Here is a 57671-nt window from a genome sequence, read left to right as displayed (position 1 = left end):
CTGTGGCTTGTTGGAATAGGTGTATTACGGTCAATCAATGGTGTCGCAACCCCACCAACTGTTTCAATCGATAATGTTAATGGTGTAACATCCAGTAATAAAACATTATAATTTCCCATTGCTGTCACATCACCAGATAACTTACCACCTTGAATTCCAGCTCCCATAGCAACACATTCATCAGGATTTAAAGATTTACTAGGCGTAATACCTGTTACTTCTTTGATCTTATCTTGAACAGCAGGAATACGCGAAGACCCCCCAACAAGAATGATTTTATTTAATTCTGCCGGTAATAAACGAGCATCATTTAGAGCATTTTGCATTGGTAAAATTGTTCTTTCAACCAAATCTTTTGTAATACGATTAAATGTTTCTCTGGTAATCGTCATTTCTAAATTTTGTGGTCCTGATGCAGTCGTTGTAATAAATGGCAATGAAACAACAGTAGAAACCATAGATGATAATTCAATTTTGGCTTTTTCGGCTGCTTCTTTGACACGTTGCATAGCCATTAAATCATTTTTTAATGAAATACCAGAACTTTTTTCAAATTCGGTTAAAATATATTGGGCTAAAGCTTCATTAAAATCATCACCACCAAGATGATTATCTCCTGAAGTCGAAAGAACTTCAATAACACCATTTCCTATTTCAATAATAGAAACATCAAATGTTCCACCACCTAAATCAAAAACCATCATTTTTTGACCATAGCTATTTTCTAAACCATAAGCTAAAGCAGCTGCTGTCGGTTCATTAATAATTCTTAGAACTTCTAATCCGGCAATTTTTCCAGCATCTTTTGTAGCTTGGCGTTGTGCATCATTAAAATAAGCCGGAACTGTAATAACCGCCTGTTTAACAGGTTCTCCTAGATAATTTTCAGCATCAAGTTTTAGCTTCTGTAAAATCATCGCAGAAATTTCTTGTGGTGTGTATTCACGATGACCAATCTTTTTCTTATAATTTGTCCCCATTTCACGCTTAATAGATGCAATTGTTCCCATCGGATTTGTAATAGCCTGTCTTTTTGCGCTCTCTCCTACAAGTCTTTGACCATCATTTGTAAAAGCAACAATACTTGGTGTTGTTTTTGCTCCTTCACTATTAGGAATAATAGACGTTTTTCCATTTTCAATGAATGCCATACAGCTATTTGTTGTTCCTAAATCAATACCAATAATCTTACTCATAAATCATTCTCCTTTAATAACATCTACAACAACAATTCATAAAAATATTAAAAAGCAATAACGAATAACAACAATTCGCCATATTCGCATAAGGTGAAGTATAAGTCTGCTGTGTCTGGCGATATTGTCCACTTCCTGCCTGTAATTGTTGAACCAAAAACAGATATTGTAAATTACCTGGTTCCATTTGTGCAGCTGTTTGGGCATACTCTAATGCTGTAGCATTATTTCCAATTCCATTCATCGCTAAAGCACTATAATAAAACCAAAGCGATGAACGTGTACGAATCTGTTCAAGAATCGAAAGAGCATCCTGATAACGACCTGCCTGAATATATGCTGCAACATCTTGAAAAGCAGCCTGATCATTTCCTTGATACTGATATGATGACTGGGAATGCTGTTGCCCATATGTCTGATTTGTAAAACCTTTCTTACGATTATCCATAATCGTTTTATAGGCATTTTGAACTTGTTTAAATTTTTCTGTATATTCTGCCTGATGCACACTGTTAATATTAGCATCAGGATGATATTTTTTACTTAAAGTACGATAGGCATGTTTCACTTCATCATCTGATGCATTTGGAGAAATGCCTAATATCTGATATGGATCCATTTATTTCTTATCCTCCAATCTTCTTTTTTTACGTAATTCATATTGACTCCAAACACCACTATATATGATATTTCTTAAAATTTCAACATTTTCCTCAATCGGAAGATATTCAAAAGCTTCTGCTGCTCTTGAAATCATCATTTCTAATAAATGATAACATTTTTCTTCAAAATCAACTTGTTGAAATTGATCTATAAAAGGATTAAAAGTATGATGCTTTAAATCTTTTTCAATATCATCATAAGCATCCAGTATATATATAAATTTTCCTAAGAAAAAACCAAACTCCCTTAAATGCTCTGTCCATATATCATCTTCAACAGCACATATTTCTGCCATGACTTTTCCAAAGCATCCCGAAATATCATCAATATGAACACTCTCCTGCTGTTCATATTGGTGAATCAAAACAAGTTGTTCCTCAATTATTTTTATCTTTTGTGGATATTCTTCTTTAACTTTTTGATAACTATGTTCAAGTATTTTTTTATAAAGCTGCTTTGTCATTTTTTGATCATCCAGCCAGTCATCTTCACATTTTAAATATGTTAAAGCAATTGTCATTTTAGCTGCATAATCGATATATTGATTATGCACTTCCAGATGTTTTCTAACTGGATGTAAAAAACATCGACATCTATTTATTTGATGTTCTGGTTCATATAAACCAGATAATAACAATGCTATAAAAGTCATGTCATAATTTAAAGCAACGCGTCCCTTAATGCCATATAAATCATGCATTGTTCGACATAAACCACAATAAAATGATTGATAAATATCAAAATCTTTAAATTTCATTTCTGGTTTATTGATGACTATATACCCAAACACGATAATCTCCCCATTTCAATAAATCACGCATAGTATATGATGAACATATGAACGAAACATGAACTTATAGAAACTTTACTTTAAAAATGCTAAAATATAAAAAGAAAGTTGGTGAAAACTATGAAAAAGCAAAAGATTCAATCATCTTTAGAACCTCTAGCTCATCGTCTAAGGCCTTCAACATTGGAAGAGTATGTTGGTCAAAAACATCTTGTTGGTCAAGGGAAAGTTTTATGGCATTTTATTCAAAACGACCAAATTCCTTCGATGATTTTCTGGGGACCTCCCGGTGTTGGTAAAACCACACTGGCAAGAATCATTGCGAAAACAACTCATGCTCATTTCATTGATTTCAGTGCTGTTAATAGTGCTATTAAGGAAATTAAAAAAGTGATGCAAGAAGCGATTGAAACACAACATCAAGGTATCAAAACTATTGTCTTCATTGATGAAATTCATCGCTTTAATAAAGCACAACAAGATGCTTTTTTACCCTATGTGGAACAAGGAAGTATAACCCTCATTGGAGCGACGACTGAAAATCCATCATTTGAAATCAATTCTGCTTTATTATCACGCTGTAAAGTCTTTGTTTTACATGCTTTAGATGTCAATGATATTTTGGAACTTTTAAATCATGCTATTCATGATCCGCGAGGTTTTGGTGATTTAAACATTCAAGTTGAACCATCCACTTTATCCATGATTGCCCATTTTGCTAATGGTGATGCACGTGTTGCATTAAATATCTTGGAAATGGCTGTCTATAATGCCCCTGAAAATCACCAGACACTAACGATTAGTCCTGAAATCATTGAACAGATGACGAGTCAAAAATCATTGCTTTATGACAAAAATGGCGAAGAACATTATAACTTAATTTCTGCTTTACATAAATCGATGCGTAACAGTGATGTTGACGGGGCTATCTACTGGTTAGCCAGAATGCTGGAGGCTGGTGAAGATCCCCTCTATATTGCCCGTAGGCTTGTACGATTTGCCAGTGAGGATATCGGTATGGCAGATAGCCGTGCTTTAGAAATTGCTGTTGCGGTGTATCAGGCATGTCATTTCATTGGTATGCCAGAATGTAGCGTTCATTTGACTCACGCAGTGACATATTTATCTCTTTCTGTAAAGTCTAATGCGTTATATGTGGCTTATGAAAGTGCAAAAAAGGATGCCTTAGAAACCATTGCTGAGCCAGTTCCTTTGCATTTACGCAATGCTCCTACACGTTTAATGAAAGATTTAAATTATGGAAAAGGTTATCAATATGCCCATGATTTCCAAGACAAATTAACAACTATGACTTGTTTACCAGAAGCTTTACAAAATAAAGAATACTATCACCCTACTGAACAAGGTCATGAAAAAAAAGTCGCTTTGCGACTTCAACAAATCAAACAATGGAAACATTCGCATCGTCAATCCAAGAAATAAACTCTTATCTTTGATTGGATATCAATTCCATAAATTCATTATTAATGAAAATAATCATAAAGTTCCTGTATGAAACGAGTAGCTGTCAATGAGAAAACCTGATGTTTTTTCCAGACAATAACAGCCCCTGTTTCATAGGCTGGTTTTAAAGGAATAAAACGCACAAGAGAATCATTAGACATATAAACAATCTTATCTAAACAAAGAGCATAGCCTAATCCTTTTTCTACTAAAATAGCAGCATTATAGATTAAATCATAAGTTGCTACAATATTTAAATCTTGAACATTCATTCCCATCCAATGGGCTAATTCATTTTGAACAATCTGACGATGACCTATTAATAATGGCAATTTTTGAAGATCTTGTGGTGTGACATAGTCTTTTTTTGCTATAGCACTATCTTTAGGCGCAAGAATGCCCCATGATTCCTGATAATTCAAACGTACAAAATCATATTTTTCGACATCAACAGGTTCTGTCAATAATCCTATATCTAATAATCCCTGATCAACTTTTTGTTTCACATCATCAGCATTACCACTGTACAAATGATATTTAATTTGAGGATAACGATGTTGAAATTTAATCATAAAATCGCCTAAAAGATGCATAGCATTAATTTCTCCAGCACCGACAAATATTTCGCCAGCAATCAATTCATCGGCTTCTAAAAATTCTTTTTCTGTTTTATCTGCTAAATCAATAATTTCTTCAGCACGTCTTCTTAATAACATACCTGCATCAGTTAAAGTAATTTTATTTTTACCTCTGATTAATAATTGCGTATTTAACTCTTCTTCCAGCTGCATTAATTGTCTTGACAATGTCGGTTGTGTAATATGTAAAACATTAGCTGCTTTGGTAATATTTTCTTCTCTAGCAACAGTTAAAAAATATCTTAAAATTCTAATCTCCATACCATTTTCTTCCTTTCATTCATTTTTTATTATAATGGATAAAAAAGCTGATTACAACACATGTAACCAGCTCTTTGACATGCTTATATAGAAACCATTTCCTGTTCGTAACTTCGAATTCTATTCATCATTTCTTCGGTTGCCTGACGAGGGCTATTTTTTAAAAACCCATCTTTAAATTCATAGTGAAGATTGATAGAATCATCAGGAATTTGATCTGTATATTCATTAGAAAAACCAATTTTCCAACATTTGTTTTCTTTGTAAGCATATAAAGTTATATCATCTACATCCTTGACATCATGAAACAACTGCTTTACAAGTTCATACAAAGCATACGTTGAAATATAATACACCCATCTCGCCTCTTTTCATACTTCTATTATATAAAATAAAAGCCCTTTCAACAATAAAAATCAACTTGTTTTTTTATTTTTTTATAGACAAAGATTGCGAAAATAACTGACAGTGCTATAATGAAAAAGCATTTAAAGGAGTTGTATAAAAATGAAAAATGATTATCATGATGTGATTATTCATTATCTGATGGCTATTGTTGGTGGATTTTTTGGTGGTTATGCTATTTTTACGAGGATGAATGTTTTTGGCTCTGCCCAGACAGCCAATTTAATCGATCTGGTAAAAGCCCTATTAGGAAGTCATTATATAGATTCTCTTATTAGAATAGGTGCTGTAGTCGTTTATATTCTTGCAATGATCATAGCTACATTTTTAACATATCGTACAAAGTGGAAGCTTCAATATCTGGTTTTCTATATGGAAATTGTCTGTGTCATACTTTTAGCAATGATTCCTGAGGACATTAATCCCATCGTGAGTTTATATCCCTGTTTTTTTGTCACTGCTTTTCAATGGTGTGTTTTTAAAGGTGCTTTAGGTTATACTAGTTCAACAATCTTTTCTACTAACAACATCAAACAGACAGTTGTATCTTTAACTGAATATTTTTTAGTTGATGATTTACAAATCAAACATGAAAAACTTAAAAAAGGATGTTTCTTTGGTGGAACATTACTTTGCTTTCATATAGGTGTAGCTTTAGCTTATATACTTCACTTGTTCTTTGCTGTCAAAGCTATCTTATTTTTACTGATTCTTCTTATTATTAATTTTGCCTACTTTACATATTATGATAAATATCACAATATCAATATTTTCATTCATCCTAAAAAGATGGTTTGATTCATGTCAAATCATCTTTTTTCTGCCATGACACCGACTAGATGATGGGGTTGATAACACGCTTCAAGATATTGACACTCATCTGGTGTCAAATGACAGTCAACAGCACGGATAGCTGTATCAATATGTGAGCATTTTGTTGCTCCAACAATTGGGACAGTGACTTTGGTCATAAGCCACGATAAAGCAATTTCACTCATTGAAACATGATGTTTTTGAGCTAATTCTTCAACTCTTAGGATGATAGGTAAATCTTGATTGTAACTTTGATCATATTTTCCTTTTGCATAAGTGTCTTCTTTTAAACGTTGTGACTGTTCACCCGGATGTTTGGCTAAACGTCCAGAAGCTAAAGCACTGTATGGTGTTAAAGCCACATGATGTAAATCACAATAGGGTTTCATTTCTCTTTCTTCTTCTCTAAAAATAAGATTGTAGTGTCCTTGCACGGAAACAAAAGAATGTAAATGTCTGGCTTTGGCTATTTCATTCGCTTTTGCAATCTGCCATGCATAGCAATTAGAAACACCAATATAACGAATTTTTCCCTGTTGAATCATTGCATCAAGAGCTTCCAATGTTTCTTCAATAGGCGTATTATTATCCCATGCATGTAATATATAAAGATCAACATAATCCATCTGTAATCTTTTTAAGCTCTGATTCAAACAATTTTCAATATGATCTTTTGCACTGATGCCTTGTTGAATCTGTTCTAGGGTACGACCATGAAATTTTGTCGCTATCACAACATTATCTCGACAACCATATTCACGAATGGCTCTCCCTAAGTATTCTTCACTGCTTCCACCTTGATAAGCCATTGCTGTATCAAAAAAATTAATACCTTGATCCAATGCATAATGAATGATTTTCTTTGATTGTTCATAAGGCAATGTCCATGAATGCATTCCCTTATGAGGATCACCAAATCCCATACATCCTAAACAAACTTTTGAAACCTTTAAATCACTCGTTCCTAACTGTACATATTCCACTATGATTCCTCCTGTCTTATGATATCTTTGAGATAAAAACAATGATTTTCATACTCATAAATAAAAATACAACAATTACCAAATCCTTTCTTTAATTCTTCTGTAGGATCTTGCCAGGCACGTAAAAAATTAAAACAAGCCCCACCATGACTCACTGCTAAAACAGAATGATGATCTTCTTTTTCCATAATATCCGTCAATGTTTTAACCATTCTTTCTTTTAATGTTTCATTAGATTCACCACCAAACTGTAAGTAATAAGTCGCACATTTTTGTGGATCATTTTCAGCCAAATAATCATGTTCACCCTCTAATAAACCATAATTATTCTCTTTTAATCCTTTACATCTTTGATATGGAAGTGATGTGATAATTTCTAAAGTATCACAACATCTTTCACTTGTTGAACTATAGGCATGATCAAAACAAATATGCTGCTTTTCAAACCATTCTTTGGCTTGTTTAGCCTGTTGTATGCCTTTTTTTGTTAATGGTGAGTCACACCAGCCCTGTATTTTATGCAAAGCGTTAAACAGTGTTTCACCATGTCTTAGTAAATATAATGTTTTCATTGATATCACCCCTTTAAATGATACGCTTCACCTGGTGCCAAGACATAAATTCTTTCTGGATTAATGACATGTTGATATAAATCTTGGGGATTGCCATTAAATGGTGTCATGTCAGGAGCATCAACACTACCCCAATGAATGCAGATCAAATCAGCATGAGGATAAGTATTTGCTAGTTGAATGGCTCCTTTCAAAGTGATATGCCAGTCATTATCAGCAAAATCAAATAAAATGACATCAGGTTGAGGCATGTGCAAATGTTTATCTAATAGGCGCGAATCACCGGGTAACCAGATTGTTCCATCCGGTGTTTCCATCCAATAACCACAGTAATCTTTTTCTTCCCAATAACGATATTGCCATTTTGATGAACCATTTTGCCAATTATGCCAAGCTGGTGTCAATTGAACGGATAGATTTTGAACTTGAAAACAATCATTGATATCATGTTTTTCTGTTTTCAATCCTTCTTCATTCATGACATCTGCAACATAATTTGGAGCATAATATTGTAAGCAGACATCTTTTAAATGATGGCATGTTGGTCTAGAAAAATGATCATTATCGATATGGGTAATCAAAATACCATCTAATTTTTCTACATCTTGAGGTAAAATCGGCACTTGATACAATAAAGGGATATCAAAACCTTCTAAAACTGGATCAATCATGATATTGGTCTGATGACTATGAACCATGATTCCAGCTCCCCCTAACCAATATATTCTTGTTTTGTGATCAGATAAAAAATCTTGTTTTATAATTGGTTGACTTTGCGGAGCAACAGCTTGTCCTTTATCATTAATAACTATTTCTCTCATAAAAAAATCTCCTTTCTTTTCTGCTTTTATTTTAGCCTAAAAGATAGGAGATTCCCATTTATAAATTTTTCATTTTGTCCAAAAATGGACATTTTTTATTTTTTGTCTATTTTCTGATAAGGACTTCCTAAATAATTTGCACTTGAATGAAACAATTTGTCCATACCTAAACCTCTCATTTGAACAATCATATCAACAATTTCTTCACATGGCACAGGCATATTAGAAAGAATCCAAGACAATGTCATACTGCTTGAAGCATTAGCATGATAGATTGTCGCAAACTTTAAATCATCTGGCATAGGATCTGAACCATAGAGATTTTGATGCCACTTTAAATCAAACTGCTGACAATGTTCCACAATATAATCTTTTAAACAGTTCTGTCCTTCTATTTGACAAGCCTGTTTCATAAATTTATGATATTTTTTGATATTTTGAAAAGTCTGTAATAATGATTCATAAAAATCAATATCCATATGGTGTTCATCAAAATCAGGAACGATATAAGTATCATAAATATAACAGATCAAATCATTCTTATCTTTAAAATGATTATAAAAAGTCTGTCTGCTCACACCTGTTTCTTTTAATAACTGAGAAACTGTTATTGATTGCAAAGATTGTTTCTGACAAAGATTTAATAAGTCATTTGCCAATATCTTTTTGACATCAATAGACATAAAATAACTCTATTTTAAACAATCAAATAATCAAATCTTTCAATCTTCTCAGTTTCAGCTACCATTAAGAAATGATCATTCATACGTAAAACATATTCCGGATTGACAGATAATTCAATCTTTTGTGTTTCCATATCACGTTGACCTAAAATATTAATACCATATTTCTTTCTTAAGTCCAAAGAAGATAATGTATGACCAACCCATGCTTGAGGGACTTTCATTTCCACAAGACTATAATTTTCATCAAGTTCTACTAAATCTGTAATATTCTTTCTCAATAGTGTACGAGCAACTCTTTCACCCATTTCCTTTTCTGGACGAATAATACGATCAGCTCCAATTTTCTCTAAAATGGCTTTAAATGTTTTATTCTTAGCCTTTGCAATGATATAAGGAATACCAATTTCTTTAAGATTTAAAACACCTAAAAGACTTTCTTCCAAATGATTACCAATAGCGACAATTCCGACATCAAATTCTTCAAGACCTAAATCAACCAAAAACTGTTTATCAGTAATATCACCAATGACAGCCTTTGTGGCAAATTCAGATACTCTTTGTACACATTCAGGGCATTTATCTACAGCAACAACTTCACACCCATATTGAGATAATGTTTTGGTAATTGTTGAACCAAATACACCTAATCCTAAAACAACAATCTGTTTACTTTGCATTTTTCTATCCTATAAGAACATCAGCTGTTGGATACATGATGTCCTGTCCTTTCTTTTGTTTATATTTTTTAGCGAAAACAAATACCATTGTCAATGGACCAATACGTCCAATATACATTAATATAATAATGACAATTTTTCCCAACACTGTCAATGTTGGTGTTAATGAAGCCGATAAACCAACTGTACCAAAGGCTGAAAAGACTTCAAAAATCAAATCAATAAAATCTGCACCTTCATTCATTGACAGGATAAATAATCCTAATGTACATATAAAGAAACTCAATATAGCAATCGTCAATGAACGTTTGACAACCTGATCATCAACACGACGTTTAAACATAGATACAGTTTCATAACCATTCTGCAATGAGAAAATATACATCAATGAAATGACTAATGTCACCGTTTTAATCCCTCCAGCTGTTCCAGCAGGAGAACCACCAATAAACATCAATATTGACATAAATAATTTTGTTGAATCATGCAATGCTGCCATATCTACTGAAGCAAAACCTGCAGTTCTTGTCGTTGTTGACTGGAAGAAACTGGCAAGAACTTTATCACCAAATGATAATGAACCAATCGTACCAGGATTATTATATTCCAAAAGCAAGATAACAAGTGTTCCCCCCAATAACAATGATACAGTTGCAGTTAAAACAACTTTTGTATGCAATGATAATGAAGAAAAGAATGTTTTTAGCTTAAAGAATTTAAAATTTTCTTTATAATGGCGCCATGACATTCTTAAATCAATCCATACAACAAAACCAAGACCACCGGCAATAATTAAACCAGCAATTGTAAGATTGACAAGAATATTAGTTTGATAAGGTATCAATGAATTAGGCCCAATTACATCAAATCCAGCATTACAAAAGGCTGAAATAGAATGCCATAATCCATAATATAATCCTTTAACAACACCAAATTCTGGCACAAAGACAAGACTTAATAATACTGCCCCCATTAATTCGAAGAAAGCCGTATATTTAATGACTCTTTTGATATAAATACCAATCGCTGCCATTGAATTTTGATTCAATGCTTCCTGCATAATAATCTTATTTGTATATGTTAATCGCTTTCTTAAAGCATAGATAAACATATTCAATAATGTCAAGAATCCTAAACCACCTATTTGAATCAATAAGATAATGACTAATTGTCCAATCAATGTATATTGATCAGCCACAACAACAGGGACAAGACCAGTCACACAAGTTGCTGATGTTGCTATAAACAAATGATCAATATAAGGAGCAATTGTTCCCTGATTAGAAAATGGACATGCCAATAAAAGTGAACCTATCAATATCACCATAAAAAAACTAAAGGCAATACGTCGCATAGGTGAAAAGGATTTCTTTTTCTTTGATTTATGAAAATCTACCGTTTCCATATTTTTCCTCCGCACATGTTTTATAATATTTTTACAAAATGATGATTATATCATCTATTATATCACTATCTCTCTAGCAGACAACTCCTTTCAGATCTGTCTATAAAAAACAGATTCTTTTAAAAGAATCTGTCGATAGATTATTTTATAAGGATAAAATAAAACACATCGAATAAATAAAGCATATTTGCTTTATGACAGACTCCACCACTTATTCGAGAACCATTTTAACACACCTAACTTTTTTGTCAATATATACAATGTCTTTTCTCTTATTTTGTCAGGAGAACAATATTTTCAACGTGCTCATTTTTGTCCAAACCAAATGCATAATTTTCTTCTATAATTGGCAACTTAAATTTCATGCTTTTGATCCATTGTCCATTGCTCTGTCTTTCTTCATATATTTGTATTTCATCAATTAATAGTTCTACAAGTTTTCTTTTCTCTTCATCACTCATTATACAGAACAATTTATCAAATTGCATTAAAATTTTATAAATATTATCACTGGTAAGTTTTTCAGATTCTATAGTTTCTTTTCTTGCACAAGCATCATTCAACATTACTCTAACATCATCAATTTTATCATACATAGAATACAAGCGTTCATTTAAATCATTTTTTATTTCCATATAGTGCTTATTTTCAGGGTCAAGCATGTCAACTTCATTAATTAAGTTATTTTTGACTAACTGGTATTGTCTTAATTGTTTTTCATAATTACCAATTTCTATATCTATCTCAGTGGTATCAATTTTTGTGTCTATTTTATCTTTTATCATATCAGCAAACTTAGAATTATTAATGAGTTTAGAAATAATTTCTATTACTGCTCCATTCAAAATATCTTCATTGATTTGCTTATTATAAGTACACCTCTGTCCATCAATAAATTTTCTATGTTTACAAGCGTAATAAAAAAAATCTTTATATTTTGTTCCATCTTTTTTATACTTAATTGACTTATTACCATACATTCCAGTCCCACAAATTGGACACTTCACAATACCAGATAATAAATGTCTTTGCATGTTTCTCCTTCTATTAACTACCTCGTATTTCTTAGCTTGTGTAATAATTTTTGTCTGTGTTTTTTCCCATAGTTCATCATCAATGATTGCTTCATGTATACCATCCACTAATAAATAATCGTCAGATTTTACTTGTTTATAATCATTTCTAGTTCCATGAACTTTTTCTGTTTTGCGTCTCCCATACGCGATTTTTCCACAATAAACAGGATTATTTATAATCATTCTAATTAAATGTGGATTAAAGACAGGATATTTCCCATTATGCCTTGCAATTTTTCTAATACCATGATTTTCTAAATATTTTGCAACACCATTTGCTCCCATATCTGTATTTGCATACAAATCAAAAATCAACCTTATTGCTTCAGCTTCCTCTTCGTTTATCTGTAAAAATCCTTCTACCAACTTATAACCATACGGAGCAAAGCCACCATTCCACCTACCTTCTCTTGCTTTCTGAATTCGTCCTTCCATTGTTTGTATCCTAATGTTTTCTCTTTCAATTTCTGCTACTGCGGAAAGAACAGATATCATGAGTTTACCAGCATCTTTAGAAGAATCAATTCCATCTTCTACACAAATTAAATTAACACCATAATCCTGCATAATTTGTAATGTTGATAATACATCTGCAGCATTTCTTCCAAATCTCGATAATTTATATACGAGCACAAATGAAATTTTGTCTTTTCCACTAATAATATCATTTAACATTTGTTGGAATTGAATTCGACCCTCAATAGATTTTCCAGACTTTCCTGCATCTTCATATTCATGAACAATATTAAATTGACTATAGTCAGCAAATGCCTTTATTCGAGACTTTTGAGCATCTAATGAATATCCATCAATTTGCATTGTAGTAGAGACTCTAGTATAAGTATATACATTTGATTTTTCCATAAAAAACCTCCTTCTTTTCAAGAAATACATTATGTAACTATTTGTGTAAAATAATTTCACACAAACAGTTTATACTTCAGTGTTCTAAATCAATCTCTATTTCATTTTAGTGAATTAATAACTTTTACTCAACGATGTCATTATTTCCATCATTTAACTCAATACAACTGAAGTATTTTTCAATCATTTCCTTTATGAATTTTAAGAATTCAGTCCAATTATCTGTCATTTGAGTTCTCCTATCTACATATCAATCTAGAAAACAGATATGTAAATCATCTAATAAAAAATTAAAAATACAAGTCCCATGAATCATCTATCATACAACTTGTATTTTTAAGCAATTATTTTTATAATCTATTTTCCCCAAGAATATAAATAATCCAACGCTTCAATAATTTCTTTTCTGCTATATTCATTTGCATGTTTAATAATGTACTTCACAGCTTCTCTTTGTAGATTTCTATTTCTTGGTAGATCTGAAATAAATACATCATACATATTTGCTATAATTTCTAAAAGCTCTTCATTATTATTAAGAGGGAGAAATTCTCTCCCTCTTATTGTTTGTATTCTATTGCGTTTAGATAACTTTACAGCATGATATACTTTTAAAATTAAGATTATGCAAGCTGTTATAAGAAATAATGATAAATATATTGAACTATTCATAATCTTTTCTCTTCTTTCTTAAAGCAATCATTAATACTGCCCCGCTTAATCCAGCAAGGGTTATCCATGAACCAACATGAGACACATCCCCAGTCTTAGGATTATCATTTCTTGGAGTTACTGTATCTTTCATGACAATCTTTTGACCATCTTTAGCTATAAAAGTAATACTTTCAGCAATATCATAGCCTTTAGGTGCAATGATTTCAGTCATGACATACTCTTTACCTTCGACCAAATACTTAATTTTATGAGGTGTATCAGTAGATACCCACTCATCAATAGTTTTTCCAGTTTCTTTATCTGTTACTGAAATTTTAGCACCTGGTAATTCTTCGCCAGTTGTGATGTCTATCTTACTGAATTCCATCTCTGTTGGTTTGTTTTCACAAACAACCTCTAATAAATCACCATCTTTTGTTACTTCAACTTTATAGATATGATCATTCAATACATAACCATCTACTTGTTTAGATTCTTGTACAAAATAAGTTCCAAGTTCTAATTCATCAAATAAAGCAATTCCTTCTTTATCCGTTTTAACTGACTTGATGATATAGCTCATGTCTTCATGAACTGAAATATTGAATTGAACATCAGATAATGCTCCTTTAGTATCAAAATCCACTTTCTTTACAGAAATTGTTCCACGAGCCAGTTCATTATCAATGATTCCATCGTTTCCAATCATGATTGTATATTTAGATACATCTTCTCCATGATAAGCAACTTCAAAGTCATACTCTCTTTCATTTAGAACATACTGAGCATTTGTTTGAAGTTCAGTTAAATAATAAACACCATTTGGCAAGTCAGGTACAGTAACTAAATGACCATCTTTATCAATACCTGTTGTACTGATTAAAGAACCATTTTCGATTGCTACATTTCCCATGTAGTCATAAATATCTTCTCTGGCATAGATCCCAAACACAATATCTTTGTATGCATCGTCACTCTTAAAGATATTTTGTTCCTCTAGAACTTTTGTCATATCAATATCAAATGTTGGTCGTTTATTTTCTAAAGTTGATTCGATAATTTGAAGATCAGTTATCTGGCTATCCTTGATTTCAAAATAATGTTTATTTGTATCTAATAGATATCCATGAGGTGTTTTCGTTTCTTGGTAATAGTATTTTCCTACTGGTAGCTTTTTACTTTTAACAGATTCCCAGTCAGATTCCAATACTTCTACTTTATCACCTTCATGGAAATAAGTTGTATTTCCAATTTTGATGTCTTCAGCAGCATAAATAGTTACTTCAGCAGCTAAAAGATTTGATTTATTCCATATTGGGGAATAAGTAGTACCAAATTCTGTCTGACCAATAATGACTTGGTCAAAAATTTCTCCAGTCTTATTCCATTTTAGTTCGCCAAAGACCATTTCATCTTTCATCTCTACTGACTGAATTTCACCGGTATCTGAAACTGTAAATTCAACCTCATCTGCAATTGCATAACCATAAGGCGAACTTGTTTCTTTCAATACATAGGTTTTTCCTACTTCAAGACCTTTAATAATATGTGGCTTAATTGTGCCATCTTCATTTTTTCCATCTTGGCCACTGATCCAAGTATCAAAGATTTCTCCTTTACTATCTTTAGGATAAACTGTTAAATGTGCACCCTCAATTTCATCTTTATTTGTGATGTCTTTTTTAGATATTTCAACCTTTGTAATATCATTCATAAATACATATGAGAATTTTAATGTTTCTTTATCCTGTCCTTGATAAGAAGTATCAACTGTCTCTAATTGCGTAGTAGACGCATAACCAATAGGTGCTTTCATCTCTTTGATTTCAAATAAATTTCCAATTGGTAAATCTGAGTCAAAATGTGCAACACCATTCGAGTCAGATACTGCTGTTTCAATCAATGTGCCTTTTTCTACTAGCAGACGTTTACTTCTCATAGGACGGTTATCTATTCCATAAATATTCTCTTTTGCATATAATCCAAATACTGCGCCACTTAATGGTGTACCAGTGTCTTTGTCTTGTTTTTCAACTTCAATTTCAACTTTCTGACGATTATTTTCATACTCTACATCATAAAATACAACTGATGTATGTTCATCTTTGTAAGTGAGTGAAACTTTTTTTATTTCTTTGTTAATGACAAAACCATCACCTGCAGTCTTTTCATAAATATTATATTTACCTAATGGTAATAAATCTGTTTCTGCGTATCCATAATCAGTAGTAAGTTCTGCGACCTTATCCCCTTTTGCATAAATAAGGGTTTTCTGGTTATCTGCAGAGTAAATATCTTCATCAGCTTTTACAATGAATTTTGTACCATTTACTGGTAATTTTTCATATATAAACTGAATGTTCCCATTTGAATCTTTAAAAATATTAGTAACTTGTTCTCCAATTTTAGCAACAGAGATACTACCTTTAACTGATATATCTTCCTTAGTCACACTAATGATTGGTGTCTTACCATCATCAGCAATCTGATAAGGTGTATTCGCTGATACAGTAAATTTAATAGGTTCCTTATCTAAAATATATCCTTCTGGTGCATGAATTTCTTCAATTTGATATTCTCCTATGCCCAATGTGCTAGGAGTTGTGACAGTACCACTTTTATCGGTTTTAAATTCTGTCATATAATGAGGAATTGGAAACCATACCCATTGTCCTACATATTCTCCTGTATCAAGATTTTTGATCTTGAATGTCGTATCAGGAAGTAAGATGGTTTTACCTGTTTCTTTATCTAGCTTAACTGCTTTGATCAGTGCTTTAAATGGAGCATCATTTAATACTTTCCAAGATTGTGGTTCACGACTATCATAATCGATAACCACAGTAAAATCATTTACTGGATATACATTATCAGGAATTTTTGTTTCCTTAACAGTATAAGTACCATAAGGAAGTTCAATAGATTTTGCATATCCCTTTTTATCAGTCTTTAAAACATCATAAGCTTTTGCTTTATCCCAACCATTTTTCTGAATATCACTGTTCAATTTTACTGTGAATTCTGCTCCCTCCAAAGTATCTGCTTCGCCACTTTCACCATCACTTGAGATTTTGATGATTTCAAAAGCTTGTTTCATGACCTGTTCTTTTGATATCTGTGAACGTAATATTTTTTCTACTGTTTGACCTTCATAACTGCAATAAATATCATAGATATTTGAATCAATAAGATACCCATTGCTAGCGTGTGTTTCAACTGCTTGATAATGACCTAAAGGCAAGTTATCAATAGATTCCATCTTACCTTTTTCGTCTGTAACTCTTGTTGCTACTATATCGCCTTTTGAATAAAATTTCTTTGTTTTTGCTTTGTTGTAAATATCTTCAGCAGCTTTTAACTGATATGTTGCACCTTTTAATGTTGCATCTCCTTGAGGGGTTTCACCAGTTTCCTTATCAACTTTTGATAAGATAATCTGTGCTGAAGGCTCTTTATTGCTGAAATCAATCGTTGTTGCTTGATTTGCCTTGATGGTAAATCCTTTTTCATTGACGTTGATCAAATAACCATCAGCCGACTTAGTTTCAACTGCTTTATAATCTCCTAATACAAGATTATCTAATTTTATCTGCCCATTACTGTCTGTAGTATGTGTTTCATCAAAGCCATTTGGACCAGTAATTCTAAATGTCGTGTCTTTAACGGTTGCTGAACCGTCATCATTATACTTTGTTAATTCAAGGCTACCAAACTTATTGACCTTAACAGATAGCTTTATCTGCAATGGATCAGAAATTTTAAACTTAGCAACAGATTGTGTCTTGCCATTGTAGAATGCAACACTTGCTCCAACCTGAGCCGGGTCAATATTTCTCTGTAAAGTAATTGTAGCTTTATCTGGTGAATCAGCTGTTCCAGAAATAATAAGTTTATTGCTTCCACTGATTGAAACATTTAATCCACCATCATCTTTAACAACCATGTTCTTAAGTGAACTATTGGTATCAGTTAAAGTAATTGACTTTCCTGCATCCACTTCATAATCTCCATCAGTAAATGAAGGTGTCTTTTTATAAGCAGCTACATCTGCTTTAATTTCATTCCACAATTTCACTGTCGTAGCGTAATCAGGATTTGTTGGAGTTTCTACATAACACATGTCTGTATGACCTTGGCTTTCATGCAAGGTTTTCCAGATTAATCCTTGGGTAATGGCATACCAGTCTTTGCCTTTTCGACCATCAACTTTTGAACCGAAATACGCAATTAAAGATAGTTCCTTAGCCATCTCTTGTGAAATACCAACTGTACTCCATTCTACATCATTCATGGTGACACCACTTTTAAAGCTTGTAAAAGCATCAATACAAAAAACTTGTTCTCCATTAATGAAAAGTTCTGCTTCATGTTCATCTCGTCTACCTGTGCTAGGATCTGCAAGCCACCATGTCGAATGATTCTTAGCACTTGTTGTATAGGTTTCGGCACGAACACTGATAGGAGTAAAGTTTGAAAATATCATAAGAAATGACATAAAGCTAATGAATATTCCCTTTATTTTTCCTTTCATTTTGTTCTCCTTTCTTTTTTAAGATAAATTCCTTTCATTTTCTAAAAAAAGTGTGATTCCATCACCTCCTTCAACACACTTTTTCGATTAGATTTTTTCATCCGAATAATTTAATCGTAATAGATAATTTAAAGATAAACTTTTAACTAATGCTTTATCTATTGCAAGCATCTCTCTTTTACTTGTTCTACCTAGATATTCTCTTACTCTACGCTTATCAACCGTTCTTAACTGTTCAAGCAGTACGACCGATGGTTCATCTAATGCAGGATTTTCCTTCAATAAGTAATGAGTAGGTAATTGTCCGTTCTTAGAAGTTTTAGATGTAATCATAGCCACTATCAATGTTGGTGCATGTCGATTTCCCGAATTGTTTTGTATTACAACTACCGGTCTACTTCCTCCTTGTTCAGAACCAATTACAGGATTTAAATCCACATAATAAATATCACCTCTGCGATAAACCCAATCTTTATTTAACATACAATATCCTCCTTTCTTGGGTATGTAACAAAAGGCTGTAAATAATATCACAGCCTTTCCTTTTCATATGTGAATCCCATATTTGTCCTTAACACCCCTGGGAAAATAATACGTTTTGTATTTATCGGGAAATCATCAGACGGCTATCAGCTACATAGCTCCATAGGCTTTCGCACCTCCTCGTGGTTCTCACGAAGCCGCCTCCATTGCGTGATCCTATAAACAGGGCTGTGGCTAGACGGAAGTATCATTATACCTGTTGGTTTCATCGCCTTATCAAAAGCTATTTGATATTTACAAGCCAATATGATTTCGCTATTGATATTGTTGAAACAACTACAACTGTTTTTGATTTGTATTCTTCAATACCAGTCATTGCGTATTGCTGACGTGGCTGGCACTTGTTAGCACCTACAACAGGAACGTATCTGATGAATGATTATTCTATTGTCAAGGAACTATTGTAGTTATATCTGACTACACTTAGATTGTAACTGTTCAAAAGTCATTTTTTTATGACCTTGTAGAGTGGATACTCACTCTCTAAGAGTGAGTTATAACCTTTTCAACATTTCAGTAAGTAAAGCAATAACTCTATGTATGATTTCTTTCATGCTTAAATATTTATTTCTTTCTCCAAGAATCAAATAATCAAGTGATACATCTAAAACAACACAAAATTCAACAGCTAAATCTATAGAAATCCCTTTTGAACCTCTTTCGATATTTCCTAGCGTACTTGTTGCTATATTCAATTTTTCAGCCAATTGATCTTGGGTCAAACCTATACTGTTACGCATATCTTGGATTCGTTTTCCACATTTTTTTTGATCGTAATACATTGTTTCTCCTCCATTTCTTGAAATTTTTAAAAAATCAAGAAACTAAGGTGGTGCACGTATACAAATATGAATTACAAAAAAGAAAAAGGACCGAATGAATCTGCATATATATGCAAAAACAATCGCTCCTTGCGTTGGTATCATATTCATTTTTAACCCTCACCTTTCATGCAATGTGTCTTTGCATGAAAAATGTATAAAGTGAGAGTGCTATATATTGTTACATGACAGTCTTCTCATGGTGATGTATTGGTCATTTTAAAGTGATGTGGGCATTTGAGGTATTCTAATAGACTTTTGGAAGTCATTTAGAAGTCTTTTCATTTAAATGCCAAAATCATGTTGCTTTAGTTCAGTTAACAAGTCTTGATATTCTTCATCAATTAATACCTTCTCAGCTGTTCGTAATTCTCCTTTTGCCATTTCTACTGAACCTAATTTATCCATTGCTAAGATCAACCATAAATAAGCTTCTTTATTGGCACTATCAAGTACTAATGATTGTGAGGCATATTTTTGTATATCTTTATAATCATGAGCTTCAAAAAACATCTTTAGAAGTTCATTTGTACTTCCTAAATATTTAGAATGATAATTGGTTTCAGATAAAGTCAACCAATGTTCACCACTCGCTGATGAAAGAATAGTTCCTTTATAAATTTCTACTATTTTCTTTAATAATTCTTTTTTTGCTTCGGTAGATAATGCCGCTTGTGATTCTAACCAGAGTTTTTCAAATTGTTGAATATCAGTGATAATATTTAATTCTGGATTCAACTGATATCCGTATTTTGTTGATACTATCAATCTATCAGATAGCATATCTTTTAATTGTAAATTCAAACGATAAACCAGAGCTTTTACTTTCTTGCTTGGGTTATCAATGATTTCATCTGGCCATATTGCATCACAGATCAATCTAGCTGGATGCGATGTTCCTTTATTCAAAAGCAAGTAAGTTACTAAACGAATAATACTTGGAGAATTCAATTCTTCCTCTCTTAAAACATCCTTTGAAGTTATAATTTCCATAGTTCTAAATATATTGATAACAATATCCTTATTATTTGTTATTTTAGTATTGAATGGTTTATCCTTTTCTGATTGATTCAGCTCATTAAGTGTTGAATACATAACATAAGATATAGTTTGCAAAAATCCAATATGCTCTCTATGCTTTCTTGGATTAACAACAATCAAAATCCCGATGGATTTTTCCAAAATGGAAAAGCTAAATATGAATCAACCTCTACTTTTTTGTACAAATAATAATCATTTGAATTATCATCTTTATCTTTTGAAGCATCCAAACAACTAATTGGATTGCCCTTATGCAATGCTTCAATCCACTCAAGAGGTGGAGTAAAATCTTTCATATCATAATATTTTCGCTCTAGTGTTTCTTTTGTTTTCTTGCTATACCACCACTTCGGTGCCCATTTGTTAAGAAATAAATCAACCTCAACAACACCACACCATTCAGCATCATAAAATTCTGCACCTGCAATCAATGTTCTATTTGCAATTTCTTCTGGATCATCGCTATTATGCACATCACTTTCCAGCTCACAAATATTTTTTTCAAAATCAATAGCATATTCTAAAAATGACCAATCTTTATTTTTTAATGCTTCTTTGATTTCCGTCTTACTTCCCAAATATCTTCCCATATCGACTTCCACCTTTCAAAAAAACCGCAAAAACTATCTATCAATCAGACAGCCTTGCGGTTTATTGATTTATATGGATTGACTGTCTAATCTATTCTATTAGGCAAACCAAGATACTCCATAAAACTTTCTCACTCGTCATTTTTTGTTTGAATATTTGATAATAATGAATCTAGTATATCATTGACAATACATAACATCTGAGAAGTACATCGATTTAATTTCTCTGATATTTCATTATCAATTTTATATTTTGGATAAGCATAGGGACTATCCATTAAGAAATAATCTATACTTTTATCCAACGAACAACTAATTCTCACCATCAATTCTAATGACGGTTTGTTCACTCCGTTTTCAATTGCACTAAGATGATTACTCGTGCAATCACATATTGCAGCAAGATCGGCTTGTGTCAATTTTTTTTGCTTGCGTACTTTTTGAATACGTTTGCCTATCTTGGCATAATCTAATTTTACAAGCTCGTCTTTAACATCCAATAAATCTTGCATTTGTAATCACCTCCGTCCTGTACTTTTATAAGCTTATTATAAAAAATACAGCAGATTATGAGAACAAAGTAACATTTTGAATTTATAAGTATTACTGTGAAATTAGAGAAAATATATTTGGAAATTCATTCCATCAATGTGAATAAATAGAATATTATATGGTTTCATCAAATATATCAGGAAAATCATCACTTTTGATATCTACAACATCCTTTAAATTAATTTTTGTTTTAACAATCTGTAAAAACTTAGTGTTGAGATTTATCTTTGAAACTTTGCCTTCCAATTGAATATATTGACCATTATTATAGTAGATGATTTTAATTATCATTCCATTTTTAATCATCTTAATTTTTCTATCAAGCATGTCCAGATCATCTTCTGATAAAACTTTTCGAGGAACGATAACACGTTCAGTTTCCCTTAATATTTCTCGAAACCCTTTTAAGGCATCAAATGATTGAAATATTTGTGCACGTTGTTTTAAATCTTTAGGCATTATGACCACCTACCAATGTATTACGTTTTCTTTGTGTCGCTTTTTCTTCGAGGTTCATCCCTTTTAAAACAGCATTTTTACCATACTTTAATCGTATTTCAACAAGTGCAGCTTGTACTCTTTTCTCTTTTTCAAGTTCCTCAATATCAGTAAACAAATCGTACTGCTCATAAACTTCATCTACAACGTTTCCAAAGGATATACCAATCTGTCTGATTGGATAATTTGGATTAACAATTCTTTTATATAATCGTACAAACTCCTCAAGCAATCTTTTATATGAGTTTGTAGTAACAGAAATTTTGCAACTCCCATGTGATGCTTTAATGACATTTTTTGAATAGCCTATATACAAGCTGATATGATTTGTTACCAAATGCTTTTCAGTTAATGTCAGCACATTAGATTCCACCATTTCTTTCATAATTAAAAAAGCATCTTTGTAATTGTAATCCTCAAATAATATCTGGGAATTTGAAACAGAATTTGTCTTTGGTTTATATGCTTTTATATCAGAAATTCTAACCGGTTCAATCCCTTTAGAATGATCTATCAAGTATTCTGCATTGATTCCAAATAATTTATAAAGTATTTTTTCTGGATAATGAGCAATACCATACATATCATCAATACCAAGCATACCTAATCGCTTGGCAGTACCTGGCCCAATCATCCAAAAATCTGTTAATGGCTTATGATGCCACAATAACTGTTTATACAAATCTTCATCAAGATATCCCATATTGTCTTTAGCATGTTTCGCAGTGATATCAAGAGCAATTTTAGCCAAATATAAATTTGTTCCAATGCCTACTGTGGCAGTTATTCCTGTTTCATTGAAAATATCATTTAGTATCATTTGTGCTATTTGTTTTGGATTCATCTGATACATTGACGTATAAGATGTAATATCCAAAAAAGACTCATCAATGGAATAGACATGAATATCGTCTTTTGAAATATACTTCAAAAAAATACCATAGATCTTAGCAGAATATTTCATATATAAGCTCATTCTTGGTGAAGCAGTAATGTATTCAATATCTTTTGGTATCTCATAAATTCTACCTCTGCTCTTAACACCATGTTTTTTAATAGCTGGAGTAGCAGCTAATGTGATAGCACCATTTCCTCTTGTTGGGTCAGCAACTACTAGATTAATCTCGAAGGGATCTAAACCTCTTTCAACACATTCTACACTTGCATAAAAACTCTTTAAATCAATACAAAGATATATATTACTCATTACCATCAACTCCTTCAGTGCTATTATTATAAACACATAAAATATACATAATCAACACCTTTATGTATATTTTGATTATATTATTTACTTAAACCCTTTAAATTGGTGTCATAATACTATATAATAAAATTCAAGAAAGGATTGATATTATGGAACTTAAAGATATTATCAAGGAATATAAAAATCGTTATCATATGAACAACAAAGAATTGGCAGAACAGTTTGGTGTTTCTCATAATACTGTATGCAGATGGCTGAGAGGAGAAATTAAAAGTCTTCAAGATGATACCGCACAGAGAATGAGCAGTATCATGGGATTTGATGTTCAATCTTTTTTACAAGGTACAGTCGTAGATTTAAAAAAACCAGTTCTTGGAATGGTCAAAGCTGGTTATGACATGTTTCTTGATCAAGACTATCTTGGAGAAGAAATCGTTTCTTCCGAAGAATACAAATCAGGTGATTTTTTTCTGAAAGTAAAAGGTGATTCTATGAAAGATTCTGGAATCATTGAAGGAAGTCTTGTTTATGTAAAAGCAACTAATGTTGTGAGAAATGGTGACATTGCAGTCGTTTGCGTTGACGATGAAGTTACCATCAAATTTTATGAAAAAAGAAAAGATGAAATTGCTCTTATTCCTAGCAACTCATCTTATGAAACTAAAGTATTCAATCCAAAAGAGGTATCTAAACATAATATCAAAATCATTGGAAAAGTATTGTTTTGCAAAACAACTTTCTAGTTTCTACTCTCTGCTTTTCCCATACTCATAATTGACAAAGTTGCATGATTTTTTACAACTTAATATAATTGGGTACGAAGGGAGGAGTTTAAATGGATAAAATAATCAAAGATATTTTTGAAACTTACATAAATCTTGATATCTATCAAGAAAGGATTCATGATAATCCAGACTATGTTCAAGCAAATGAAAATGTTGGTGTTGCCGAAGACAATATATTATTAAAACTAGAAAAAAAATATAGCAAAGAGATAGCTGAAAGAAATAGCAATCAGCTTTTTGATGCATATATGGAACTAAGTAATGTTTATCGTTACCATGATTTCTCATTTGGATTCATGACCGGCATTATACTTGGTATGCAAATGAAAAATCCTGAAAACAATGAATTTATTCAATATTGCAAAGAGAAACTAATTTCTAATACTGATATAGAATTCTAAAAGTTCCACAATATATAATAAACTAAGATTCATCAAGATGCTTCAAACTTTAAATTTATCTCGAAAAAAGACTATGTATTTAAATGATACTTTGTCTTTTTTCATTTTTGTCTAATTTAATACAGATTATTCAATAAAATAGACAGATTCTTCTTTATCAAAAGAAACCTGAAGTATTACTACAAAATCATCAAAAATCATATTTTTATTTTGCGGTTACTAGATATTTATTGATAAATACAACCTTCTGCTACATTTTATTATCACCTGCATTAACTATATTCCAATTTGAGAAAGCATTCTTAGATTTTATGTATGTAGATTCTTGCACCGCCAAACACAGTAATTTACTTGGACGGCTCATACCAACATAAACGCACTTACGACTACGTTCTACATCTGCTCCTTTACCTAATTTTCCAACTCCTAAATATGGTAATACACGTTTTATATCTGATGAACGATTTTTCTCAGTTTCCACATACAATGTCGCATCATGAGTTTCACCCTTACAACCATGAACTGTATCAAATACAATCTTTCTCTTGTAAGTTTCATCAAAAATAACATTATCCTGTGACTTACAATCAGTCTTTAGAATGGATTTGTCCAAATAATAAGAAGGAATTTTTGAAAACACATCCGTTTCATCGATTTCTTTACCAATAATTTCATTTGCTAAGTCAACTATTGCATAATTTATTTCATCAACATTATAATCTCGCATCTTAGATAGCTTAATCAAACAATTCGTATATAAATCATAATACTTATCAAGAAGAATCTTTCTTATAGAGATTATCGTATATTTAGAATCTGATTCAGAATCCATTATCTCCATAAAATCAAACAATTTACATAAAATTTTACGGACTTCTTTTTCAACTGAATAGAGTTTCCCTTTTTCTAATTCGTTCGCAATCATATAAATATGATTCCAATATCTATTCAAATTTCTTATATTTTGTTTCGAATCAAATCCATCCCAATAATCTCCAATTTTCAATCCTTTCAATTCTTCACGTTTTACGAGCCCTACAACTTTATAGACACCATTTGAATCATATAAATTGTATTGATTTAGCACATTAATAAATGTCTCAATAACTTTATTCCTTGAATCATTATTAAAAACAATCAACGTTGGGATATACTTCAAGCACCCCTTTGATGATTTTATTTCTCGATTACCGGTTCTTAGATTTACCAAAAAATCAGCAATTTCTTGTCCATATCTATTAGAACAGAGCATTTCAATACAATCTTCATCTGGAGTCCATCCTATTTCTTTGCTATCTTCTGAGCTATATATAGCCTGATCCGGATCTCCGATGTGAAATACACAAGTTTTATTCTTTTCAAATAGTTTATTTAAAACTTGTCGTTGTAGTAAATCGCAATCTTGATATTCATCTACAAATACATATTGAAACCTCTTAGCAAATAAGTCCGTATATTCTGAAGACAAATTTGAAATTGCTTCCGTTGCATATTTATATGCATCAGAATACGTGATGATTCCTTCCTCTTTTAATAATGATTCTTTTGCTTGAATATATTGACTTACAGAAGCAGAATTTTTCCCTGCAATAGCTCGATTTTGCCCTCTAACAAACAACCCATCATTATCAAAATATAAATTTTGAATATAGTTTACTTGGCTACTAAATTTATTAGAACCGTTTTCAACTTGAAACTTTATAAAATAACGCAATTTATGATATGGAGAAGTTTTACGCTTATCACTCCAAATCAAATTATAAAAATGATTTGCATAGGTGACATCATCAACAACTTGTATGGAAGTTGTTGATATATTCTTCAAATACGGTTTTGTGACATATTGATCAATAAAGGCTTGTATTGTTCCTACATAATTAGGATAGCTCATTAGCTTATCGGCATATTTGTTTAGTTTTGTTTTTATTTCATTAACCGCAACATTTGTATGTGACAAAACACATACCCCAGTTCCATTAGGAAAAGGCATTCTTTCGGCTAATATCTTGAGCTTTGCAAGTAGTACTGTCGTTTTACCACTTCCAGGGCAAGCTACAACTTCGGATGATTTCCAGCAACGAATAACTTTTCTTGCATCTTCAGGAAAATAACATGATTTAGGTAACAAAATTTTTTCTATATCTTTTATTTCATCATCAGATATATGAATATCACCCATTCAATCATCATTCCTTTCTACCGTTGTTAACTGAATATTCTATAGCATCCACCAAGTATTTAATATAAGGATCCTTTACAATTTTATTCATTAACTTTTCTTTTTTTACCTCATCAATTTTGTATTGATATAAATCAAGATCAAACATATCTAATTCTGTGACTCCTTCAGGAAGAATAGAAATATTCATTTTGATTAAAGCAGCTAAACATTGGGCAACTATTGCCTTTAAACCGCTTTTTCCTGTATTATCTAACATCAAATGATACATTTTATATGCCTTCTCTGTCGGTGTTAACCCAACCCATTGCTTTTGATCATCCTCAATTTCTTTTTCTATTTCCGCAAGCTTTTCCTTAGTAAGGGTATATTTATCACTATTTTTTATTTTTTTGCCACAGCGAATTGCTTTATGAAATACATCTTGAAGGCAGCTTAATGCCAAACAATATTCCAAGGTCCATCTCGGTGTAATATAACCTCTTACAGAACCCATAGTATATATACTTTCTTTTCTGACTACCGTTTCTTCTGATTCTTCTATTTTCTCATCAAAAAACTCTTCTCCACCTTCATTTTTATATTCAGGTTTAATATCACAATCGGTAATAACTGATATAGGAACATTGATATTTTCGCCATTATTTCTTAAAAAAATCCTAGAAAATCTTAAAAAAGCAGTACTTCCCACATTTACTATAGAAACACCATGTTTTTCAAGTGGACAATCTATAACTTCAGCTAAAACAGGGAGCAAAAGATTTTCAGCATCGCCTTCAACCATTAAAATTCCTCTTGCAAAGAATAAGTTTGCTTTAGTAGCATCTAAAAATCTTTGTAAAAACAAATAATCTCCTTTTTCCAATTTAGTATTCTCGTATGACATATCGTAACCTGTTTTATTTTTAAGTAATATCACATTTTTTAGATTTATTTTTGAAGCAAGAATTGTACTATGAGTAGATATGATAATTTGTGTGCCTGTTTTATCATATTCTTTCTGCAAATAATCTATTAATCTAAGTTGTGCTTGTGGATGCAGATGAGCTTCTAATTCTTCAATTAAAGCTAATCTTAATCCTCCCGAAGTGTCAGAATTTAACAACAATAGCTCAGCTGCAATAAATAATAAATTCAGTTCTCCTAATCCCGGATTTATTTCTGAAACAACTAATGAAAGGCTCTCTAATATTTTTTTTAATTGAATGTCAGCAACTTTCACCTGTGCTTCCGAGGCAGTATCAGGAACATTGAAAGATGATAAACTATTTTTTATGTTGTCCAAAACCATTTTACCTTCTTCTTTAGTAAAATAGTTTTCTATATCCTGATTAGCTTTTGAAAGAATGTCTTTTAGTTTATGTTCTTCCTTGTTAACAAATAAAGAATGTCCTGATAATATCTGTGCTAATCTTGAGTTTCTACCAGATCTCATTTCTCGTTCGGCATCTCTTAGTGGTTTTAAATACACGGCTTTAAGTAATTCTTTTGCTTTTCCGTTTAAAACGATACCATCTTCAAGAGAACCTACTCTTAATTCAGAATAGATTCTATTCTTATCTTTCCATGCACGATAGCAGAGATGCATAGAATAATTAGTTTTCTCTCCACAATGTTCAAAACATAAATATTCAATAAAGTTTTTCGCTTCATTTTGAGAAAAATTATCTATTACACATTTAATTTTAAATTCATTTATAACATTTCCATCTTCATCTACGTAAAAGTCTTCATCTATCGGACGAACATATTCATTGCTTTGAGTAAGAAGAACAAGTTTAAGGGAATCAATGATTGCTGTTTTCCCCGAGTCATTTTCACCTATTAGTGCATTTAATCCTTTGTGAAAAGAAACTGATAATCCCGGTGATTCACCCGAGGATTTAAACTGTCTAAAATTATAGAGCTCCAATTTTGAAACAATCATATGGCTCCTCCTTCTATATGTTTTTTGTTTAAGACGATTGATGTTTTACATTTCCATTTGTTCATATTGAACTCTATTATCAATTAAGTATTTAAAACTAGAATTCAAGCGTACTTCATCGTGTGAAATTAATACATAAGTCCAAGGTTTACCTTCATTTTCAGCATTCCATTCGGAAACGGCTTTGCAATATTCTCTCGCAGCCTTTGCTTTTTCAATGACATCTTTACTCTTAAGCTCGTTATTTGCTTTTGTCTCAATCATAAAAATATCATTATCGGTTTCTACAATGAAGTCAGGTTCATATCTATTCATACCACCCGGACCGTAATAAATATTGAACTGCTTTGGTGAAGGTCTCATCCATTTATTTACTGTTTTATCATTCTCTAAAATAATTGCAAATTTGCGTTCTGTATCACTGTCAAATTTGTATAATGTATGGCAAGCTTTTTTAAATCCATTAAATACCTTCGAACGAACTTCACTTGCTGGCATAGTTGCTCTTAAGTCGTATATTTCATCAGATTTAATTTTGCCACCAAATCCTGTTTCGATACGAGAAAATGGTCGCATTTCTGTAGCACGATACTTAACTTCATTTGTATAAAAGTGTTGCATCATTTGAGAATAAATTAAATCGGCAATAGTTGTTTGACGCTGATACATAACCTCTACTGCGTCTTCTTCTGATAAGTAGGTACAGAAATGAGCCTTTGCTTCACCGACAAGTTTATAAAGTAAATCGGCACAAGCAGAATAATCTACATTTTCATGAACGATGATATGTCTTACAATCTCGTTTTCAGCCGAATCCACCCTTGTGGTCGCCGCTATCTCAGGATTATGTTCAAAAGTTTCTCCACCTTCACGAAGTTCAGTTCCAACCATAGATTGACTTGATGGATGCCAATTCATGCTTCTTGTTTCCAAGTCAAAATCTACAAATCCTTGTTTTACTTCATTAAAAGGTTGAACAACAGTTTGAGGAATCGGAATAATGCAATCCGTTAATGCTTGAACACAAGTTTCGATTGCTTTTTCAACAACTGATGTCAATGTTTCCGGTTGCAAATTCATGTGTGGAAACTGTCTGATTGTTTCGGCTACAACAGTCTTGTGAATAGTTTCTCGTATTTCCGGGTCTTTTACAGCATTAAAAGTTTTAACCTGACGATTTAACTCGGTAACACTCTTTGAAGTATATGAAGCAACAAACTGAGCGACTTCTTTTACCTGTTCTTCCACTTTTGGTTTTTCCTGTTCTGTAGTAACAGAATAGGTAGGAGTCTCCATCAATGTCATTGCTAATTGCTCTGTAAAACTTACATCTTCAACAATATGGTCGTAAGTAGTTGGCATTTCAATTGTTTCTTTTGGACCTTCTGTTTGAGTCTCGGTTTCGTCAATATAATATACTTTTCTAACAAGTGATTCCGGATCATTTGCTAAATTTATAATAGCTTCATACTTATCGTGGCTCACAATAGATAAACGGTCAACCTCATCAACACCAGTGCGTTCACCATATGGAAGACGAAGTCCACGTCCAATTGTCTGCTCTGTTAAAGTCTCAGAAGCTGATGCTCGCAATGGGATAATCGTATAAAGGTTTGTTACATCCCATCCTTCTTTCAGCATATTAACATGAATAACAATTTCAATCTTATTCTCCGGATTTTCTAACGACAACAGCTGTTCAATATTTTCGTCCTTCTCAGCTCCTCGCTGTGCAGAGTTGATTTCCATAACTTTATGGGTATTCAAATTTTTTCCGGGTCCCGGAAATTTAAGCCAAACTTTACGGGTGTAACTTTCCGGGTGCTCTTTATTGACTTTCCGGGTGAAATTTAAGGGAGAAAGCATGTTGCTATTCTCCCTTTTTTCCTTTCATATTATAATTCTAGTGTCAGCTTAAATTATCTGTTTGAAAGGAGGTTTTCACCATTCTTAATTTTATCAAAAAACTTCTTGATTTAGAAGATGATCCTAATATTATTGTCACTGATTTTAAAGTTGATGGTAATCATAAAATCATTTCTCTTGAATACAGACTGTGTGATGTATATTGTATTGATTGTGGTCATAAAATGCGTGTCAAAGATGTCTATACTCGCAAAATCAAACATTCTATACTTCAGGATAACTCTCATCTTATCCTTGAATACAAGCAGCGTTCATGGGTTTGTCCGGTATGCAAAAAACGTCATACACCTCATGTGAAATTTGTTTCCAGATATAAACAAATTTCAAATGTAACTACATATCTTGCTGTTAATAAATTATCTGATCTTACTTTATCAGTTTCTGCTGTTGCTGATGATTTTGGTATCTCTGATACCTCTCTTCATAATTTTTTTCTTCAGCACGTCAGTATGAATCGTCTTCCGTTTCCTGAAATTATTTCCATTGATGAAGTATTCACCAATTTTAGAGATGACTGTAAGTATTCATTGGTTATTATGGATTTCACTACTCATGATATCATTGATTTCTTGCCTTCAAGACGCGAGGAATATACGAATTCCTATTTTATCTCTATTCCCATAGAGGAAAGAAATAATGTCAAGTATATTATTTCTGACATGTATGAGCCTTATCTCAATTATATGAATCGATATTTTCCTAATGCTGAGACTTCTATAGATTCATTTCATGTGATTTCCTGGCTAATCAATAGAATTCAGTCATATATTAGAAAACTTATCAGAAAATACGAAAATGACAGGAAATCGGATGAATACTATCTTTTAAAGCACAAGGATTGGATTATTCTTAAAAATGATGATCATATCATAGAAATCGATAATCCCAAGAAAATGGACAAACATTTCAACTGTTACATGTCGACTGATTCCTACAGAAGAAGATTTTATGCCATTGATTCCAATCTTAAGACAATACATGACCTTAAAGAAAAATATATATCATTCAATAATGAAAATCATACATCAGAGGATGCTATTGAAGAAAAACTTGATAGTCTAATTGATGAATATATAAATTCAGGTATAGATATATTTATTGAATTTGCCAAACTTCTAAAGGATAAGAAAAGAGAAATAATACATTCATTTGTAATGATGCCTTCACTAGATAAAACTGTCAGATTATCGAACGGAGCTATGGAATCCTTCAACAGGAAACCAAAGGATTTAAAAAGACTTGCAAGAGGCATTGAAAACTTTGAATTCTTTAAGCAGCGTGTTCTATTCAGCGAAAGATCTTCAAAAGTTATTCTTGCTCAGCCAAAAACATTCAAAGAAATACAAAACAAAACAGATAAAAAAAGAGGAAAATATAAAAAGCATAAATAAATGGATGATTTGCTGACTAAAAATAAAACACGAGCTCAACACCCACATCAGGCTCGTGTTTTACCCGGAAAGTTTAAAAAACTGACCCGGAAAGTTAAATTTTCAATAATTTTATAGAATAATTTTTTTAATTTCACCCGGAAATTATTTGATTACCCGTTTTATCCGGAAAGTTTAAAAAACTGACCCGGAAAGTTAAATTTTCAATAATTTTATAGAATAATTTTTTTAATTTCACCCGGAAATTATTTGATTACCCAACTTTATCTGCATAGTAACCATTAAAGAAATCGTTTGATTTTATATACTTCATTATTTCCTTAGAATGGTCAGTATCTCTAGCAACCACTAGAACAAAAGGCTTTACAACAGGTTTATTGAATGTACGAGCGTAAATTTCAAGTTTACTCTTAGTATCTTCATGCAAGCGAAGACCATCATTTAATTTCTCATGGTCAAGCTGTTGTGCTGTATATTCTTCTGGTCTAAAATCCTTACGAGTAAAGACAGCTGGAACTTTAACATATTTTTCATCATTCAATGCATGAGCTAGTGAATATTCGTATATAACATTTTTAAATGGTATTTTCTTTGAACCCTTTTGAATCTGTGGTGTTGCTGTCAGTTCTACACCAAGAATAGGACGAAGTTCATTGATAACATCAAAGCTCTTGTCTGCATGGTAGTGATGACTTTCATCCATGAATATACATAAATCAGGAAGTGATTGAAGATATGAAAAATAAGATTCACCAAGCACTTCGCTTAATCTTTTGATTCTTGCAGGTTGTCCAGCTTTTACTTTACTATCTGAGTTCAGCTTTGAAATATTAAATACATTGATTGTAACATCATTAACAAATGACTGCATTTGTCTAAATTCATCATAGTTCTCACCATCTACAATACGTGGCGGATCAACAAACAAATCCAATCCTTTAAATACATACTTAGAATTTGATGGATTTCCAAGGTCTGCCTTTAGTTTTCTATAAATTGTAAGATTCGGTGCCATTACAAAAAAGTTTTTAATGCCTTTTTCATAACGAAGGTACGCAATACAAGCACCCATAAGTCTTGTTTTACCGATACCTGTCGCTAAATTCAAATATAGCTAATTTTGCTTCTTTAAATGTTGTATACGTATTTACATTTACTTCTTCTTTTTTTAATATGGCATTGAAGCTTTCCATACTTGCATTATCATAAGGATAACCTTTTTTACTGTAAGAATGTTTTACATTATTTTCCAGTAGCATTTTTTCATATTCTTTTGATGTATATTGACTTCCTAAATCTGAATGAAATATCATTCCTTCTGTTACGCCTCTTGCAGCTTTTGCTTTTTCAAATGCTGATATTACTAATTCTGATGTCATATTTTTTCCATACGACCATCCTATTATTTTTAAATCAAATAAGTCCATAACTATTGCAAGATATGTCCAGCCTGTTTCCTTTGTATAAATATATGTTATGTCTCCAACCCATTTTTCACTTGGTTTCTCTGCATTAAAGTTTTGTTCTAGTAAATTTTCTTTGTTTTTATCATCCACTTTTTTGTTTCCATTATGATTAAATTTTTTTACTGTAATACTTCTTAATCCTAATACTTTCATCCTTCTTGCTACTCTTTTTTGACTTACTTTAATTCCTTGTTTATTCAACACTTTTGTGATTTTGGGTGAACCATATCTTTTTTTAGATTTTTCAAATTCCTCTATTATTTTTTTATCCAATTCTTCATTTGCTTTTTTATATGAATTTTCTTTATTTTGTTTATGATAATAATACACTGAATGATGCAATTTTACCGCTTTACACAATGTTCTTATATCATACATATCTCTTAATTCATCTATAAATTTCACTTTATCTTCTGTTGTCTTGAGAATATGGCTAGTGCTTTTTTTAATATTTCATTTTCTGTTTTTATTTCTTGATTTTCTTTTTGCAATTTTAATATTTCATCATTAGTTGTAACTTCTCCTGTAGATGTTTTTATTTTTCCATATTTTTTAATCCATGCTCTTACATTTCCTTCTGATGTGCCATATTCTCTTGCTAATTCTGATTTGTTTTTGTTTCCATTTTCATATAATTCTACAATTGTTTTTTTAAATTCCTCTGTATATGTTTTCATATATTAGACACTCCTTTTTACATTTACATAATATTATATCATGTTTTGGCCGATTCGTAAAATTTTGTGTCTATATATCTATTCTAACACCATGTGTAACATATACTATTGTTGCTCCAATACTCTTATGTAGTTTTTTTATTTCGAATCGCAACTGATTCCTGAGAGCTGAATCAAGATTAGATAACGGTTCATCCATTAAAAGCAAACTAGGTTTTCTCACCAATGCTCTAGCTATCGCAACTCGTTGCTGCTGGCCGCCGGACATTTCGGCAGGTTTTCGTTCAAGAAGGTCATCGATCCCTAATTCAACGGCGATGCTCTTGACAGACGAGTCGATATCCTTTTTTTATAATGAGCATTTTGTAATGGAAAAGCAATATTTTCATATGCCGTCATTGTAGGGTATAATGCATAGTTTTGAAACACCATGGCTATGTTTCGCTTTCGAGGTGGAGTATCATTTGATTTAACCCCATCTATGTATAATTCTCCAGCTGATATTGGAATCATCCCAGCGATGAGATTCAATATAGTGGTCTTTCCACACCCTGATGTTCCTAGAAGGACTATGAACTCACCCTTCTCTACAAAAAAAGAAATATCTTTAAGAACAGGCTTGCTCTCTTCATAACCAGCATATATATTATAAAGTTCTAGCTTACTCATGCTTTCTCTTTTTCCCAACATTTTTGTGTTTTGCAAAAGGATGTCTCTTCGAACTTGCTCTTCCTGTAAATGAAGATTTTCGCACGCTTCCGTTTGAATTCTCAGTTCCATTTACAGTCCGATTTGCTGTTTTCTTTCCCTGCCTGTTGTATTCGCTAACTAGTTGTCCACAAGCTGCTTTGATTCTATTTCCACGGGACTCTCTAAGCTTAACCTCTAAGCCAGCATCCTCCAATCTTGTTTTAAACGCAACTAACTGCTGCTTGTTTGGACGTTTAATGCGACTATTCGATGTTTCGTTATACTGAAGAAGATTAATCAACACATTCTTTCCTCTAAACCACTTTCCTAACTGTCTTACATCGCTTGAACGATCATTTAACCCCGGAATAAGCAAATACGCTATAGTGACTTTTCTGTTGTGCCTTTCGGAATAAGAAAGTACGGTTTCCACAACTTTTCTAATATCATGTCCTTTCATATGGGGCATGACAATGTCACGAGTTCTCTGATCTGTTGCGTGAAGCGAGAGAGTCAACTGTATTTTCAAATGTTCTTCTCTTATTTTTTTAAGTTGCTGTAGCGGCCCGACTGTTGAAATTGTGATTCCATCTGTAGGAAAATTCAATCCATCCCTATCACGTAGAATATGTATCGCCTTAACCAGATTATCATAATTGAACAGTGGTTCACCCATCCCCATAAAAACAATTCGATTGACTTTTTCTCTAAGTAGTACAATCTGCTGAACAATTTCGGATGGAGTTAAGTTACGGATAAAACCGTTTTTCCCAGATTCGCAGAAAACACATCCAACGGGACATCCTACCATTGTACTTACACACACTGTAGTACCGGTTCTTCTTTGAATACAAACAGTTTCAATGCAATAATGGTCACATAATTCGAACGCATATTTTCTTGTGTCGCCACCATTAAAAACATCTTTCACCTTTATAGTTTGATAACTTAATTTCGATGTGCCTTTATAAATAGATTTAAACAGCTTTTTTGCTTCGGTTTCCCCAATTACATCCACCATCTCGGATAGTGTATAATTATAGGGGTCTATTTTAATCATTTCCGCTGTCAAATTCTGGTTTGCATCCATTATATTACTCCTCCTTAACAGTCATTAACATACTGCAAAATACAGCTTCGTATTTCGCAAAATTATTGAATTGACGATACGCTAAACTTGATTCGTATGTTTCTCGCACAGTTTCTAATATACCTTATCATTATTATAGCAAATTATGTATGTCTTGTCAAGATAGGTGGATTGTTTTTTTATTGTTTCCATAATTACTTATACTGAACGATGATTAATTGGAGGTTTTAATGAATGAGCAAGAAAACAGCTTATAAACGCAGGGACGGACGCTGGGAGTGCCGTATATCTATGGGCAAAGATGAGAACGGCAGACGTGTATGATATGTACCCCCTTTATCTGTACCGTCTATAACAGAATTCAAACGTGGAATGCAGTGTGTATAACAATGATTACCCAATTCTATTCCTATATATCTTCTCCCCATTTTATGAGCCACAGCAGCTGTAGTTCCCGAACCCAAAAACGAATCTAAAACTAAGTCACCAGGATTAGTACTCATAGAAATAATTCGTTCTATCAAATGCTCAGGCTTTTTACTATTCTTAAATGCAACACCAGCACCTTCATTATTTAGTCCTGTTGTTTTAATATCAGTCCATAAATCACAAGGGTTGTAAGATAAATAATCCTGAGCAAATAATACTTGTATTCGTGGCTTTCTTTTTTCTAAATCATAATCACCTTTAATAATATATAATTTATTTTGGGTTGTTTGGTGAATAAAAAATATATTCTTGCATTTACTATTGCGTGATTCGTTAATCTGAGCAGTAGTGCCACCACCCATTGAAACTGTTTGAAATATTCTATTTGCATTCTTGTAATTAAATTCAACTTTATCTTTTGTTGATTTTAATCCATTATTTTTATATACCTCACTTAGCGATATATATTCTGCCTTGTCCAAATACTGTTGACATAATTCAACCTCCTCAACAGTATAAGTTTCACTATTCATGACATCATGAATATAAGCAAGTTCTTCATCACTTATATTAGTCATTACCGTTTTATATTCATCATCCCATTTTTCTTTAGGAATTCTAAGTTCATTTAATTTTACATTTTCCTTTTTATATACCAAAATATACTCTTTAAGTTTGGGAAGCCTCTTTTCTACATGAGCCATTTTCGTTCCGGATGCTTCTGACATTTTAACAACAATACAATTTACAAAATTTTTTCTTAAAAACACTTCATCCATTAATAAACGAAGATATGGTTGTTCATTATCATCAATTTGTATATAAATTAATCCATCATTTGATAGAAGATTCTTCAATATCTCAAGTCTGTTTTTCATTAAGCTTAACCATATCGAATGCTCTAAGTTATCATCATAATGTTCAAATGCTGTTCCTGTATTATACGGTGGGTCTATATAAATACATTTTACTTTTCCTGTATACTGTTGTTCCAATGCTTTTAATGCAAGTAAATTATCTCCGTGAATAAGCATATTTTCTGTGTTAGGATCGCCATAATCTTTTGAAGAATCATGAAGTAATATACGAGGCTCTACTGCCGGTTCTTTACCTTTTCCAATCCAAGTAAGTTCTAACTTTTGCATTTGCAATTCCTCCGTTATTTAATCTTAAAGCCAATGGTCATAATATGAGTGATTTTACTATTGCCCTTTAGTTTTTCACGAATTTCATCTTGAAGACGTTCATTCATTTCATCAATTTCATCTTCACGTTTATTAATATCACGTTCCATTGTTCTACGTTTTTTCTTCATTTTTTCTAGTTCATCTTTTATTTCAAGCATTTCTGAAAGTGGTAAATTTGTGCTTGCCCTAAACTCTTTATTTTTTTCAGTGATAGCTTTCTTTAAATCTTTCAGTTCACGCTTAAGACCTTCTTTTAAATCTTCACTATAAGCATCTAACTTATCACATTCTTCTAGATAATATTTTTTATTATTCTCTTCAACTTGTTGTTGTTGATAAGCGATAAGTTCCTGCCTAAATCTAATGAAACTATCAGATTCTGCTTGACAGTTACCAACAACAGTTCCACGAAGTTCCATCATTGAATTGATAAGTTCCTCATCAAGCAAAGTTCCATCATCACATTTAACGGTAAATATCAAATGTTCTTCTTCTCCAATACCCTCATAGGATACTTTGTCCATTGATAGCATACCTTTTAATCCAATATGTGAATCAAAGAAAGCTATATGCCTATTTTTATTACCAGAGTAATCAAACTCAATCGTTACCGGAGAAAGTTCAGTTTTATTTGCTTCATCTAACCAAGCCGAATATAATTTATCATCTTTTCTAAGAAATATTTCTCCTGATGTTTCTGCTGATTTCCAATCAAGATTGTATATTTTAAATTTTCCATCATTGTCTACACGGAAACGAAGTTGGTCAAGTGGCTCAACTCTTTTTGCTCCATGCATAAGGAAAAAGTAATAAAGCCAGCGAGTATATTTGTCCATACTTGCAACTGTACTTGTCTGACAATCTTTAAGTTTCGCAGCTACATCCTCATCAAAGTTTTCTAAAATTGTTTGACGGGCTTGTGTCATTTTTTCATTGATTGCTTCAGCCATTTCTTCTTGCAATTCGTCAAATTCTTGAGTGATTTCATCAGATGTTTTGCATTTCTGATAAATTCCAGCAATACGTTTTTCAAAGTCAACACCTGATTCAATAGAACCGAGAACTTCATCGGAAGAGCCGAACACACCACTAAACAATCTAAATTTTTGATCGAGTAATTGGTATACTCTTACATCAGCTGCGTTTTTTCTATTAAGGAAGTTTATCACTACAACATCATTTTTCTGTCCGTACCTATGACAACGACCAATTCTCTGTTCAATTCTCTGTGGATTCCATGGAAGATCATAATTTACGAGCAAACTACAAAATTGAAGATTTATCCCTTCAGCTGCCGCTTCTGTTCCAATCAAAATGCTTGCTCTATCTCTAAATTCTTCTACGACTGCTGCCTTAATATCGGCAGTTCTAGAACCTGAAACTCTTCCGTCATCCTTATGGCGATCTTTCCATTCGTTAAGAATTCTTTTAGAATCAGCGTCACTATTAGAGCCATTAAGAAAAACAATTTGACCAGCATAACCATTGTTGGACAACAGATTATATAAATAATCTTGTGTTCTTCTTGATTCTGTAAAAATAACAGCTTTTCTTTTTCCACCAAGTTTTTCTGTTTCATCAAAACCTTTATGTAATGCAGTTAAAAGATTTTCACCTTTAGAGTTTTCAGTAATGCTTTGTGCTAACCTAGCGTATTCTTCAAGCTGTGCAAGTTCTTGCATAATACCTTCTCGATCTCGAATCAATTCAGCAGTTGTGTGTTCTTCTTCAAATGATTCTGTTAATTCGTCAATAGTATCATAATCTTCAATATCCAATTCACTTTCAACGCCTAACAAAAGATTATTCAAGCGTTCTATTAGTGAATTAAGTGTTCCAGAAATTGCAAATGAAGATGAAGCTAATAATTTTCTAAGAACCATAGTGATGAGTGTACGCTGACCTTCTGGAAGTGCATATAATTTATCAGTCTGTAAATAATCAGAGATAAAATTATATAGTTTTTCTTCATCAGCCGAAGGTGTGTATTCTTGCAATATTGGAATTCTATTTGTGTATCGAACATATTCTGTTACTTGTGAACGGAGTGTTCGTTGACAAAATGAATGTAATCTTTTTCTTAAGTTACGATTACGAATTTCAGTATTATTAACTGCAACATACATTTCTCTAAATGTTTTCGCATCTCCAAAAACATGGTCATCGATAATACTTACCAAGCCATATAGCTCCATAAGATTGTTTTGCAGCGGAGTAGCTGTTAACAACAGTTTCTTTCTTCCGCTTAAAGCATTCTTAAGTCTGTTACCGGTAACATTACTTTTTTTGTATACATTTCTAAGACGATGAGCTTCATCCATAATTACCAGATCCCAATTTACAGCTTTCAATTCAGCCGCCTTTCGGGATGCAAAATCATATGAACAAATAACTACCTTATTAGAAACTTCAAATGGATTTATTGATCCATTTTTTCTAAGACGATTAAATTCTTTTGACTCCATGAGAATAGAATCGATATAAAATTTATCTTCAAGTTCTTGTCTCCACTGCATTCTAAGAGACGCAGGCACAATTAGAATTATTTTTCTTTTTCGTTCAGCCCAATATTGTGATAAAACAAGACCCGCTTCAATAGTCTTCCCAAGTCCAACTTCGTCAGCTAAAATCGCACCGTTGCTTAATGGTGATTTTACAGCAAACATTGCAGCATCTACTTGATGTGGGTTTAAATCAACCTTTACACCGGATATAGTTGAAGCTATTGATTCAAAGCTTGACTGCGGTCTTTTTAATTGTATTTGTTCAGCAAAATATCTTGATTGATGTGGAGTATAATTAACCATAAAATCACTTTACTCCTTTATTCATCTTCCGTTATCTCTAAAATATCTGACACATCACATTTCAATGCGATACATATTTTTTCAATAATATCCATATTTACATTTTCATTTTTCCCAAGTTTAGTTATAGAAGCAGCACTAATCCCTGCAAGCGACTGCAAATCCTTTTTCTTCATATCTTTATCAATTAGTATCTTCCAAAGTTTCTTATATGTAACTGCCATCTTATCCACCTCTCGAAACATTATCATTGCTTTTTATTTTGTTCTCTATTTTAGCATATTATTCTCCGTTTTTCAATTACTATTCCTTTATTAAAAGTAATATTCTTGCGAACACATGATTTTTATTATATTTCTAACTCTAATCACTTTTTCATAGTATTTCACAAACTGGGCCAGCAGTGTAAACTTGTCCAAGTTCACTCATTTTTGAGAATTTGCCTTTTTGCCAAATTTCAAAAATCACTGGTTGGGGAATACCCCAATCCCCTTGAAATCATCACTTATAAGTGATGGCTACGCATTCATTCTGAACGCTAAAACATAACTTCCAATAACGAAAAAAAGGATCGTTAAATTCATTAGTTGAATTTCTATCCTTTAAATTAACGATGTACTTTATTCATTTCTTTATCATATTTAGAATCTTCTCTTAAAAATTCCTCTACATTCTTTTGAGCCTTTTTATATTCCTGCATTAAAGAACGTGCCTTATAATATTCTGAAGATAAGTTTTTCTTTTCTGATAAGAGTTGTAAATATTCCTCATTCAATTCTTTGACTTTGGGTATTTTTTTACACCCTAAATCGTTAAATGCATCTTTAGCTGCTTTATGAATTAATATCTGTTCTCGGTGTGCTTCAAGATACTTTTTACTATAACCACTCTTTCGATATTCCACATAAATATCTCTAGTATCTGAGTAATTAAATATATGTTTTTTCAACACTTGGATTTCTGCAGTTCTTTTTTCTTTCGCCTTAATGTCATCAGACAATTGATTAAAATGATCAATAGAACTATCTACCCTTTTATTCAAATCTTCCATACTTGTAATCTCATGGTCCCTTAAAAACAACAATGTTTTAGATATATGCTTTAAATTAAAATTTGTTGCCCAACGTTCATATGCTTCACCTTTATTGATTATCTTTTCTTGTATATTGATTAACAAATTCAACTTAAGTTCTTTATGAGCCTTTGTGCATTTTCCATGAATTCGTTTCCTTATATCATCTTCTTTGTAACCATCTTCCAATGAACGTAATCGTATAAATCTCTGTTGTCCTTTTCCTCGAAAAGATATATGTTTTCCTCTCTTATATTCAAATCCAGCTTTAGCCATCAAGGATAGAAACTCATCAAAGTCTTTGGGATTTTTTGATATGGAAATATCTATTTGATTGCAAATATTACTTCTGAATGAATCTCTCTTAGGAAATTCTGTACGTTTTGTTCGCATTGAGTATGGTTTAATTTCAATCACAGATAAGCCATTTTCCAAACAAATGATATCACTTAATCTTTGAATGGCTAATCCAGAAAACCAAAAATTTTTAAACTTCTTAGTCGCATCAAGTCTTGTAGAATTAAAAATGATATGGTTATGAATATGTGGTTTATCTGTATGAGTGCATACCATGAAAGCATGTTTACCCTTAGTAAATCTCATTCCTAATTCATAACCAATTTTATTAGCTTCCTCTGGTGTTATTTCTCCTGGTTTAAACGACTGCCTTATTTGATATGCAATAATATCTTTTTTCTGTTTACGTCCAACCTTTTGTAGATATTCCCTTTTTGTTAATAGAAATTCTTCATCTACAGTAACAGGATCACATTCATAAGAACTTATATAATTTCCATCATCTGTCTTGTCCGGATTCATTGAATAATCAGTTCTCGCCTTAATACATTGTGCTAAAGTTTTACCCTTGTTGATATGCATTGCTATTAATCTTGTCGTTGCCATTTGATCAACTCCTTTTCTATAAAAAAACAGTTAATCTTTTACAATTAACTGTAATTATTCCAATAATCAAGTTCAAAAATCTACTTTACTAGCTAAAATATATACAATAATATAGATTTCAGTTCTTCTTCTTTTAATCCAATATATCGAAAAAAACTTGCATAAACTATTGCCAATAAAGCAGGATATAGATTTACACTATCATTCCAAGATATAGTTCCATAATGTGTTTTTCGATTTCTTAATTTAACAAAATCAGAAATATTGCTTTCATTCATAAGAGGCAAGGACTTTTTCTTAATAATTTCGTCAATAATCGCACAATTTTCTTTATAGAGCTCAAAAATTTTTTCTTTTAATGTATAATTAAGATATTGAAATGCACTAAAAATTGTAGTTTCCTTATTTACATCAATTTCAGGATGATTACTCATAAATGTTTGTATAGTATCATTAATATTCTCTTTTAATTCTTCTATTAACTCATCTTTTTTTCGTTTTTTCTTATTTATACTATAAACCACTTCTAAAGCTGTACACATATCTTGAATATTTTTAATTGATATTTTATTAATATCTTTATTATCATTCGGTAATAAATCTAATAATGAATCGACTTTATTTTCGTTTATTTGATTAATTAGTTTAGGAATATATTCGAGTATATTATTGATATTAATTACTCTATTACAATTTTTTTTGCAATAATTTTCATATCCATCAAATATTTTACAGTTAGCAGTTTTATCATATTTTCCTTCTAGATTTCTTTGACTAAGATATACATCAAAAAAAATGTTATTTTGTCCAGTTAAGATTGAGAGTAAAGATTTCATGACGTTATAATATTTTGCAATATTCTCAAAAGTTTGAGGGTGTTCAAAAGACAATCTTATGAATGAATTTAATTCTCCCAATGAATATGAATTAAAATTGCTATTATTTATTTTTTCATAAGTTTGTGTAACAGAAATTGTCATATTTGTTTTTTCATTGTCAAAGATAAAATCAATAGATTGTTGATAATCATCCCAAGATTTGGTTTTGATTTGTCTTACACCATTAGTATTAAGTAATTCTTTAATGTCAATAGGTTCAAGAGCTACATTAGGCGGAAAAACAGAATTTATAATTCCTCCAAAAAATGTAATAGCATGAAACCTATTCCACGGCTCAGACATCCTATTATAAAAATCTTTAGTATTACCTACCGCTTCAATTATAAGTGGTGTCGCAAATCGAATAGACATATCTATACCCAAAATTGAAGTATTAAAGTTGCCATTATGTAAGAAAGCAATTGTCCTACCTTGGTGTATCCCAAAGAAAAATTCGGGTATTTGTCTATTAGCTACACGAATAGATTCAAAAACTTTGTATTTTTCATACTGATCCTCTTGTACTGGTAGTAGGGAAACATTAAATTTGTCTATATTATAAGTAAACTCGATATTGCCAATTTTTAGATATCCATTAAAATTATCCGGTATTTGTTCCATAGTGATTTCTCCTTTATTATAATAGTTTAATCTTAGTCATTATAACTCTTTTTTTTAACAGCAACCATAAAAACCTTGATACATTTATAACTTTTATATAATGCTTTCTTTTATTTCTTTTCAGCAGTATCTTTAAATTAAAGTAGTTTTAAAAATCGTGGATTTATATTATGCAAATCATTTCAAGATATGATTAAACTCATATCTATATTTAATAATTAAATAAAGAATATCAAAAGAATTTTTGATATGTGTATTTTCAATTGCTGATAAATAAGAACTTGTTAATTCTATTCTTTCAAATTAATCTTCCTATGGCTAGTCTACTTATTCTCTGCACTTTTTGAACATATTTCTTTTGCAACCAATGTTACATATTCATATTGAGCAGTCATGATATCTTCAAACAATTCCCATGTATCCAATTCGATTTCTCCAATGATTTTTCTTAATTTTTCTTCGCCTTCTTTGATTCTTCTTTTTATTTCCTTGTATTCTTCTTTCTGACCTATAGTTTCAAAAACAGGATCATCATAAAATCGTTCATAGAACTCTGACATAAATTTAATATTCATCTGCCTTCTCCTTTATTTTATCAAATTAGCTAATCTATAATTTATATTTTCTAAGGTTACGGACAACCAAGCTGCTAAGAAAATAATCAACATACAACCCGCAAACATGATAGATAGAATAAGCAACTGTGTCCATTTTTGAACAACGATTGTATAAATACCACCGACAACTAAAATAGTCATGAGAAGTCCTATCACATAGCTAGAAACATTCATTGTTAGCTTTATGAACAATTCAAACATCTTAACTATAAACATGATTGGATATACAAATAACTTCAATAACATCTTGATCACTGTCCTTTCATCTTTTCTAAATTAATTGTAATTATACTTTTAAAAAAACTCAATGATGTTAAGGTCAAATTAACAATTATTATGTAACGGTATGGCAAGAACCATACCTCTTTTTAATCATTGAATTGTTGAAAGTCGTTGAAGAATTTCTTTGCTTACACTCCAGATCTCATCTAGCCGACTTTGTAAATCTTCGATATCGGTAAGATATACACTATTGATTGCATTTGCACGTTTAGCATATTGATTCAGGTTGTTGCTGCAACGTCTTAAAAGAGTAATCATTTCCTTTACATCTTTCAAATCTAACTTCACGCAATATCCATCAAGTGCCATCTTGCGAAGATAAGCACTTAAACTTTGTATCTCCATTTCAGACATCTTTAATCGGATTCTATCCAATTCCTCTTGTGATACTACAAAGTGTATTTCTTTATCTCTCATATTCCACCTCTTTATCAGCTTTGTTACTACATGAATTGGATTTAGCAGTATTACTTTTCAAATCATCTAACACTGATGATTTTTCATCTTTATTTTGTTCATTACTGCCGTCCATATTCAACAGAGCATCTAGTTCTGCTAAACGAGAGTTTTTTTGACGTAATTCTTCTTCGTGTGGAAATGGTTTACCTAGTTCGAGTTTTGTTGCTTCTTGTTGATTTATAAGGTTTTCCAATTCTTTATTTTCTTTTTCTAATTGGTTTTCGATATTGGCCAGTGCGTTATCCAAACGAGTAATATTTCCTCTTGCATCAGTTCCTAATGTTACATGATGACTCATTTTACCTTTTAAAATGATTTCAAAATTTCGTTGGAATATATCCAAAGTAAGCTCCATCTTAAAGCCACGATAACTTCCTAAAATTTCTTTCTCGCTATCCTTAAAGTTCTTACAAGCAGTCAGAATTGCTTCTCCAGTGAGTTCTTTATCCATGATATTTTTATCATGAATAGTCATTCCTACAAATCCCTCTAATGGCAAAGGATTATCTTTTACAGTTTCAATATCCTCCATATAGCCTTTGATATACTCCTTTGTTTTTTCAATCTCAGATGGATAGTATTTTAAAAGTTTATCCTCCATACGATACTGTTGGCTTTGATAATCTGCTTTTAAGACTTTTAACCTTGCAACATCTATATCTAGATCCATCTTTTCCTTAATGAGTGGATTACCGGCACATAACGCTTTGATTTCTGCATAAGATAATACCTGCTCATCAACATCATCACAAGAACGGACTGGAGATTTACTTGTCATGATCTGACTAATAAATTTCTGTTTATTCTCTAAAGTTTGATATAAATAAGCATCAAATGTTCCCTCGGTCACATACTGATACACATGAACTTCTTTATTCATGTTTCCTTGACGAATGATTCGACCATTTCTTTGTGTCATATCCGATGGACGCCAACCAACATCTAAGTGATGAACTGCAACAAGTCTATCCTGAACATTAGTTCCTGCACCCATTTTTTGCGTACTTCCTAACAATACTCTTACCTGTCCTAAGCGAACTTTTGAAAAGAGTTCTTTTTTCTTTGCCTCACTATCTGCATCATGAATAAATGCTATTTCACTTTCAGCCACACCATTTTGAATAAGCTTTTTTTTGATATCATCATAGACATTAAATGTATCATCATTCTTTGGTGTTGATAAATCACAAAATAAAAGCTGTGTGAGTTTATCTTGTTGTCCTTCGTTATAAATCCTTAGAACATTTTTCACACAGACATTTAACTTACTATTTTCATCGTCAGGCAATAATGGATTCATCAATCTTTGATCCAATCCAATCTTTCTACCATCAGATGTGATCTTAAGCATGTTATCCACTGATGGATCAACGTTTCCACCATGAACCAAAGCAGCTCTTTCTGATAAAGACTCCACCATTTCCTTTTGAATTTTAGATGGTTGTACAACAACTGTTTCAAATTTAGTTTTAGGCACTGGAAGGTTTAATTGATCAGATGTTTTAATATCAGCCACTTCCTTAAAGATGTTCATTAATTCTGGAAGATTAAAAAATTTCGCAAATCGTGTTCTTGCACGATAACCCGTACCCTCAGGAGCAAGCTCGATTGCTGTTGTGGTTTCTCCAAAAGTAGAAGCCCAACAATCGAAATGTGTTAATTTCATTTGTTGTAAAGTCGAATATTGAAGATATCGCATAATGGTATAGAGTTCTGTCATTGAATTGCTAACTGGTGTTCCAGTTGCAAATATAACACCTTTGCCATTTGTGATTTCATCCATATAGCGACACTTCATAAACATATCTGATGACTTTTGAGCTTCTGAAGTAGATAGACCTGCTACATTTCTCATTTTTGTATAAAGGAACAAATTTTTGAAAGCGTGACTCTCGTCAACAAATAACCTATCAACACCTAGTTGTTCAAACGTAATTACATCATCCTTTTTATCATTAGCTAATAGTTTATCTAGTCTTGCTTCAAGTGATTTACGAGTCTTTTCCATTTGTTTAATTGTGAAGTTTTCACCTCTAGAATACTTTAATTCTTCTAAAGCATTTTCAATATCCTGAATCTGTTCACGCAATAGTTTTTCCTGCCTCTGGGCAGAAATAGGAATACGTTCAAACTGTGAATGACCAATGATAACTGCATCGTAATCTCCTGTTGCAATTCTCGCACAGAATTTCTTACGATTTGCTGTTTCAAAATCCTTTTTACTTGCTACAAGTAATTTAGCGCTAGGATATAGTCGTAAAAATTCATTTGCCCATTGAAGTGTTAAATGATTAGGCACGACGAATAATGACTTTTGACATAATCCAAGACGTTTGCTTTCCATCGCAGAAGCAGCCATTTCAAAACTTTTTCCAGCTCCCACTTCATGAGCCAATAACGTATTTCCTCCATACAATACATGTGCAACAGCATTCTTTTGATGTGGTCTTAACTCGATATCAGGATTCATTCCATGAAAACGTATATGACTACCATCATATTCTCTTGGTCTGTTTGAATTAAAAAGTTCATTGTATATTTGAATCAAATGCTCCCTTCGTTTTGCATCTTTCCAAATCCAATCTTGAAACGCTTCCTTTATTGCTTGTTGCTTTTGTTGAGCAAGAGTTGTTTCTCTTTTATTCAAAACTCGTTTCTGTTTGCCATTTTCCTCGATTATATCATAAATACGTACATCTTTTAAATTGAGTGTATCCTCTAAAATCTTAAATCCATTCGCACGTTCTGTACCATATGTTACATTGACTAAAACATCATTTCTGCTTCCTACACTTTTACCAGTTATACGCCATTCAGCTGTCATTTCAGAATAATGAACTTCTATATAACTTTGAAGATAATAAGGTGTTTCAAAAAGTTCATACATAAATTGTTGAATATAATCTTTATCGATCCATGTTGCACCAAGCCTCACATCAATTTCAGAGGCATCTAAATCCTTGGGTTGTGCTTTTTCTAATGCTTCTACATTGACTTCAAACATTGGATTATCTTTAGCCACAATACGAGCGATATGAAGTTTTTCTCTTACATTTCCAGACAAATACTCGTCTGAAGTTTGCCAATCTTTCTCAATATCATCACTGCCTAAAGGGTCTTTAAAGATAACACCTCTTAATTCATTGATGATCTTATCAAAATCATTTGGTGTACCAAGCAACTCTGACATAAATGGCAAATCTACTTGTCCTCTTTCTCCAATGGAAATTGCTAAAGCCTCACTTGCTGTATCAACACTTGTAATATCAACTGAAGGACGGATTGTTCGTTTTGTGAACATATCAGCCTTACTTTCTAAATTACCATTTTCATCAATGTTTTCTAACGAGCATAACAAATAATACGATGAATCATCTGAAAAAGCTAATGAGTTTCCTCTTGAATTGATGAGTCCATATTTATCAGTAAAGCTATCATAAACATCATTCAATTCCTTTTGTTTATTCTTTATATCTTCATTAGGGTAGTCTTCAAGCTGATATTCAATGAGATCGTTAACAATCTGACGAAGTTCGGCAAGTCCTTTAATTCTCCTTTTCGCAGTCTCATTCAGGTTGCAATGTCTCATTATAGAGTTTTCTCTAAAATATACTTCATCATTTACAACTGTATATGAATAATTCTTTACATCTGGGTCTGCAGGTATCGTTTCAACATCTTCCATTGTTTTATAATCAGTTATTTCTGCATCCAGATATTTTCCATGAATATTTATAATAGCTTCAGACAATAAAACCGATAGTTCTTTATCTTCATATGGTTTCACTGTTAATTCGTCTTTACCATAAGCAGTAGACTTTGTTGTCAATTCACCTAATATCATGTTTGGGTGCTCAACAAAATAGCTATTCAAGGCAATATCATCACTATATCCTAAATGGACCCAATCCGGTTCAATATCAATAGGATGCTCTCTTTTCTGCAAGAAGATGATATCCGAAACGACTTCAGCTCCAGCATTCGCTTTAAATGCATTGTTTGGTAATCGAATTGCACCTAACAGCTCAGCACGTTGAGCAATATATTTCCTTACATCTGGACTTTGCTGATCCATGGTAAATCTGCTCGTCACAAAAGCAATAACTCCGCCTGGTCGTATTTGATCTAAAGCCTTGGCAAAGAAATAATTATGAATAGAAAAACCTAGCTTATCATATGGTTTATCACTTACCTTATAATTTCCAAAAGGCACGTTACCAATCGCAATATCATAAAAATCTCTACGATCCATTGTTTCAAATCCTGTAACTGTAATATCAGCCTTTGGATAAAGTTTCTTTGCAATGCGCCCACTGATCGAATCAAGCTCAATTCCATATAGACGACTATTACGCATTTCATCAGGTAACATACCAAAGAAGTTTCCAATACCCATAGATGGTTCTAAGATATTACCAGAAGTAAATCCCATTTGAGCTAGTGCCTTATACATCGCTTCAATTACAACTGGACTTGTATAATGAGCGTTTAACGTAGATGCTCTTGCCATTTTGTATTCACGCTCTGGAAGAAGTTCTTTGAGTTCCTTGTATTCCTTTACCCATGCTTCTTTTTGACTGTCAAAGACATCTGGTAAACCGCCCCATCCTACATATTGTGATAACACTTCTTGTTCTTCTTCGGTTGCATTTCTATCTTCATTTTCTAACTGATACAATAAGCGAATAGCCTCAACATTTCTTGAATACTTTTGTTTTGGTCCACCTTCTCCTAAATGTTCATCAGTAATCATAAAGTTATTTGCTTCTATATCTTTCTTTTCTTCTATTTCATTTACTGGCATAAGGGAAACCAATTGTTCAAAGTTTTCTTTCTTTTCTACTCGGTAAACTGGATAAGACAAAGATTTATCTATAAGCTGAACGATATCATCATTCATGCCAGTAATTTCAAAGGCAGTATCATCAATAGAAACCATCTGCCCAATTTCATAAGGGAAATCATCTTCTTTAGATTCTTCTACTTTTTGTTCTAGAGATACCTCTGTTTCCTTTGCAACCATATCTACATTTGATGGTACGTCATCAAACTCGTACATGACTTCTGGAAAATAACGTTCTTCAAGCATTAAGGAATCAATACGTTTGACGACTTGTGGCCATGATAGTTTGACATCATCACAGTCCTTTTTCTTGTATCGAATACCTTTTGCATCATGATCTTGACCGCTACCATCACTAGAGGATAAAGCATGTGAACGTCCACCAATACCATATTCTTTCTTTAAAAATTCTGCTTTTTCCTTGTTTGTATGATTTTCAGCAAAGTAATTAAATATACGAGTTTTCCCTTGAGCAAAACTGCTACCTTGTAAAAGTTCTTCTTCGATCTCATCATCTGTGATAAATGACTTTATAGGTGGCAATTCAGATATTGTTGTTTCAAAAGAAATTCGAGGTAAGCTTAATTCTACTAATCTTTTTTTAATATCCTCGCAATCATGATAATGAAAACGCAATAAGCCTCTATCCTGTTCATATAGATTTATAAACTCTTCAAATTGGTCCTTCAATATAGCAACATAAGATTCATATTGAAGCATTTTTGCCATTTCTTGTGTTTCCTCTGGAAAACCTTTTCTTTCAAATTCACTTAGTTTAGATAGAAGATTAGCTTCTTTAGCCGGCTCATCAAAATCACGATATAGATACCATAACTTTTCAGCCAACTGTTTTCGTTCAAAAGAAGGAGCTTCTTGCAGCTCAACATTTGTCATAAACTGTCCATTTTCAAGCAATGATTGAATCGTCTTCGCAACTTCTAACCAAGGAACAACCTGTGCTTGTGGAACAAAGAGAGCTTTATTTCCTTTTGCAAACTCTATACCATCATCACCATACCACGCAGCAATGTTTCTATGGTCTCCAATGATTCCATAACCACCAACATATATATTCCTTAAATATTGTGCTATATCTTCGATTGGTTTTTGTTTCATGAATTCAGTCACTACCATCATTCTTGAATCGGTCGTATTACTACCATAGATCAAGAATTGATTGAGTTCTTCTTGCTCGATAGAAAAAAAGGAGGACAATTGATTTTTGTTCTCCGTTTGGTCAATAAATTGAATCTGCTCTTCTTCACTAATAAAGTCTAATAAACTTAACTGTTGATTAGTTCCGTCTTCACGATTTCTTCTGCTTCGCTTTTTAGGCTGTTCATATGTCGTACCCAAGCCATCTGATTGATTTTCTTGTTCGGTGCTGGATTCTTTTCCAACAACTGCTCCATCAACAATTTCATTCTGTTCTGTGCTGTTTCCTGTACTTCCATCAAGTGAGGAATCAACGTTTCGCTCAGAATCATGTCGTTGTAGGTCATTGGCTTGTGTTCCTCTAGATACGTCTTTCTCATTTGCCCCCACTTGTTCAATTCTGCTTGGCTCTGTTCTTTCAATACCATGTTGGGAATTTGATAATCTCCCACTTGCAAATAGCTCATTTCGTTCATCTTGAATGCTCCTTTCCTTTTCTGATTTATACTGTTCAATTCCTAATTCAACTTCTTTGAGTACCTGTGTTGTAATGCTGTTTACAGCCGTACCTAAAGCATTGATTGCTTTGCGGGTATTAAATTCGTAGATACTCATGAAATCATCATTTTCAAAGTAGTTTTCTGGATGTTCTATACATCTTAAATAAACACAGTATGTTGCGCTTACTGTTACCGCTCTTTTAAAAGCTACCTCCTTGTTATAACCATCATACTCTTCCAGAAAACTATCTGCAACGATGTCAGCGAACTCATGCTCAAAGTCATGCCAATATTCATCAGCCAACTTGGAAACAACTTTTGGAATTTGATTTAATAAATCATTTTCTTTTATCTTAAATTCATTCTCTAAGAGCTCTTGTATATAACCTTGATGTTGTTCATCTAATTTCCATAATTCATTCAAATCAAGAGAATTTGGGCGTGTTCCAGTATCAGCAACATCAAATACATATCTTAGATAAGATCTATAACCATTATTAGCAAATAATGCAATCCCTTTAGAACCACGTTTCACATAACGTTGTTTTTCTAATCTCCATTCATCAAACTCCTTGCATAGAATAGCATTAGGACGTTGTGCAAATATCATGATCTGTTCTGGATAAGTGAAGGTATAGTTATAACTCATTGTTTTTAGAAAAGACATCCATTTTTCAACATCTGTTGTCATTTCTTTTATTGTTTCCAGAGCTATTTCATTAAAATAACGTTGTTTGTCGTTCATTCTTTCCCTCCATTCGTTTTAATAAAGATCTAATTGCTTAAATTCTTCATCTGTCATTGAGTGAACCTTTTTTAAGACTTCATCTGTCAAAGATTTAAGTTGTGTTTCATCACTTTGAAGTTTAGATTTCATTTGTTCCAATTCTGATATCAGTCCTTTTCGATAACCTGGGCTGTAAATCATGATCAACATTGCTTCATCTTTAGTAATTTCCATCATTCAATCTCTCTTTCTGTTGGAAATGATAATTTCTTTTCCCTACTTTTAGAAGTCGTTTCTTTGAGTTGTTCTAGGACTGAAGCTTTTCCGTTGTTAATGACTCCATCAATCATGCCATAATCATCTTCCAATGACATTTCAGCATTTTTAAGATAGTTCTCAGGTGGAATAAAATCTTTTAGTTCCCCAAAGCCTAACGAATCAACATAATGACAAGTGACTTTATTATCTTGTTTTAAGGCAACGATATCACTTACAGATAAGCTATGACCTCGATAATCTTGTGGGAGATTTGTATTGAATTTCATATAAAGATTATCTAATACAGAGCCATCAGTAATATCAGGATATAATGGTGAAACATAAATGACTTCATAATGGTCATATTCTGGAACTCTTCCAATTTTTTCCAATTCTCGCCTGGAAGCAAAACGTTCACCTAGCGTTTCATCAATTCGCTTTAATTGCATGATGGCATAGCAATCTGTTGTTGTATCAATAAATGCTTGTAATCGTTCTTCTTGAGATGCATTACCATTGAGTTCATCCCATTTCTCTATTTTATTTTTTGACATATATATACACCTATCTTTCTTCTACAAATTCTTTAGTATTGATACCTTTGATTGAAACTTCATCTTTCTTTTCTTTTAACAAAGCCAATACAGATGGTTTAATAATGTTTGAACGACTTTCAAAGTCTTCCAATTCATTTAAAAGATCTTCGGCAATATATTGATCATCCGAATCTTCACCAACCATTAATTTTAAATAGTCTTTGATCTCTTTTGTTTCTCCCGATAATATTTGTTGTTTTAATTTAGCTACTGCTTCTTCCTTGTTTTCTACGACATCTCTGTATTCGTATAAATCAACATCCTCAAAAAAATCAGTTAAATCAAAAGCAAGATTATCTGCTTCTCTGTTAAACGAAAGAATCATTTGAACTTGGTGTTCAACTTCCTCTACTTTTTCTAATATATCATCATAATCTTGAACTACTAAATCGTGGTGTTTCAAATCAGAATCCTCTAAAATGATATCTCTAGCTTCCAACATTGATAGTTCTGGCATATCTAACTGGCCTCCATCAATTTCTTTATAATGGTTGTCATACATCGTATAATCATAACCATCATCACAGGTCTGAAGCACAAGAAAATTATTCTTACCAACTTTCCATGCTTTCTTCCATTCATCATTTTCGACTTCAGGATTGTAAGTTACATTGGCTTTTTCCATCATTTCCGCAAACTGACAAATATGATAAACTACACCATCAATTTTGGCGTGATATTCATCTACATAAAAACATCTTTTCAAAACAGCATGATCTCTAAAATTCACCTGAATACATTTTCCATCCTGTATACGAAACAAATCATCATAGTGACTATTGATAAAACGAATCATCTTGATTCCCATTAAATCTTGTTCTTTCATTACTTCTGTCCTTCCTTTCCAAAATTCAATTCGAACTTAGCTTTGCCATCATTTTCAGTAGATAAAATAACCGTTGAATTAAATACTTTTCCTGTTTTCTTTGATTGACATTCTTTTAATTTTAACCTTTTATTTCGTAATAAATCCTCAAATTGTGTTTCTGTGAGTTTTTTTCCGATGGACGAAAAGAATGCATTGTTTTTCCATAGCACAAAACGGCACTCTTTATTTGTACAAAAATAACCTTTTTGACCTTGAATGATATCACTACCACAATGTGGACATGTTCCTATAACTTTTTTGTTGTTCATAATAACATCTGCTCCTTTTACAACTTCATAATTTTTTACTAAACCTGTAACCATATCTTCAATTTCTTGCATAAATTCTTTGGAATCATAAGTTCCTTTTTCAATACCAAGCAGTTTTTCCTCCCAATCCGCTGTCATTGATGCTGATTGAATCAGTTCAGGTACAACAGTTATCAAGGAAATGCCTTTTTGAGTTGGTATCAAATTCTTTACTTTCTTATTTGCTATTCTTTCAATAAAGCCAATGCGAACAAGTTTTTCAATAATTCCAGCCCGAGTTGCTGGTGTTCCAATTCCTTTGCGTTCAATCTTTACGCTCATTTCATCTACACTGGCTTTTTCCATGGCCTGCAATAATGTATCTTCTGTAAAGTGCTTAGGTGGTGAAGTCTTTCCTTCTTTGATTTCTGAGCCATGAATAATTAGTTTTTCTCCAATAGCAAGATTCGGTAATTGTGTTGCTTCTTTTTCTTTTTTGTTTTCTATAAAATACTCTTTAATTTGTTTCCAACCCAAATCAAGAGTGACTTTTCCTTTAGCATTAAATAGAGTATCAAAACACTTCAACACAACATCTGTTTCTTGATAGATAAAAGGTTTTCCAACTGCACATAACAAACGCATAGCGATAAGTTTCAATACTTGGTACTCTCCTTTACCTAGTTCAGTTAAATTAAATTTAGTAATTTGTTTTGTAGGGACAATGGCATTGTGATCAGTGACTTTGCTGTTATTGATAATTTGTTTCACTTCTTTAGAGATTGGAATACCAATGTTAAATTTCATTGAAACTTCATCAATAAGACAATTCACACTTGCTGCCATATCATCTGTTAGAAATCTACTGTCCGTCCTTGGATAAGTGACCAACTTTTTCTCATATAGACTTTGTGTATAATCAAGTGTCTGTTGTGCAGTGAAACCTAATAAACGATTGGCTTCTCTTTGTAGACTTGTTAAGTCATAAAGTAAAGGTGCTTTTTCTTGTTTGTTTTTTTTATCAACCTGAACAACAGTCGCTGTTTTGCTTTCTAAACAACTTTGTCTTAACTTATCACAATCATCTTTGCTATCCATTCTTTGGCTACTAGCATTGAAACCATCAAACGATAATTGCAACGTATAAAATGGAATAGACTGAAATGCTGATATCTGTGCTTCACGTATGACGACCATTGCAAGTGTTGGAGTCATAACTCTACCAATATTTAACGTTTGCGAATAAAGACATGAAAAAAGTCGAGTCGCATTGATTCCAACTAACCAATCAGCACGTTCTCGACATAATGCAGCTTCATACAAAGCATCATATTCACTTGAATTTTTTAAATTTTTAAAACCATCTAAGATAGCACTATCTTCCATAGAAGAAATCCACAATCTTTCAAATGGTTTTCGACAACGACATTGATGATAAACTAATCGAAATATCAATTCTCCCTCCCTTCCTGCATCTGTTGCACATATAAGACCATCTATATCACTTCGTTCCATCAGCTTCTTAATAACCTTAAACTGCTTATTGGTTGCTGATGAAACTTGATATAACCAACCTGTAGGAATAATTGGTAAATCTTCATACTTCCATTTTGTATACTTAATATCATAATTTTCAGGTTGTACCAGTTCTACCAAATGTCCTACACACCAACTGACAACATAGTCGTTTCCTTCTAGATAGCCATCATATCGTTTATCAGCTTTTAATACTTTAGCAATGCTTTGAGCTACAGAAGGCTTTTCCGCTAATACTAATTTCATTTTCATTTGCTCCTTTCCACAAAAAAACAGCCTCATACTAAAGTACGAAACTGTTATGTAAACATCTACTTAATTTTATCTATTTGTCCTAAAAGTCTAAGACAATCACTCATACCCCTTAGATACATTTTAAATTCCATCATATCTTCTTGTTTTCGATACAATTCTAAATATCTGAAGATTTTATTAAGTCTATCATCGTCACTTACTTTATCAACAACTGTAAATCCATCTACCATTTTAGATATGATTTTTTCATCATTATAAAGTTTTGACATTTTTTCAGTGATATTACGAAACTCTGGATCTTCATCAATCGATTTTAGATACACGTATTCTCTTAATGCTAGATAATTTGATTTTCTGCTTTGTTCTAAATCTTCGATTGCTCTATCATACATTTCTTTCTCGCCTCCTCACAATATTAATATATACCTAGTTGTGTGAAAAATCGAGGATATGAAAAACAGTTTCATACTTTTTGTATAAAACCGTTAAACTGGGCTTTGTATTTATTCATTTACGAAAAAAATCATCACTTCTTGTTTGGTTTTCTTTTTATTCCCAGCAGTTTAACAAAATCATCAAATAAGGCTGTATCTGTTGGCTCAAACATTAACCATTTTCCGTCGTGATAGGTTTTAGTTTCATCATAAATTTTCTGCACTTCTTTTGAATAACTATTTCTATCTGTATCAAATTTTAATTGTTCATCTTTCCCCAAGATAATCATAAATCCTACACAGTTTTCCCTTGCGTACAATGCACAAAGCGTTTTTCCGCCACGACGATATTTATACTCATAAGTCCACGCTTTACCACCTTTGTTCCATAAACATTCCATGTCATACTTTTCATCAATTAAAGCACAAAGTTTATTCCATATATCATATAATGATTGTCCGATTAAAGCAGTCATTTCTTCTGCATTAGGTATTTTATCCAGCATATTCGTTTCTCCTTTATAACTTTCAATTTGTTATTGTAAATTGTTTATAAATTTTATACTTTCATCATATATTTTTTGATATTCAATATTATGAACATAATGAGAACATTCCAAAATTTTATATTCTCCATTTTGCTTACTATTTATATAATCAATAATAAAGTTTCTCCATTGTTCTTTTGCATATCCTGTCCCATCTCCATTAGA

General features: G+C 32.1%; 50 protein-coding genes (1 of these 50 running past the window's edge). 5 read left to right on the top strand and 45 right to left on the bottom strand.

From position 1 onward, the window contains the following. The 3 genes in view from dnaK to B5E75_RS00240 are tightly spaced (at most 13 nt apart) and all read right to left on the bottom strand, a layout consistent with a single transcriptional unit that may run on beyond the window. Positions 1-1196 carry the 5' portion of a molecular chaperone DnaK gene (gene dnaK / locus B5E75_RS00250; RefSeq protein ID WP_087356824.1) on the bottom strand. 568 nt of this gene lie to the left of the window's left edge, so the window shows 1196 of its 1764 coding nt (coding positions 1-1196); it begins with the start codon at positions 1194-1196; its stop codon lies off the left edge, out of view. 13 nt (positions 1197-1209) lie between these two features. After that, complete coding sequence (locus tag B5E75_RS00245; protein ID WP_087356823.1) at positions 1210-1815, bottom strand: J domain-containing protein; 606 nt, start codon at positions 1813-1815, stop codon at positions 1210-1212. Then, positions 1816-2649 (bottom strand): DUF5685 family protein, encoded by an 834-nt coding sequence (locus tag B5E75_RS00240; RefSeq protein ID WP_087356822.1) that lies wholly within the window; start codon positions 2647-2649, stop codon positions 1816-1818. It lies immediately after the preceding gene. A 120-nt stretch (positions 2650-2769) separates the two neighbouring features. Between B5E75_RS00240 and B5E75_RS00235 the strand changes: the two genes are divergently transcribed. Further along, positions 2770-4092, top strand: a complete 1323-nt coding sequence (locus tag B5E75_RS00235; RefSeq protein WP_087356821.1) for a replication-associated recombination protein A — start codon at positions 2770-2772, stop codon at positions 4090-4092. Positions 4093-4133: 41 nt separating this feature from the next. On the opposite strand, the gene B5E75_RS00230 is transcribed toward B5E75_RS00235, so the two are convergent. Both B5E75_RS00230 and B5E75_RS00225 read right to left on the bottom strand, forming a co-directional pair. Then, entirely contained in the window at positions 4134-5012 is an 879-nt protein-coding gene (locus B5E75_RS00230) for a LysR family transcriptional regulator (protein ID WP_087356820.1), read from the bottom strand. 83 nt (positions 5013-5095) lie between these two features. After that, positions 5096-5368, bottom strand: a complete 273-nt coding sequence (locus tag B5E75_RS00225; protein WP_087356819.1) for a hypothetical protein — start codon at positions 5366-5368, stop codon at positions 5096-5098. Between the two features lie 151 nt (positions 5369-5519). On the opposite strand from B5E75_RS00225, the gene B5E75_RS00220 reads away from it, so the two are divergent. After that, positions 5520-6215, top strand: coding sequence for a YoaK family protein (locus tag B5E75_RS00220; RefSeq protein WP_087356818.1), 696 nt, complete (start codon positions 5520-5522; stop codon positions 6213-6215). A gap of 11 nt (positions 6216-6226) precedes the next feature. Here the strand turns inward: B5E75_RS00220 and B5E75_RS00215 are convergent, their stop codons facing one another. From B5E75_RS00215 to B5E75_RS00140, 16 genes are all read right to left on the bottom strand, one after another. Continuing rightward, positions 6227-7213, bottom strand: a complete 987-nt coding sequence (locus tag B5E75_RS00215) for an aldo/keto reductase (RefSeq protein WP_087356817.1) — start codon at positions 7211-7213, stop codon at positions 6227-6229. Further along, positions 7213-7785 carry a histidine phosphatase family protein gene (locus tag B5E75_RS00210; protein ID WP_087356816.1) on the bottom strand — a complete coding sequence of 191 codons (573 nt, stop codon included), beginning with the start codon at positions 7783-7785 and terminating at the stop codon, positions 7213-7215. The genes B5E75_RS00215 and B5E75_RS00210 overlap by 1 nt, the downstream gene beginning before the upstream one ends. Before the next feature lie 5 nt (positions 7786-7790). Further along, a complete protein-coding gene (locus tag B5E75_RS00205; RefSeq protein ID WP_087356815.1) occupies positions 7791-8606 on the bottom strand; it encodes an MBL fold metallo-hydrolase in 816 nt (271 codons plus the stop codon). 95 nt (positions 8607-8701) lie between these two features. Next, positions 8702-9289 (bottom strand): TetR/AcrR family transcriptional regulator C-terminal domain-containing protein, encoded by a 588-nt coding sequence (locus B5E75_RS00200; protein WP_087356814.1) that lies wholly within the window; start codon positions 9287-9289, stop codon positions 8702-8704. A 14-nt stretch (positions 9290-9303) separates the two neighbouring features. Beyond that, positions 9304-9969, bottom strand: a complete 666-nt coding sequence (locus B5E75_RS00195) for a potassium channel family protein (RefSeq protein WP_087356813.1) — start codon at positions 9967-9969, stop codon at positions 9304-9306. Between the two features lie 4 nt (positions 9970-9973). Next, positions 9974-11374: a TrkH family potassium uptake protein gene (locus B5E75_RS00190; RefSeq protein WP_087356812.1), complete on the bottom strand. Its 1401-nt coding sequence runs from the start codon at positions 11372-11374 to the stop codon at positions 9974-9976. A 272-nt stretch (positions 11375-11646) separates the two neighbouring features. Further along, the gene (locus B5E75_RS00185) at positions 11647-13314 is read right to left on the bottom strand and encodes a recombinase family protein (RefSeq protein ID WP_206413944.1); all 1668 of its coding nucleotides are present in this window, start codon (positions 13312-13314) and stop codon (positions 11647-11649) included. 357 nt (positions 13315-13671) lie between these two features. After that, positions 13672-13986, bottom strand: a complete 315-nt coding sequence (locus B5E75_RS00180) for a hypothetical protein (RefSeq protein ID WP_087356810.1) — start codon at positions 13984-13986, stop codon at positions 13672-13674. Beyond that, positions 13979-18499: a SpaA isopeptide-forming pilin-related protein gene (locus B5E75_RS00175; RefSeq protein ID WP_087356809.1), complete on the bottom strand. Its 4521-nt coding sequence runs from the start codon at positions 18497-18499 to the stop codon at positions 13979-13981. The genes B5E75_RS00180 and B5E75_RS00175 overlap by 8 nt, the downstream gene beginning before the upstream one ends. 87 nt (positions 18500-18586) lie before the next feature. Further along, the gene (locus B5E75_RS00170) at positions 18587-18982 is read right to left on the bottom strand and encodes a type II toxin-antitoxin system PemK/MazF family toxin (RefSeq protein WP_087356808.1); all 396 of its coding nucleotides are present in this window, start codon (positions 18980-18982) and stop codon (positions 18587-18589) included. A 554-nt stretch (positions 18983-19536) separates the two neighbouring features. Next, the gene (locus B5E75_RS00165) at positions 19537-19824 is read right to left on the bottom strand and encodes a helix-turn-helix domain-containing protein (protein WP_087356807.1); all 288 of its coding nucleotides are present in this window, start codon (positions 19822-19824) and stop codon (positions 19537-19539) included. Positions 19825-20148: 324 nt separating this feature from the next. Beyond that, positions 20149-21024, bottom strand: coding sequence for an AfsR/SARP family transcriptional regulator (locus tag B5E75_RS00160; protein WP_162607607.1), 876 nt, complete (start codon positions 21022-21024; stop codon positions 20149-20151). Then, positions 21021-21494 (bottom strand): hypothetical protein, encoded by a 474-nt coding sequence (locus B5E75_RS00155; protein ID WP_087356805.1) that lies wholly within the window; start codon positions 21492-21494, stop codon positions 21021-21023. The genes B5E75_RS00160 and B5E75_RS00155 overlap by 4 nt, the downstream gene beginning before the upstream one ends. A 131-nt stretch (positions 21495-21625) precedes the next feature. After that, entirely contained in the window at positions 21626-22006 is a 381-nt protein-coding gene (locus tag B5E75_RS00150; RefSeq protein ID WP_087356804.1) for a helix-turn-helix domain-containing protein, read from the bottom strand. Positions 22007-22160: 154 nt separating this feature from the next. Further along, the gene (locus B5E75_RS00145) at positions 22161-22505 is read right to left on the bottom strand and encodes a YolD-like family protein (protein ID WP_087356803.1); all 345 of its coding nucleotides are present in this window, start codon (positions 22503-22505) and stop codon (positions 22161-22163) included. Then, entirely contained in the window at positions 22498-23751 is a 1254-nt protein-coding gene (locus tag B5E75_RS00140) for a Y-family DNA polymerase (protein ID WP_087356802.1), read from the bottom strand. Before B5E75_RS00140 ends, B5E75_RS00145 begins: the two co-directional genes overlap by 8 nt. A 149-nt stretch (positions 23752-23900) precedes the next feature. Here B5E75_RS00140 and B5E75_RS00135 point away from each other — a divergent pair, with 149 nt between their 5' ends. Together B5E75_RS00135 and B5E75_RS00130 are read left to right on the top strand one after the other, a co-directional pair. Next, positions 23901-24494 carry a LexA family protein gene (locus tag B5E75_RS00135; RefSeq protein WP_087356801.1) on the top strand — a complete coding sequence of 198 codons (594 nt, stop codon included), beginning with the start codon at positions 23901-23903 and terminating at the stop codon, positions 24492-24494. A 92-nt stretch (positions 24495-24586) separates the two neighbouring features. After that, on the top strand, positions 24587-24937 hold the full coding sequence (locus tag B5E75_RS00130) for a DUF6809 family protein (protein WP_087356800.1): 351 nt from the start codon (positions 24587-24589) through the stop codon (positions 24935-24937). A gap of 250 nt (positions 24938-25187) precedes the next feature. On the opposite strand, the gene B5E75_RS00125 is transcribed toward B5E75_RS00130, so the two are convergent. Genes B5E75_RS00125 through B5E75_RS00115 form a run of 3 tightly spaced genes read right to left on the bottom strand, consistent with a single transcriptional unit; the run spans position 25188 to position 30909 of the window. Beyond that, positions 25188-27116 (bottom strand): UvrD-helicase domain-containing protein, encoded by a 1929-nt coding sequence (locus B5E75_RS00125; RefSeq protein WP_087356799.1) that lies wholly within the window; start codon positions 27114-27116, stop codon positions 25188-25190. A gap of 7 nt (positions 27117-27123) precedes the next feature. Further along, positions 27124-29043 carry an ATP-dependent nuclease gene (locus tag B5E75_RS00120; RefSeq protein WP_087356798.1) on the bottom strand — a complete coding sequence of 640 codons (1920 nt, stop codon included), beginning with the start codon at positions 29041-29043 and terminating at the stop codon, positions 27124-27126. 45 nt (positions 29044-29088) lie between these two features. Further along, positions 29089-30909 (bottom strand): restriction endonuclease, encoded by a 1821-nt coding sequence (locus B5E75_RS00115; protein ID WP_087356797.1) that lies wholly within the window; start codon positions 30907-30909, stop codon positions 29089-29091. 80 nt (positions 30910-30989) lie between these two features. Between B5E75_RS00115 and B5E75_RS00110 the strand changes: the two genes are divergently transcribed. Continuing rightward, the gene (locus tag B5E75_RS00110) at positions 30990-32360 is read left to right on the top strand and encodes an ISL3 family transposase (protein ID WP_143746931.1); all 1371 of its coding nucleotides are present in this window, start codon (positions 30990-30992) and stop codon (positions 32358-32360) included. A gap of 253 nt (positions 32361-32613) precedes the next feature. On the opposite strand, the gene B5E75_RS00105 is transcribed toward B5E75_RS00110, so the two are convergent. The 21 genes from B5E75_RS00105 to B5E75_RS00005 form a co-directional block, all read right to left on the bottom strand. Further along, a complete protein-coding gene (locus B5E75_RS00105; RefSeq protein ID WP_143746930.1) occupies positions 32614-33468 on the bottom strand; it encodes a DEAD/DEAH box helicase in 855 nt (284 codons plus the stop codon). Then, a complete protein-coding gene (locus tag B5E75_RS00100; RefSeq protein WP_087356794.1) occupies positions 33443-34231 on the bottom strand; it encodes an IS3 family transposase in 789 nt (262 codons plus the stop codon). Before B5E75_RS00100 ends, B5E75_RS00105 begins: the two co-directional genes overlap by 26 nt. Further along, positions 34228-34503 carry a transposase gene (locus B5E75_RS00095; RefSeq protein WP_087356793.1) on the bottom strand — a complete coding sequence of 92 codons (276 nt, stop codon included), beginning with the start codon at positions 34501-34503 and terminating at the stop codon, positions 34228-34230. Before B5E75_RS00095 ends, B5E75_RS00100 begins: the two co-directional genes overlap by 4 nt. A 70-nt stretch (positions 34504-34573) precedes the next feature. Continuing rightward, on the bottom strand, positions 34574-34804 hold the full coding sequence (locus B5E75_RS14895) for an ATP-binding cassette domain-containing protein (protein WP_338037061.1): 231 nt from the start codon (positions 34802-34804) through the stop codon (positions 34574-34576). Positions 34805-34806: 2 nt separating this feature from the next. Next, positions 34807-35172 (bottom strand): ATP-binding cassette domain-containing protein, encoded by a 366-nt coding sequence (locus B5E75_RS00085; protein WP_162607606.1) that lies wholly within the window; start codon positions 35170-35172, stop codon positions 34807-34809. Continuing rightward, the gene (locus tag B5E75_RS00080; RefSeq protein WP_009300540.1) at positions 35165-36283 is read right to left on the bottom strand and encodes a 23S rRNA (adenine(2503)-C(2))-methyltransferase RlmN; all 1119 of its coding nucleotides are present in this window, start codon (positions 36281-36283) and stop codon (positions 35165-35167) included. Before B5E75_RS00080 ends, B5E75_RS00085 begins: the two co-directional genes overlap by 8 nt. A 251-nt stretch (positions 36284-36534) precedes the next feature. Next, positions 36535-37857: a site-specific DNA-methyltransferase gene (locus B5E75_RS00075; RefSeq protein ID WP_087356790.1), complete on the bottom strand. Its 1323-nt coding sequence runs from the start codon at positions 37855-37857 to the stop codon at positions 36535-36537. 14 nt (positions 37858-37871) lie between these two features. Next, a complete protein-coding gene (locus tag B5E75_RS00070) occupies positions 37872-40706 on the bottom strand; it encodes an SNF2-related protein (protein WP_087356789.1) in 2835 nt (944 codons plus the stop codon). Between the two features lie 17 nt (positions 40707-40723). Further along, positions 40724-40930, bottom strand: coding sequence for a helix-turn-helix domain-containing protein (locus B5E75_RS00065; protein ID WP_087356788.1), 207 nt, complete (start codon positions 40928-40930; stop codon positions 40724-40726). A 383-nt stretch (positions 40931-41313) separates the two neighbouring features. Beyond that, a complete protein-coding gene (locus B5E75_RS00060; protein ID WP_087356787.1) occupies positions 41314-42681 on the bottom strand; it encodes a relaxase/mobilization nuclease domain-containing protein in 1368 nt (455 codons plus the stop codon). 92 nt (positions 42682-42773) lie between these two features. Continuing rightward, entirely contained in the window at positions 42774-44180 is a 1407-nt protein-coding gene (locus B5E75_RS00055) for a hypothetical protein (protein ID WP_087356786.1), read from the bottom strand. A gap of 323 nt (positions 44181-44503) precedes the next feature. Beyond that, a complete protein-coding gene (locus B5E75_RS00050; protein WP_087356785.1) occupies positions 44504-44755 on the bottom strand; it encodes a hypothetical protein in 252 nt (83 codons plus the stop codon). A gap of 12 nt (positions 44756-44767) precedes the next feature. Continuing rightward, positions 44768-44989, bottom strand: a complete 222-nt coding sequence (locus B5E75_RS00045; RefSeq protein WP_143746927.1) for a hypothetical protein — start codon at positions 44987-44989, stop codon at positions 44768-44770. A gap of 180 nt (positions 44990-45169) precedes the next feature. Continuing rightward, positions 45170-45433, bottom strand: a complete 264-nt coding sequence (locus B5E75_RS00040; RefSeq protein ID WP_420866380.1) for a plasmid mobilization protein — start codon at positions 45431-45433, stop codon at positions 45170-45172. 52 nt (positions 45434-45485) lie between these two features. Continuing rightward, positions 45486-52781 (bottom strand): SNF2-related protein, encoded by a 7296-nt coding sequence (locus tag B5E75_RS15010; RefSeq protein WP_087356782.1) that lies wholly within the window; start codon positions 52779-52781, stop codon positions 45486-45488. Between the two features lie 18 nt (positions 52782-52799). Continuing rightward, positions 52800-52997, bottom strand: a complete 198-nt coding sequence (locus B5E75_RS00030) for a transposon-transfer assisting family protein (protein ID WP_087356913.1) — start codon at positions 52995-52997, stop codon at positions 52800-52802. Then, entirely contained in the window at positions 52997-53575 is a 579-nt protein-coding gene (locus tag B5E75_RS00025) for a YodL domain-containing protein (protein ID WP_087356781.1), read from the bottom strand. Before B5E75_RS00025 ends, B5E75_RS00030 begins: the two co-directional genes overlap by 1 nt. 10 nt (positions 53576-53585) lie before the next feature. Then, complete coding sequence (locus tag B5E75_RS00020) at positions 53586-54443, bottom strand: LPD16 domain-containing protein (RefSeq protein ID WP_087356780.1); 858 nt, start codon at positions 54441-54443, stop codon at positions 53586-53588. Further along, on the bottom strand, positions 54443-56515 hold the full coding sequence (locus tag B5E75_RS00015; RefSeq protein WP_087356779.1) for a type IA DNA topoisomerase: 2073 nt from the start codon (positions 56513-56515) through the stop codon (positions 54443-54445). The genes B5E75_RS00020 and B5E75_RS00015 overlap by 1 nt, the downstream gene beginning before the upstream one ends. Positions 56516-56580: 65 nt before the next feature. After that, positions 56581-56916, bottom strand: a complete 336-nt coding sequence (locus B5E75_RS00010; RefSeq protein ID WP_087356778.1) for a hypothetical protein — start codon at positions 56914-56916, stop codon at positions 56581-56583. A 134-nt stretch (positions 56917-57050) separates the two neighbouring features. After that, entirely contained in the window at positions 57051-57464 is a 414-nt protein-coding gene (locus tag B5E75_RS00005; RefSeq protein WP_070087530.1) for a DUF3788 domain-containing protein, read from the bottom strand. Between the last annotated feature and the right edge of the window lie 207 nt (positions 57465-57671).

Source organism: Massiliimicrobium timonense (assembly GCF_002160865.1).
GTDB lineage: Bacteria > Bacillota_I > Bacilli_A > Erysipelotrichales > Coprobacillaceae > Allocoprobacillus.
Note: the sequence above shows the minus strand (reverse complement) of the source record. Positions and strands in the feature narration are given on the sequence as shown.

Excerpts from the sequence above, each read along its gene's own strand:
- B5E75_RS00245 (WP_087356823.1), bottom strand. The coding sequence starts at position 1,815 with ATGGATCCATATCAGATATTAGGCATTTCTCCAAATGCATCAGATGAT.
- B5E75_RS00235 (WP_087356821.1), top strand. The coding sequence starts at position 2,770 with ATGAAAAAGCAAAAGATTCAATCATCTTTAGAACCTCTAGCTCATCGT.
- B5E75_RS00230 (WP_087356820.1), bottom strand. The coding sequence starts at position 5,012 with ATGGAGATTAGAATTTTAAGATATTTTTTAACTGTTGCTAGAGAAGAA.
- B5E75_RS00220 (WP_087356818.1), top strand. The coding sequence starts at position 5,520 with ATGAAAAATGATTATCATGATGTGATTATTCATTATCTGATGGCTATT.
- B5E75_RS00210 (WP_087356816.1), bottom strand. The coding sequence starts at position 7,785 with ATGAAAACATTATATTTACTAAGACATGGTGAAACACTGTTTAACGCT.
- B5E75_RS00205 (WP_087356815.1), bottom strand. The coding sequence starts at position 8,606 with ATGAGAGAAATAGTTATTAATGATAAAGGACAAGCTGTTGCTCCGCAA.
- B5E75_RS00200 (WP_087356814.1), bottom strand. The coding sequence starts at position 9,289 with ATGTCTATTGATGTCAAAAAGATATTGGCAAATGACTTATTAAATCTT.
- B5E75_RS00195 (WP_087356813.1), bottom strand. The coding sequence starts at position 9,969 with ATGCAAAGTAAACAGATTGTTGTTTTAGGATTAGGTGTATTTGGTTCA.
- B5E75_RS00190 (WP_087356812.1), bottom strand. The coding sequence starts at position 11,374 with ATGGAAACGGTAGATTTTCATAAATCAAAGAAAAAGAAATCCTTTTCA.
- B5E75_RS00185 (WP_206413944.1), bottom strand. The coding sequence starts at position 13,314 with ATGGAAAAATCAAATGTATATACTTATACTAGAGTCTCTACTACAATG.
- B5E75_RS00180 (WP_087356810.1), bottom strand. The coding sequence starts at position 13,986 with ATGAATAGTTCAATATATTTATCATTATTTCTTATAACAGCTTGCATA.
- B5E75_RS00175 (WP_087356809.1), bottom strand. The coding sequence starts at position 18,499 with ATGAAAGGAAAAATAAAGGGAATATTCATTAGCTTTATGTCATTTCTT.
- B5E75_RS00170 (WP_087356808.1), bottom strand. The coding sequence starts at position 18,982 with ATGTTAAATAAAGATTGGGTTTATCGCAGAGGTGATATTTATTATGTG.
- B5E75_RS00165 (WP_087356807.1), bottom strand. The coding sequence starts at position 19,824 with ATGTATTACGATCAAAAAAAATGTGGAAAACGAATCCAAGATATGCGT.
- B5E75_RS00155 (WP_087356805.1), bottom strand. The coding sequence starts at position 21,494 with ATGGGAAGATATTTGGGAAGTAAGACGGAAATCAAAGAAGCATTAAAA.
- B5E75_RS00150 (WP_087356804.1), bottom strand. The coding sequence starts at position 22,006 with ATGCAAGATTTATTGGATGTTAAAGACGAGCTTGTAAAATTAGATTAT.
- B5E75_RS00145 (WP_087356803.1), bottom strand. The coding sequence starts at position 22,505 with ATGCCTAAAGATTTAAAACAACGTGCACAAATATTTCAATCATTTGAT.
- B5E75_RS00140 (WP_087356802.1), bottom strand. The coding sequence starts at position 23,751 with ATGAGTAATATATATCTTTGTATTGATTTAAAGAGTTTTTATGCAAGT.
- B5E75_RS00135 (WP_087356801.1), top strand. The coding sequence starts at position 23,901 with ATGGAACTTAAAGATATTATCAAGGAATATAAAAATCGTTATCATATG.
- B5E75_RS00130 (WP_087356800.1), top strand. The coding sequence starts at position 24,587 with ATGGATAAAATAATCAAAGATATTTTTGAAACTTACATAAATCTTGAT.
- B5E75_RS00125 (WP_087356799.1), bottom strand. The coding sequence starts at position 27,116 with ATGGGTGATATTCATATATCTGATGATGAAATAAAAGATATAGAAAAA.
- B5E75_RS00120 (WP_087356798.1), bottom strand. The coding sequence starts at position 29,043 with ATGATTGTTTCAAAATTGGAGCTCTATAATTTTAGACAGTTTAAATCC.
- B5E75_RS00115 (WP_087356797.1), bottom strand. The coding sequence starts at position 30,909 with ATGCTTTCTCCCTTAAATTTCACCCGGAAAGTCAATAAAGAGCACCCG.
- B5E75_RS00095 (WP_087356793.1), bottom strand. The coding sequence starts at position 34,503 with ATGAAAACATATACAGAGGAATTTAAAAAAACAATTGTAGAATTATAT.
- B5E75_RS00085 (WP_162607606.1), bottom strand. The coding sequence starts at position 35,172 with ATGAGTAAGCTAGAACTTTATAATATATATGCTGGTTATGAAGAGAGC.
- B5E75_RS00080 (WP_009300540.1), bottom strand. The coding sequence starts at position 36,283 with ATGGATGCAAACCAGAATTTGACAGCGGAAATGATTAAAATAGACCCC.
- B5E75_RS00075 (WP_087356790.1), bottom strand. The coding sequence starts at position 37,857 with ATGCAAAAGTTAGAACTTACTTGGATTGGAAAAGGTAAAGAACCGGCA.
- B5E75_RS00070 (WP_087356789.1), bottom strand. The coding sequence starts at position 40,706 with ATGGTTAATTATACTCCACATCAATCAAGATATTTTGCTGAACAAATA.
- B5E75_RS00065 (WP_087356788.1), bottom strand. The coding sequence starts at position 40,930 with ATGGCAGTTACATATAAGAAACTTTGGAAGATACTAATTGATAAAGAT.
- B5E75_RS00060 (WP_087356787.1), bottom strand. The coding sequence starts at position 42,681 with ATGGCAACGACAAGATTAATAGCAATGCATATCAACAAGGGTAAAACT.
- B5E75_RS00055 (WP_087356786.1), bottom strand. The coding sequence starts at position 44,180 with ATGGAACAAATACCGGATAATTTTAATGGATATCTAAAAATTGGCAAT.
- B5E75_RS00050 (WP_087356785.1), bottom strand. The coding sequence starts at position 44,755 with ATGAATATTAAATTTATGTCAGAGTTCTATGAACGATTTTATGATGAT.
- B5E75_RS00040 (WP_420866380.1), bottom strand. The coding sequence starts at position 45,433 with ATGTCTGAAATGGAGATACAAAGTTTAAGTGCTTATCTTCGCAAGATG.
- B5E75_RS15010 (WP_087356782.1), bottom strand. The coding sequence starts at position 52,781 with ATGAACGACAAACAACGTTATTTTAATGAAATAGCTCTGGAAACAATA.
- B5E75_RS00030 (WP_087356913.1), bottom strand. The coding sequence starts at position 52,997 with ATGGAAATTACTAAAGATGAAGCAATGTTGATCATGATTTACAGCCCA.
- B5E75_RS00025 (WP_087356781.1), bottom strand. The coding sequence starts at position 53,575 with ATGTCAAAAAATAAAATAGAGAAATGGGATGAACTCAATGGTAATGCA.
- B5E75_RS00020 (WP_087356780.1), bottom strand. The coding sequence starts at position 54,443 with ATGAAAGAACAAGATTTAATGGGAATCAAGATGATTCGTTTTATCAAT.
- B5E75_RS00015 (WP_087356779.1), bottom strand. The coding sequence starts at position 56,515 with ATGAAATTAGTATTAGCGGAAAAGCCTTCTGTAGCTCAAAGCATTGCT.
- B5E75_RS00010 (WP_087356778.1), bottom strand. The coding sequence starts at position 56,916 with ATGTATGATAGAGCAATCGAAGATTTAGAACAAAGCAGAAAATCAAAT.
- B5E75_RS00005 (WP_070087530.1), bottom strand. The coding sequence starts at position 57,464 with ATGCTGGATAAAATACCTAATGCAGAAGAAATGACTGCTTTAATCGGA.